Source organism: Bradyrhizobium sp. MI1.3 (genome assembly GCF_055811695.1).
The window spans coordinates 112,048-166,695 of record NZ_JBVVPQ010000004.1; the positions used below are offsets into that span (position 1 = coordinate 112,048).

The window sequence follows — 54,648 nt, forward strand, 5'->3', positions numbered from 1 at the left end:
CCGGCGCCGGCGCCTTTGGGGCAGCCTTCGGAGCTGCCTTCGGAGCTGCCTTGGGCGCGGGCGCGCCCGGAGCTGGCGCCTGAGCCTCGGCGGCAAACGGCACGGCCAACGCCGTCGCCGTCAACAAGGCGAGAAGTCGCCCGCGCGGCCGGACGGACGCGGCCAAGTAACGGAAATTCATTGCGGAAAACCCTTTCTAAACGGGAAGTGCCCGAACCGCTTCGACGCACCGAACCTGGCCGCCCTGGGCGCGGCTCTCTCCCCGTCAAATGAGGCGGATAAGTGACGGCTCGGCGCTCGTGCGCGATTGCGTGCCTTCTTAACGTGGCCGACGAAAAGATCAATGCCGACAAGCGTCTTTGGCCGCGCGCCGGCGTGCGCCCCCGGGAAAATCCCTGTGATAGGATTCAGGCCCGCGGTCCTCGAATCAACGTGTGCAGATGTTCATGTTCCAGCGCCTTCTCGAGGGCCGCCCTGAAGGTCTTTGCGTCCGCCTCTGCACCCTGGCTTTCGGCTTGGGGGTCTCATTCGCCTTGGGGCTCCCGGCAAGCGGCGCGGGGGCAGAGGAGGCCCACGCCATCGCGATGCACGGCAAGCCGGCGATGCCTGCCGATTTCACCCACATGCCTTACGTCAATCCTGATGCCCCCAAAGGCGGCCGGCTGACCTGGGGCGTTCTTGGCACCTTCGACAGCCTCAATCCCTTCATCGTCAAGGGACTGGCCGTGCAGCAGATGCGGAACTACGTGATCGAGAGCCTGCTCGCGCGCGGCAATGACGAGCCGTTCACGCTCTACGGCCTGCTCGCCAGATCGGTCGAGACCGATGACGAGCGGAGCTTTGTCACGTTCCACATCGATCCCCGCGCCCGCTTCTCCGACGGCAAGCCGGTCCGCGCCGAGGACGTGCTGTTCTCCTGGCAGCTGCTGCGCGACCACGGCCGCCCCAACCACCGGCAATATTACGGCAAGGTCGCAAGCGCCGAGGCGCCGGATCCCCTCACCGTCCGCTTCGACCTTGCGGGGGCCAATGACCGCGAACTGCCGCTGATCCTCGGCTTGATGCCGATCCTGCCGAAACACGCGGTCGACGTCGCGGCTTTCGAGGAGACGACGCTGACGGGTCCGGTCGGCTCCGGCCCCTATCGCGTCACCGCGGTGAGGCCCGGTGCCAGCGTGACGCTCACCCGCAATCCCGACTATTGGGGCCGTGACCTCCCCATCAATCGCGGGCTCTACAATTTCGACGAGATCAGGCTCGACTATTTTCGCGAGGCCAACGGCCAGTTCGAAGCTTTCAAGCGCGGCCTCTATGATTTCCGCATCGAGCACGAGCCGCTGCGCTGGCATGACGGCTACGACTTTCCCGCGGCGAAGAATGGCGACGTGATCCGCGACACCTTCAAGCCGGGCGTGCCGCAACCTTCCGAATTTCTGGTGTTCAACACGCGGCGTCCCATCTTCGCCGACATCCGCGTCCGCCAAGCCTTGACGCTGCTGTTCGATTTCGAGCTGGTCAACCGCAACTACTTCTTCAACCTCTACTCGCGCGTCGCCGGCTATTTTGCCGGCTCGGACCTGTCAGCGTATGGCCATCCCTCCGATACGCGCGAGCGCGAGCTGCTCAAGCCGTTCGCCGCGCAGATTCCGCCTGACATCATGGACGGCAGCTACCGCCTGCCGGTGACCGACGGTTCGGGCCGCGACCGGACCACGCTGCGCGCGGCCCTGAAGCTGTTGTCGGAGGCCGGCTACGATCTCGACGGCACCGTGCTGCGCAACCGCGCGACCAAGGCGCCCTTCACCTTCGAGATCCTGGTCACGACCCGCGACCAAGAACGCGTCGCGCTTGCGTTCCAGCGCGACCTCAAGCGCGCCGGCATCGAGCCGAGCGTGCGATCGGTCGATCCCGTGCAGTTCGACCAGCGCCGGCTCGCCTACGAATTCGACATGATCCAGAACCGCTGGGACCAGTCGCTGTCGCCCGGCAACGAGCAATATTTCTATTGGGGGAGCGCTGCCGCCGATAATCCCGGCACCCGCAACTACATGGGGGCCCGGGATCCCGCGGTCGATGCGATGATCGCCGCACTGCTCGAAGCCCGTGAACATACGGATTTCGTGTCGGCGGTGCGGGCGCTCGATCGCGCTTTGATCTCCGGTTTCTATACAATCCCCCTGTTTAACGTATCGGAGCAATGGATCGCGCGCTGGAATCGGATAGAACGGCCAGAGGCCACCTCGCTGTCCGGCTATTTGCCGGAGACCTGGTGGTCGAAGGGGCAGCCGCAAGCTCGTCAAGCAAAGTGACGCCGTGAACCAGCCAGCCGTATCGCCGACGCTCGACACGCTGTTTCAGCGCACGCTGATGCGGCAGCCGCACGCGACTGCCCTGCTCGACCCGCTGAACAAGTTCCGCGTGACCGGGCACCAGCCGCGGCGGATGAGCTATGCCGAGGCTGACACGGCCATCGAGGCGCTGTCCGCCTATTTCGTCGAATCAGGCCTGCCGGCCAATTCCGTCATCGCGATCCAGCTGCCGAATACGGTCGAGTTCGTGCTCACCGTGCTCGCCGCCCATCGCGCCGGCCTCGTCGTCGCGGCGCTGCCGCTGCTCTGGCGCCATGCCGAACTGACCGCCGCTCTCAATCGTACCGCGGCGCGCGCCATCGTCACCATGAGCACGGTCGACGGCGTCAGCTATGCCGATCTCGCCATGCACGCGGCCGCGGAAGCCTTCTCGATCCGCCATGTCTGCGGCTTCGGCACCAACCTGCCCGAAGGCATGGCCTCGCTCGACGACGTGCAGGCCCGTCCGCCCGGCACCTCGCGCGCCGTGATTCAGGATGGCCGCAAGGCGGCGATGATCTCCTTCGACGTCACCGCGGAAGGCTTTCGTCCGGTGCCGCGGCCGCATTTCAGCCTGATCGCCGGTGGGCTCGCGATGTCGCTGGAAGCCGACATCAGGCAAGGCGCGACGGTGATGGCGGCGTTCACGCCGATGTCGTTCGCAGGGCTCGCCTCCTCGCTCGCGGTGTGGCTGCTGTGCGGCGGCACGCTGGCGCTGCATCATCCGTTCGAGAACGACGTGCTGGAGCAGCAGATCAACGCGCACGAATGCGACGTGCTGATCGCACCGGCACAGTTCGCCCAGCGGCTCGGCGATTCCGATCTGGCGGCGCGGATGCCGACCTTGCGCAACGTCATCGGCCTGTGGCGCGCGCCCGAGCAGGTGGCGGCGAGCGAGGCATGGATCGCGCCGCACGCGCCGTTCACGGACGTCTATCTGTTCGGCGAGGCCGGATTGTTCGGCGCCCGGCGTGGCGAGGACGGCATGCCGGTACCGGTGATGCCGGGACCGCACGGCGCGCCGCGCGAGCAGTCGGGTTCGTCGATCGCCGGCGAGATTCTGCTGACGCCGAAGGGCACGCTCGGCCTGCGCGGCCCGATGGTGCCGATCGCGGCCTACGCCCCGCCGCAGCCGGTTGGCGACAGCCTGATCGCGCAGCCGCCACGCGACTATGTCGACACCGGCTATGCCGCGCGGCTCGACCGCCCCAGCGGCGCGATCTGCATCACCGCGCCGCCCTCAGGGATCATGGCCGTCGGCGGGTACCGATTCCTCTCCAACGACCTCCAGGAATGGGCGCGCCGGCTCGGCCAGGGCGCCCTGCTGACCGCGCTGCCCGACCGGCTCTCCGGTCACCGGCTCGCGGGCCGAGCCCAGGACAATGCCCGCGCCCGCGAGGCGCTCAGTGAACTCGGGCTTAACCCCCTGATGGTCGAAGCTTTTCGCGACCGTTCCGGACCGGGTTGAGGGTCATTTCGACCGTTCCATTGACGCTGCATTAAGGCGGCCGGACTAGATTGCGCGGCACCTGTCGCGTGATCAGAGTCTCTCGATGTCCCAGGCCGGCCCGATCCTGTTTGTGTCCAATGGCGAGCGGCCGGCCTTCATCGCGGCGCTGGACGAGGCGCGATTCTTCCCCGTGATCGACACCGGCTGGGCCGGCGCGACGCGCGCGGTCGAAGAGGTGCAGCCGGCCGTGGTTCTCGCCGTGATGGATGCCGGGCACGAGCCGCATCTGGCGCTGCTCGCCAGGAAGATCGCCGAGCAATCGCCTTACCTTCCCTTCGTGGCGTTGGATGCGGCGGGCGCGCTCCCGCACAACGCCCTGCCCTTCTCCTCCTCGCGCGCCGGCCATTCCGAACGCCTGATCGCACGGCTTCGCGCCGCGCTACGGATTCGCACGCTTCATGCCACGGTGCTGCGCCGGCTGCCCGAGGTGAAAGTCGCGCTGCCGGACGCTGATCCCGTTCGCGATGCTACGGTGCTTCTGATCGGTCGCGGCGCGGCTTACCCCGCGCTTTCCGTTGCGCTAGGCGAGCGTATTGGCGTCGTCGGCGCGCTCTCGATCGAGGCCGCGGCCAAGCATCTCAACACCCGCGACCTCGACGGCGTCGTGCTCGCCGAAGGTTTTACCGCCCGCGTGACCGATGCCTTCCTCACGGTGCTCGCCGAGGACACCCGCTTCCGCAGCCTGCCCGTGGTCGTCACCGCGCATCAATTGACGCAGGCTTATGACTTGCCCAATCTCGAGCTGATCCCGGGCGAGCCGGCGAAGGTCGCCGCCAACGCGCTGCCCCTGATCCGCCAGCACGCGATGGAAGCCCAGCTGAGCCGCACGCTGCGCTCGATGGATGCCGGCGGCTGGCTCGACCCGCGCAGCGGTCTGCTCACGGTGGAGGCCTTTGCCCGCGATTTTGCCAAGGCGGTCGAGCAGACGCTGGCCCGCGGCGGCGGCCTCTCGGTCGCACGCTTCGCCTTCGATCCCGGCAATTCCCGCGCCCAGCTCGATGCCGCGCGCATTCTCAGCCGCCTGATGCGACAGATGGATTTTGGCGTGGCGCAGAAGGACGGGTCGGTCATCGTCGTGTTCGCCGAAACCGACTTCCGCACCGCCCACATGATCGCCCGCCGCCTCTCTGCCGTGATGCGGCACACGTCGAACGGCAAGCACGAAATGCGCAGCGATCCCGTGGTCTCGGTGGATTCGCTGTCGCCGTCGGATACGGCAAGGTCGCTACTTGGGCGGCTCTCGGCCGACGCGTCGCGGGCGGCGTCGTAATTACCTCGCGAGCTGCCGTAGGGTGGGCAAAGGCGCACTTGCGCCGTGCCCACCATTTTCCAAAGTTGACGATGGTGGTGGGCACGCTTCGCTTTGCCCACCCTACGGCACCTCGCTCACGCCGCCTTCTTGCTCTGCGCGAGCTGCGCCAGCTGGCGCATGATCTCGGTGGTGCCGGCCAGACGCTCTTCCGGCGTCTCCCAGTCTTGCAGGAACACCACCTTCATGTCGGGCCGCACCTTCGCGGCCTGGCCGTGGCTGCGGATGAAGCTCACCAGCCGATCGGGATGGGCGAAGGAATTGTCTCGGAAGGCGATGACGGCGCCCTTCGGACCGGCATCGATCTTGCCGACATTAGCCTGGCGGCAGAACGCCTTGATCGCGGCGACCTTGAACAAATAGCGCACCTCGTCCGGCAGCACGCCGAAACGATCGCGCATCTCGGCACCGAAGTTCTCGATCTCCTCCTCGCTGTCGAGGTCGGCGAGCCGCCGGTAGAGCGACAGCCGCACCGAGAGATCGCCGACATAGTCCTCCGGAATCAGCACGGGCATGCCGATGGTGATCGTCGGCGACCAGCGATCGGCGGCGGGCTCGGACACGCCGGCCTTGAGGTTGACGATCGCCTCCTCCAGCATCGACTGGTAGAGCTCGAAGCCGACCTCCTTGATGTGGCCGGACTGTTGCTCGCCCAGGATGTTGCCGGCGCCGCGGATATCGAGGTCGTGCGAGGCGAGCTGGAAGCCCGCGCCCAACGTCTCCAGCGATTGCAGCACGGTGAGCCGGCGCTCGGCCTGCGCCGTGATCTTCTGCTGCGCCGGCAGCGTGAACAGCGCATAGGCCCGCAGCTTGGAACGGCCGACGCGGCCGCGGAGCTGGTAGAGTTGGGCGAGGCCGAACATGTCCGCCCGATGCACGATCAGCGTGTTGGCGTTGGGGATGTCGAGGCCGGATTCCACGATCGTGGTCGACAGCAGGATGTCGAACTTGCCGTCGTAGAACGCGGTCATGATGTCCTCGATCACGGCGGGCGGCATCTGCCCGTGCGCGACCGCGACCTTCATCTCCGGCACGTTCTTGTCGAGGAAATCCTTGACCTCGGCGAGGTCGTCAATGCGCGGCACCACGTAGAACGCCTGGCCGCCGCGATAGCGCTCGCGCAGCAGCGCCTCGCGGATCATCAAGGGATCATGCGGGGCGACGAAGGTGCGGACCGCGAGACGGTCGACCGGCGGCGAGGCGATGATCGAGAGCTCGCGCACGCCGGTGAGCGCCAATTGAAGCGTGCGCGGAATCGGCGTCGCCGACAGCGTCAGCACGTGCACCTCGGCGCGGAGCTGCTTCAGCCGCTCCTTGTGGGTGACGCCGAAATGCTGCTCCTCGTCGACGATCAGCAGGCCGAGGTCGCGGAACTTGATCGACTTGCTGAGCAGCGCGTGGGTGCCGACGACGATATCGACCGAACCGTCGGTGAGGCCTTTCTTGACCAGATTGAGCTGCTTGGCCGGCACCAGGCGCGAGGCCTGCGCGACCTGCACCGGGAAACCCTTGAAGCGGTCGGTGAACGTCTTGTGGTGCTGACGGGCGAGCAGCGTGGTCGGCACCACGACCGCGACCTGCTTGCCTTCCAGCGCCACGGCGAAGGCGGCGCGCAAGGCCACCTCGGTCTTGCCGAAGCCGACGTCGCCGCAAATCAGCCGGTCCATGGGACGGCCGAGCTCGAGGTCCTTCAGCGTGGACTCGATCGCGCCGAGCTGATCCTCGGTCTCGTCATAGGGGAAGCGCGCGCAGAACTCGTCGTAGAGGCCCGGCTGCACCGGCAGCTTTGGCGCCTCATGCAGGTGGCGCTCGGCGGCGATCTTGATCAGCTCGCCCGCGATCTCACGGATGCGGTTCTTGAGCTTGGCCTTGCGCGTCTGCCAACCCGAGCCGCCGAGACGATCGAGTTCGACTGAGGTCTGGTCGGAGCCATAGCGCGACAGCAGCTCGATGTTCTCGACCGGCAGGAACAGCTTGGTCTCGGCGGCATAATGCAGCTCGAGGCAGTCATGTGGCGCGCCGGCGACGTCGAGCGTCTGCAGGCCGATGAAGCGGCCGATACCGTGGTCGACGTGGACGACGATGTCGCCGGCGGCGAGGCTCGTCACCTCCGAGATGAAATTGTCGAGCTTGCGGCTCGCCTTGCGCGGCCGCACCAGGCGATCGCCAAGAATGTCCTGCTCGCTGATGACAGCGATCTCGTCGGTCTCGAAACCGCTTTCGAGGCCGAGCACGGCAAGCATGGTCTCGTTGCGCGGGGTCGCCTGCACCGTGCGCCAGCTGTTGACGCTGGTTACAGGGGTGAGCTTGTGATCGCGCAGCATCGAGGTCATGCGGTCCCTCGAGCCCTCCGTCCAGAGCGCGATGACCACCTTCTTGCGGCTTGTCAGCAGCCCATGCACATGTGCGACGACGGCTTCGAAGACGTTGACCTTGTTGTCGTTGCGCTCCGGCGCGAAGTCGCGGCCCTTGCGTGCCCCGGCATCCACCACACTGGTACCATCGGCAGGCACCGAAAACTGTGTCAGCCGCACCAGCGGCATCCCGCTCTCGCGCTTGCCCCACTCCTCCTCGGTCAGATAGAGCCGGTCAGGCGGCAGCGGCTTGTAGATGGCGCCGCCGCCCGGATGCTCCATCGCATCGCGGCGGGCCTGGTAATAGTCGAGGATCTGCTTGAAGCGCTCGCGGATGGCGTCCTCGGCCTGCGGCTCGATCGCGATCGCCGCGCCCTGCAGATAGTCGAACAGCGTGTCCATCCGGTCCTGGAACAGCGGCAGCCAGTGCTCCATGCCGGGATGACGGCGGCCCTCGCTGACGGCTTCGTAGAGCGCATCGTCGCGCTCGGGCGCGCCGAACTCGGCGACATACCCCATGCGAAAGCGGCGGATGGTGTCGGTGACGAGCTGGAATTCTGAGATCGGCACGAGATCGAGCGCGCGCATGTCGAGCAGCGTGCGCTGGGTCTCGGCATCGAAGGTGCGGATCGATTCCAGGCTGTCGCCGAAGAAGTCGAAGCGGACGGGCTGTTCCAGGCCGGCCGGAAACAGGTCCAGAATGCCGCCGCGCACGGCGTATTCGCCGGGCTCGCGCACGGTCGAGGAGCGATTGTAGCCGTTGTGCTCGAGCCAGGCGATGATGGTGTCCATCGGCACGACGTTGCCCGGCGCGACCGACAGCGCCTGCGCCGCGACGAGCTCGCGCGCCGGCACGCGCTGCACGACGGCGTTCACCGTGGTCAGCACGATCAGCGGCTTGTCGCTACCGGTCAGGGACGCCAGCCGTGCCAGCGTCGTCAGGCGCTGCGCGAGGACACCGCCATGCGGCGAGACGCGGTCATAGGGCTGGCAGTCCCAGGCCGGGAAGGTCAGCACGGGCAAATCGGGCGCGAAGAATTGCAGGGCACGTTCGAGCTGCTGCATCCGCGGCCCGTCGCGGCAGATCACCGCGAGGCTGACGGCCGGCTTCTTCGGCCGCGCCGCGATTGCGCGCGCGAGATCGGAGACGACGAGGCCCTCGGCGCCCTCGGCAACATTGGCAAGCGTCAGCGCGCGGCCGGGCGTGAGCAGCTCGGCCGGCGATTTCATCCCCTGCTTCATACGTCGCGGTCCGCGATCGGAAACGCCTTGATGCGCGCAAACAGCGGGCCGATGACTTCGGCGGGAAGCACCTCGTCGCCGGTGATGGCGGCGTAGAGGTCGGGATCGGCCTCTTCGAGCAGGGTCTCGAGCTGCGTCAGCTCGTCGTCGGACAGATTGCCGATCTCGGCATCCGCGAAGCGTCCGAGGATCAGGTCCATCTCGCGCGTGCCGCGGTGCCAGCAGCGGAACAGAAGCCGCTTGCGGCGGTCGTCCAGCCCGTCGCTCGATCGTGTCGTTCCCGTCATGTCTCAATTCCAGTCAAACGCCAAAAGCCCGGACGTGCCGGGCCGGGGTGATATAGCCACTCGGGCGGGCCCTGTCAGCCCTCGATTTGTCATGGCCGCTGCCGCCGCAGGGACACGAAAAAACACGTGGATGCCGGGCATAAAGCCGGGCATGACGAGCGAAAACGATCCTAGGTTCGCCTGATGCGCCCCAGCCTGCTCAATCCGCTGTTTGCCCCCGTGACCAGCCTACCCGGCGTCGGTCCGAAGCAGGACAAGCTGCTGCAATATCTGCTCAGCCGCAATGAGACGCCGCGGCTGGTCGATCTGTTGCTGCATTTGCCGAGCCAGGTCATCGACCGCCGCGCGCGGCCGAAGATCCGCGACGCCGTGCAGGGAACTATGGTGACGCTGGAGGTCACGGTCGACCGCCACCGCCCGCCCCCGCCGCGCAATGCCCGCGCGCCCTACCTCGTCTACGCCAGCGACGATACCGGCGACGTCGTGCTGACGTTCTTCCGCGCAAAGCCCGGCTATGTCGAGAAGCTGCTGCCGATCGGCGAGAAGCGCTTCGTCTCCGGCACGCTCCAGATGTACGACGGCATCCCGCAGATCGTGCATCCCGACCGGGTGCTGGACGAGGAGGCGATTTCCAAACTCTCCGGCATCGATCCCGTCTATCCCTTGACCGAAGGCCTTGCACTCGGCTCGCTGCGCCGCGCGGTCGCGCAGGCGCTGCTGAAGCTGCCGGCACTGCCGGAATGGATCAGCCCGGAGGTGCTGCGCCGCTGCGGCTTCCCGCCGATCGCCGAGGCGCTCACCCGCGTGCACCAGCCGGTTGAGCTCACCGACATTCTGCCCGACCAGCCGTTCTGGTCCCGTCTCGCGTTCGACGAACTCCTGGCCGGACAACTCGCCCTTGCCCTGATTCGCGCCCAATTGCGCCGCCCGGCCGGCGTGCGCAACGCCGGCGACGGGCACCTCCGCAACAAGATCATCGACGCCCTGCCCTATGCGCTGACGTCCTCCCAGCGCGACGCGGCAGCCGCCATCGCGAGCGATCTGCAACAGCCGGTGCGCATGTTGCGTCTGCTCCAGGGCGACGTCGGCTCCGGCAAGACCGTGGTCGCGCTGCTCGCCGCCGCTGCCGTCACCGAGGTCGGCAAGCAGGCCGCCCTGATGGCGCCGACCGAAATCCTGGCGCGTCAGCACATCAAGACCATCGCGCCGCTGGCCGAGCGTGCGGGCATGCGGGTCGCGATCCTCACCGGCCGCGAAAAGGGCAAGGAGCGGCGGGAACTCTTGGCACAACTCGAAGCCGGCGAGATCGACCTGCTCGTCGGCACCCATGCGTTGATCCAGGACGACGTGATCTTTAGCGATCTCGCCCTCGCCGTCGTCGACGAGCAGCATCGATTTGGCGTGCGCGAGCGGCTGGCGCTGACGTCGAAGGGCGAGGCCGTCGACGTGCTGGTGCTGAGCGCCACGCCGATTCCGCGCACGCTGGTGCTGACCTATTTCGGCGACATGGACATCAGCGAGCTCAGGGAGAAGCCCGCCGGCCGCCAGCCGATCGAAACCCGCACCATCTCGATGAGCCGCCTCGGCGAGGTCACCGACAGCATCGGCCGCGCGCTCGAATCCGGCAAGCTGGTCTACTGGATCTGCCCGCTGGTCGAGGAATCCGAGGCCGAGGGCACCGAGCACCTAACCAATGCCACCAAGCGCTTCGAAAGCCTCCAGAAGCGTTTCGGCGACCGCGTCGGCCTTGTCCACGGCCAGATGAAGGGCACCGAGAAGGACCGCGTCATGGGCCAGTTCGCCGCCCACGAGATCGGGCTGCTGGTCGCGACCACCGTGGTCGAGGTCGGTGTCGACGTGCCGGCGGCGACCATCATGGTGATCGAGAACGCCGAACGCTTTGGCCTCGCCCAGCTTCATCAATTGCGCGGCCGCATCGGGCGCGGCTCGGAGGCCTCGACCTGTCTGCTGCTCTACTCCGAGCCGCTCGGCGAAATGTCGAAGGCGCGACTGAAGGTGATCCGCGAGACCACCGACGGTTTTCGCATCGCCGAGGAAGATCTGAAGCTGCGCGGCGAAGGCGATGTGCTCGGCGTGCGCCAGAGCGGCCTGCCCGGCTACCGCATCGCCCGGTCGGAGGTGCACGGCCAGCTCATCACGCAGGCCCGCGACGAGGCGCTGCGCATCCTGAAGGACGATCCGAAACTCAAGGGCGAGCGCGGCGAGGCACTGCGATGCCTGCTGTATCTGTATGAGCGGGATGAAGCGATCCCGCTGATCGGGGCGGGTTAGCTGGCCGCTCTCTGGCGCCCGATCTCATAGGCCGCCACATGCGCGCGGGCCAAATCCAGCAGCGGCGTGTCGACGCCGAGTGCACGGGCCCGGTTGGCCATATCGCCGAGGATGTGGTCCGCCTCGGTGATCGAACCGCGCTCGATATCACGCAGCATCGAGGCCTTGAGCGGGGAGTCCGGGGTCGTGAACAGCTTCCGGTCAAACTCGATGAAAGGCGCTCGCGGCTCAAAACCCGAGGCCGTCGCGACGGCACAGCATTCCGCAAACAGGCGGAAAATAGATTGCTCGCCGTTCGGCACGGACAGAATGTCTCCGATGCTTGCACGCATCAGGCAGGTGATGCCGGCTAGCGTGCTGAGCTGGACGAATTTCTCCCACATGTCCTGCATGATCGCTTCGCTGGCGCGCACGTCGATACCGGGCACGTGCAGCAGCGTCTCCAGGGCAAGCACACGCTCGCTCAGCGAACCCTCGATCTCCCCGAAGACAATCGTCTGATTGGCCATGAACTGAACGACACGGCCATCCGCATCGAGCCCGGCACTGACATTCGCGAGCCCGCCGAGGACGCACCTCGCACCGAACCGCGCAGTCAGGGCGTCGACATGTTTCAAGCCGTTGAGGATCGGCAAAATCATCGTGTTGGCGCCGACCGCCGGGGCAAACTGGACCATCGCATCGTCGAGCGAGTAGGATTTCACCCCGACGAGCACGACGTCGAACGTTTCCTTGAGATCGTTGGCCAGGATGACCTTCGGCTGCACGGCGAAGTCGCCATGCGGGCTCACGACCTGCAATCCATTCCGCCGCAATTGCTCCGCACGCCCGGCCCGCACCAGAAAGATCACGTCGCCGCCGGCTCGGACCAGACGCGCTCCGTAATAGCCTCCAAGCGCTCCCGCGCCGATTACAAGTACTCTCATTCGAACTCCCATTGCCGAGCGACCGCTTCCGCAAAAGTCATATCAGATGAACCTCGCGACGTCTCCTCAGCCGGCGTGCGCGCGCAAGAACCTGCCGTGCGCGGCTTCGGTCGCATCGTTGGCGGGGAACATGCACTCGAGCCGCAGTTCCTCCGCAGTCACCGTCTGCGGCGTTCCGACCGTCGTGATCAGGGAGAAGTAGTCCAGCGTCACACCGTCCTTGACGAAGGACAGCGGGATCATCGGCATCGCATCGGACGCCGACGGCGCACGCCATTCCGGCTTCACCCCGGGGTACTGCGACAATTCCTTCAGCAGCGCCTTCGTCCTGATGTCAACCACGTGTCCGACCGCCTCGCGATACACCCGTGCGAGCAGCCCGCGCGCGGTCTGCGGCCAGTTCGCGATGAAGGGACGCATGCCGTCCGGGTCGAACATGAGATGCAAAAGATTTCGTGGCGCCGGCCGCGCGGACATGTCGATGAAGCAATTGAACAGAAGCGGCGCAGCCTCGTTGGTCATCAGCACGTTCCAATAGCGGTCCATGACGATGGCGGGAAACGGCTCATGCTGACGCAGCATGCGTTGCAGGGCACGGTTGATGCTCGTCATGGCGGGCGCATCGAGCGCGGGATCGGAATAGGACGGCGCATAGCCGGCCGCCAGCAGCAGCTCGTTGCGTTCGCGTAAGGGCACGTCGAGGGCTTGCGCAAGATCGAGCAGCATCTGGCGGCTCGGAACGCTGCGGCCGCTCTCGACGAAGCTGATGTGCTTCTGCGAGACGCCGGCGTCGAAGGACAGATCGAGCTGTGTCTTACCGCGAATGTCCCGCCATTGACGCAGCAGCGCGCCCGCGGAACTGGTGCGCGTCTTGAGGGCACTGGCCGTCGCTTTCATGGCCGACTGATCCTTCCTGTCGATCTGCGGTCTCGTCAACACGCATCGGCGGGGGGGCGCCCCGGGGCCCCCCCCCCCGGGGGGGGCGGGGGGGGGCGCCAACAGCAGGGGCCCGCCCCCCCCCGCCCCCCCCCGGGGCGAGAGGGGGGTGGGGGGCGGGGGGGGGCGTTTTCTGCGCCCTGTTACCTTCCGGGCCTTGGGGGGGGCGCCCAACCCCCCCGGGGGGGGGGCGCGCGGGGGCCCCGCGGCGGATGGCAGCAGGTTCGTGACGATCAACCGAAGGCGACCGGCCCCACGGCGCCGACCCAGTGCCGTACCTTGGTGTCGTCCCTCTCGTCCATGTAGAAGAAGTGCGTCATCGTGGGATGAACCGTCTTCATCGAGGGATCACTGGGTGTCATGTCCACGACACCCCGAAACACCTTCAGCGAGCCCGCATCCCAATATTCGGTGACGTGATGGAGCGCGGTGAATCCGGTGTCGATGAAGGCCTTCAGATTGGCGCGGATCGCCTCGCGCCCCCTCCAATCGGCGACGCCGAGATTGCAGACGGTGTCTTCCGTAAAACAGTCGAAGCCTCGTCCAAAGGTCTTGTCGTCGATCTCCTGCCACATGTCGAGCAGCCATTGCGGCGGCTCCTTCCGCGTAAACACGACTTGCATTTCTCTCTCCTGATGCACCGACGCACGCGCGATAGGAGGCTTGATTGAATGCGTCCTGTCGGCTGGATGACGGGACAGTAGCCAAGCTGCGAATTGGCTCAATTACATGCCAGGAATAAAGCGCGTTCAGGAGGCCTCCTCTTTCCCTCGGCCCGACTTTATGGAACCCTACGATGATGCGCCGGATCATCGTCGTAGGCTGTCAGGGTAGCGGAAAGACGAGCCTCTCCCGGAATCTCGGGCGAATGCTCGGGCTGCCGGTGGTGCATCTCGACGTGCTCTACTGGCGGCCGGGATGGAAGCCATCCGACAAGCCGAGCTTCCGGGCGCGCGTCGCTGATGCGATCGCGGGCGACGCATGGGTTGTCGACGGCAGCTTCTCGGGACTTGCCTTCGATCTCACGCTGGCGCGCGCCGATGCGCTGGTCGTCATCGACCGCCCGCGCTGGCTCTGCCAGTGGCGCATTCTCCTGCGCTCCGCCTTCGATCGCGACAGGACCCGGCCCGACCTCCCGGAGGGGTGTCCCGAACAATTCGACTGGAAATTGATGCGGGAGGCGTGGCGCTACGACACCGAGCGCGCGCCTGTCATCGAGGCCGAGCGTGTGCAGTATGGCGCTGACGTCCCGGTCGTGCGCTTGAGACGCGATCGGGACATCCAGGGTTTTCTGGACTCGGTGCACGGCACATGATCGATGACCGTGACCTGAGACCGGACAATCAGGATTTCTTCTGCGCGATGCCCGCGGCGAATGCCTTCATCAGATCGGTATCCGCCGCGTCGCCTTTCGCGTCCTCGGCGAGATGCTCGAACCAGCGCGCAAAGCCTTCGTAAACCTGGCTGGCCGGATGATCGGGGCCGAGAAAGCCGGAAATCTCCCGCATCTCCGCAACCCAGCGATAGGCCTTCGGGATCATGTCCGGCAGCGCGACTTCGAGGCGGGCCAGAACCGCGGGCTGGCTGCGTGCGAGTTCGTCGCGCAGCGCATCGGCAGCCCCCGCTTTCGTTGCCGCGACCACCATCGCCGAGCCGATGCCGGCGAGGCCCTTGACGATACCGGCGTAGGACATTTTGAGCGCGGACGCGGCACCGACCGGCCCTTCGACGATCCGCACGTCGAGCCCGAAATCCTTCAGCACGGCGACGTCCTTGGCGTGCTCGCCGGACATGTAGAACGCGGGGCTCTTGCCGCCGGGCTGGGGCGGGAACCCGATGATGCCGGCATCGACGAACGGCGCCTGAGCCGAGCCGATGATCTCCTCGATCCTCATCACGGTATCGACGTTGACGGCATTGCAATCGACCACGACCGGCTTCTTCTCGCGCCGGACGATCAGCCCAGCCAGCCGCTCGGCGAGCGCCACCGCTTCGCCCGGCGGCACGATCGAGAGGATGATGTCGGCCTCCGCGATCGCGTCGTCCTCGGCGCCGATCATGCCGGCATCCGCCGCGCGTTTGCGCGTCGCCTCGCTCCGCCCGTTCAACGACGTCAGCACGCGCGCACCATTTTCGCTGAGACGTCGGGCCACGGCACTGCCCATGGCACCGGGCGCGAGGATCGCAATGGTTTTGGACATCGTGCACTCCAGGTCGAAGCAAAGTCGAATTCCAGGCGAGGCGCTCAATCTAACCGGAAGACCGGGGCGTGTACTCATAAACTTGTGTTGCACTTCGTGTGAGTCTGCTCTGTCCGTGATAGCGCGCGCTGGCGCAGCTCACCCAAGGCCCGCAATCACCTAGCCAGATATCCTAAGGGCATAGTAACGCGAGTAAGCTTCGCCGCCTTGTTCCCAGGGAGTCGTAGGTTGGAATCCGATCCTTTCGTATAGACGATGCGAGGCCGTCAGCGCGTTGTTGCTTGACAAGCGTATGCGATCGTATCCTGCGCTGCGGGCAAAGCTGATAAGTGCATCCGAGATAGCTCGTGCGATCCCGCGGCCTCGGTAGATTGGGGCGACAAACATGCGAACCATTTCGCATTGACGATCGTCAAAACGCTTGATCGCACCGGTACCGATGATTTCGTTTCCAGCGATCGCACACAAAAAGAGAGATCGATCGGCGTAGACAGTTTCCGCCTTGTCGAGGTCCGATAGCCGCGAATAAATGAAGTCCCGCACAAAAGTGTCGGGGTGATCACGGAAATGCTCATGCCAAACAGCTTCGATGAGCCGCCGCGCCGCCGGCGCGTCGCCAAGTCGGAATGGCCGAATTGTCCAATTTGGTTCGACGCGAGTGAGAATTGCCATGGGCATCCCCTCCCTTGATCATACGCCCTGATGTGCAAATCAAAAGTCAAGCCGGCCGTAGAGCTCGTCGAATGGTACGCACACATGCTCATTGTAGGCGGACCTCGATTGCAGCCGCTCATACCAGCGCTCAACGTTCGGCAAGTTCGGGCGCGGAAGGTCAAGATTGAGATAGCGATAAAGATGGGTTCCTATCGGAATATCGGCGAGTGATAGCTGGTCTCCGAGTACGAAACAGCTGCCTTTCAACTGATAGTCGATGTGCTTCAGATAACGGCTGGTTTGTTCCAGAGCTTTGTCAACCGCAGCCAAATTGCGTTGCGCTTCGGGCGTCCGGTACCAACCCCAAAACACACCAACCATGAATGCCGGCTGCAACGCGGTTTGCGACCAATCCATCCATTGGTCTGCCTTCGCGCGCTCAGCCGGATTCGCCTTCCAGAACGACGTTTCGGAAGCGTATTTGGCCGCAAGATATCTCAAGATGGCGTGCGACTCCCAGACGACGACGCCGGAGTCATCAATCACTGGAACGCGGCCATGCGGGTTCATGGCCAGGAATTCAGGCGTGTCGAGGCCCCCGAACGAGCCTCCAAGCTCGACATGCTTGTGCGCGATGCCGAGCTCATCGACCAGCCACATCACCTTCTGCAAGTTGAATGACGATTTACGGCCATAAATGGTGAGCATTGGCGCGGATCTCAATTGGGATATCGGCTTACACCTAGCGCTCAGCAGTAAGCAGAAATGAAATGACGCCACAAGCTGCAATAGCTCCTTGCACTCGTTTTGGGTGACAAGGCACCTGTCAGGCTTGAATCACAGCTTTCCGCCGTGACTGCCAAGCTGACGTACATGAGTACACGCCCTGGCAGGGATGCGAACGCCCGCGTGAACGGCGGCCATCCCGCAAAGGAATGGCCCTACTCCACCTTCGCAGGCTGGGGCTGGAGCGCCGAGGCGTTGGCAATACGCGCGGCATTTGCCATGCCCGCCAGCGCCGCCGCCTTCTTCGAGTCGGGCGCCGAGCCCGGCTGCACGACTCCGGCCGACATGATCAGCGTCGCCGCGTCTTCGGTGCTCATGTCGACCTCGACAATCTTGCTCTTGGGCACGTAGAAGAAGAAGCCGGTGGTCGGGTTAGGCGAGCAAGGCAGGAACACCGAGACGTGCTCCTCCTGACCCGGCAGGCTGCGGGAGACGTCCTCGTTCGGCGCTTGCGAGATCAGCACGATCGACCACATGCCCGGCGAGGGAAACTCGACCAGGCCGACCTTGCGGAAGCTCGAGCCCTTGCCCGAGAACAGCGTCTCGAACACCTGCTTGAGGCCGCGGTAGATGGCGCGCACCGCCGGAATGCGGCCGAGGAAGGTCTCGCCGACATCGACCAGTGTCCGGCCGATCAGATTGGCGGCGAGGAAGCCGACCAGCGTCAACGTGAAAAATGCGACGATCAGTCCCCAGCCGGGGATGACGTACGGCATGTAGGTTTCAGGCCGATAGGCCAGCGGCACGAACGGCCGCACCACGCCATCAACCCAGGTGACGAACCACCAAACCAGATAAAAGGTGATCGCAACCGGTCCCGTCACCACGAGACCGGTGAGGAAATAATTGCGGAAGCGGCCTATCAGGCCGGTATGCGGCTCCGGCACGGGATCAAGAGGCGCTGGCGCGTCGTCACGGGGGTTCATTCGGGTTCCAGGTCGGTCGCTTCGTTCAAGCTAGGTTCTTCTAGCAGGTTTTGGAAGACCACGAAGCGTTCCGGCCCGACCCTTCTGCCTATTCCACGGTCACGGATTTCGCGAGATTGCGCGGCTGGTCGACGTCGGTCCCCATGATGACCGCCGTATGATAGGCGAGCAGCTGAACGGGGACGGCATAGACCATCGGCGTGAACGCCGCCGCCATGTCAGGCATGACGATGGTGACGAGGGACTCGACGGTCGCCTCCGCCGCGCCTTTGGCGTCGGTCATCAGGATGATCTTGCCGCCGCGAGCGGCGACCTCCTGCATGTTGGAAACGGTCTTTTCGAACACCCGGTCGTAGGGCGCGATGACCACGACCGGCATGGTCTCGTCGATCAACGCGATCGGACCGTGCTTGAGCTCGCCGGCGGCATAGCCCTCGGCGTGGATGTAGGAGATCTCCTTCAGCTTCAGCGCGCCTTCGAGCGCGAGCGGGAAGCTGGTGCCGCGACCGAGATAGAGCACGTCACGCGATTTCGCGATCTCGCGCGCGAGCTTCTCGATCTGGAGCTCGGTGGTCAGCGCATCCGACATCAAACGCGGGACCTCGACGAGCCCGTGGACGAGCTTGGTCTCGTCCTCGTCGGACAGTTCGCCGCGGGCCTTGCCGGCCGCGATCGCAAGATTTGCCAGCACCATGAGCTGGCAGGTGAAGGCCTTGGTCGAGGCGACGCCGATCTCGGGGCCGGCCAGCGTTGGCAGCACGGTTTCGCTCTCGCGCGCGATCGTCGAGGTCGGCACGTTGACGACGGCCACCGTGTGCACGCCTTCGGCCTTGGCGTAGCGCAGCGCGGCCAGGGTGTCGGCGGTCTCGCCCGACTGCGAAATGAAGATGGCGAGATCTCCCTTGCGCAACGGCGCCTCGCGGTAGCGGAATTCGGAGGCGACATCGACCTCGACCGGCACGCGCGCGAAACGCTCGAACCAGTATTTTGCGACGAACCCGGCGTAGCTCGCGGTGCCGCAGGCCGTGATGTTGATGCGCTGGATGTTCTTGAAGTCGAACGGCAGCTTGACCGGCAGGGAGACCCGCTCGGTCGCCATGTCGACATAGCGTGCCAGCGTGTGGCCGACCACTTCCGGCTGCTCGTGGATCTCCTTGGCCATGAAGTGGCGGTAATTGGCCTTGTCGACCAGCGAGGTCGAGGCGGCGTGCTTGGTCTTCTCGCGCTGGACGGCGTGGCCGTCCTTGTCGAAGATCGCAGCGCTCGTATGGGTCAGCACGACCCAGTCGCCGTCCTCGAGATAGCTGATCGTGTCGGTGAACGGCCCAAGCGCGATGGCGTCGGAGCCGAGATACATCTCGCCGTCACCATAGCCGATCGCGAGCGGCGGACCGTTGCGGGCGCCGATCATCAAATCGTCCTCGCCGGCGAAGATGAAGCCGAGCGCGAACGCGCCGCGCAGACGCGCCAGCGTCAATTTCACCGCTTCCACCGGCTTGTTGCCGCGCGTGAGCAGATCGTCGACGAGATGCAGCACGATCTCGGTGTCGGTCTGGGTGTGGAACACCGTGCCTTTCGTCTCGAGCTCCTCGCGTAGCTCGCGGAAATTCTCGATGATGCCGTTGTGAACGACGGCGACACGCTCGGTCGCATGCGGATGGGCATTGTTGACGGTCGGCTTGCCGTGGGTGGCCCAGCGGGTGTGACCGATTCCGGTCGTGCCCTTGAGCGGCTCGGCTTCCAGCCGCTTCTCCAGATTCTTCAGCTTGCCCTCGGCGCGGCGGCGCTCGAGATGCTTGCCTTCGAGCGTGGCGACGCCTGCGGAATCATAGCCGCGATATTCAAGACGTTTGAGCGAATCCACCAATTGCTCTGCAACCGGCTCGCGCCCGAGAATGCCGACAATCCCGCACATGCGGATCAATATCCCCCAAATCGTCGAAAAATCGCCTAAACGACGCGCTCGGTTTTTAGCGAAGTTCCTAAGGAACCAGATACTCAATAATTATTGCTGATTGAGACAGCACCGACGGCGACGAGCCTCGCCTGCGTCGAACTGGCTGGGCCTTAAACCGCGCGCGTTAACTTGTTGTCAACGAATTTGGCCAACCCTTGCGTACCAGGGAGACAGGCCATGAAAGGCTCATCCGACCGCAAAAGTCTGTCATCGATGTCGGTGCGCGCCAGCGAGACCACCGGCACGCACCTTGCGCACTGGCCGCCGCCCCAGCGCGGCAAGGAAAGCAAGCCCGTCATCATCAAGCACGTCGCCGGCGAGCCGGCAAAGCGTGCCAAGCCGCGCGGCTGGCGCCTGACGCGCGCGATCTTCTCGGAATTCGCCGACGACGAATAGCGCCGCTCATTTCGCCGGCTTCTTTTCAGGCTTCCTGGCACCCGTCTTCATCTCGCGATAGCGCGCCGCACCACCTTCGCGGATGGTCTGCGGACTGCGCTCCAGCGCCATGGCGTCATCAGGCACGTCGCGCGTGATCACCGAGCCCGAGCCGATATAGGCGCCGTTGCCGATGGTCACCGGCGCGACCAGCGAGGAGTTGGTGCCGACGAAGGCGCCCTGCCCGATGATCGTCTTGTGCTTCTTGAAGCCGTCGTAGTTGCAGGTGATGGTGCCGGCGCCGATGTTGGAATTGGCGCCGATGGTGGCGTCCCCGATGTAGGAGAGATGGTTGACCTTGACGCCGGCCCCCAGCGTCGCGGCCTTGGTCTCCACGAAATTTCCAATGCGCGCGCCGTCGCCGAGCGAGGTGCCGGGCCGCAGCCGCGCATAGGGGCCGATGGAGACCTTCTTGCCGAGCGTGGTCTCGACGATGTGCGAGAAGGAATGGACCACCGTGCCGTCGCCGATCGAAACGCCGGGGCCGATCACCACGAAGGGTTCGATCGTCACGTCCTTGCCGAACACGGTATCCGCGGCGAGATAGACGGTTTCGGGCGCGATCAGCGTGACGCCGGCCTCCATAGCCGCTTTCCGCAACCGCGCCTGCATCACGCTTTCGGCCTCGGCGAGCTGCGCCTTGGTGTTGATGCCGCGCACTTCGTCCTCGCTGGTTTCGATCACCACGGCATCCCATCCCTGTTCGCTGACAATGCCGACCACATCGGTCAGATAATATTCGCCCTTGGAGTTCGCATTGCCGATCTTGTCGAGGATCGCGAGCGCGCGGCGGCCGTCGATCGCCATGACCCCGGCATTGCAGAGGTCGATCCTGCGCTCCTCGGCGCTGGCATCGGCCTGCTCGCGGATCGCGACCAGGCGGTCGCCCTCGACGATGAAGCGGCCATAGCCGGTGGGATCGGCGGCGCGGAAGCCGAGCGCCGCAATCGCCGCGCCTTTGGCCAGCGGCGCGCGCAGCCGCGCAAAGGTCTCGGCCGAGATCAGCGGCGTGTCGCCGAACGCAATCAGCAAATCATCCACGCCCCGCGCAATGGCATCGCGCGCCGCCAGCACCGCATGTGCGGTGCCGAGCCGTTCATGTTGCACGAAGGTGAGCGCGTCGGGGCGGATGCGCTTTGCTTCGTCCGCCACCGCCTGATGGTCGGGTCCGATCACGACCGCGAGCGAGGTGCCGGTTCCCCTGGGCGCCGCGGCGAGCACGTGGGCGAGCAGGCTCTGGTGCGCGACCGGATGCAGCACTTTCGGCAGGTGTGAGCGCATACGCGTGCCTTCGCCGGCGGCGAGCACGATCGTGAGGCTGGAACGCGCGGTCATCGAAATCCTGTCAATCGGCCGAATCAATCGGCGCCAGCGGCAACGGCCGCCCTCATGAGCTATCGCCTTGCTACCCCCGCAAACGCCCGGAGTTCAAGTGCGACACGCTTTTCCTGTTAATGTTCCCTGATTGATTCGGGGAAGCCGGACAGGGGTTGGGCACTTAACGTTCATGGCAAAGGATTCCGACCCACTGGCGGATGCCTTCGGCGCCAAGGAGACCGGCGGGCTGTTCTCCGGACTTGTGGCCGAGGAGAGTTCGTTCGATCGCGGCATGATGTGGCGGCTGGGCTCATGGGGCGTGGCGGCCGTCGGCGCCGTGGTGATTGCCGTGTTCGCCAACCAGGCCCAGCTCGGCTGGCGGCGCGACCAGGTCGCGTCCGCCGATCTCGCGCGCCAGGCCGACCGGCTCCAGATCCTGACCAAGGAGAGCCAGAACGAGGCCCGACGGCTCGCCTCCGCCATCGAGACGCTGAACACCGATCGCGACCGGCTCTATTCGCGCGTCACCGTGCTGGAGCAAGGGCTCGATTCCGTCACCGGTGCCATCGCCAAGCAGACGACGCCGCAGGCGTCCGTTGCGAAACCTCAGGAAGCACCGGCTTTGATCGGGCCGCCGGCGCCCGGCATCGCGCCGGTCGCCTCGACACCAGCTCCGGCCAACGACAAGCCGCGCACTGAGGCCGCAAGGGAGCCGTCGAGCCCGCCGCCACAGAGCGCAGCGGCGGCCTCGCTGGTCGCGCAGTTGCCGGCGACAAATTCGGCACTGCCGATGCTTCCGTTGGTCCCGTCCAAATCGATCATGGCGCCGCCCGATCCGGCCGCCCCGAAACTGGTTCAGCCCGAATCCACTGAGAAGACCACTGAGAAGATCGCTGAGAAGGCTGCCGAGAAGAAGCCCGATCCGGCGCCCGCGCCCATCGAAGTCGCCGCTGCACCCACCAAGCCGCCGGAGGCCGCCGAAAGCGAGGCTCCCGCGATCGCGGTCCAGCAGACGCGCTTTGCGATTGATCTCGGTGGCGCCAACTCGCTCGACGGACTGCGCGCGCTGTGGCGCGGGCTCACCAAATCCAATCCCGAGATCGCAGCGCTGCGGCCGATCATCATGATCAAGGAAGGCAACACCGGCCTCGGCATGCAGCTCCGCCTCGGTGCCGGCCCGCTGATCAATGCAGCGGCTGCGGCAAAACTCTGCGCCGGCCTCGCCGAGAACGACCGCCACTGCGAGACCACCGTGTTCGACGGCCAGCGGCTGTCGATGCGCGGCGGCCAGGAAAAACAAGAGAAGACTCAGGATCGAGTTCAGGAGAAGAACTCCGACAAGAACCAGGACTCGGTGCCGCAAGCCGAGACCGCACCGGCGCCCGCGCCCGCGCCCGCCGCCAAGCCCGACAAGCATCGCCGCAGCTATTCCTCGAAACGCTCGTCGAAGCGCGAGGAACCCGCGCCTGCTCCTGCGGCGCCGCCGGCCGCACAGCCGAAGCCGGAGACGGCGTCGGCGGGATCGACGCTGTCGTCGTTCTTCAGAAGGTAGCTTACCTCGCGGCAATTCATCAGCGTAATGGGCGAAGGATCTCACACAGGGCGCGAGAAACTTGCGCCTCCCCTGTTGCCCCCTCTCTCCTTCCCGACCATATTGCCGCCATGACAAAAAAGCCCTTCCGCCTCACGCCCTACCAGGTGCAGTTCCTGATCGTCGTCGGCTTCGCATCCGTCGGCTATGCGCTCTATCTGCGCTACCTCGGAATCGAAAACTCGCAGGTCGGTCTCGCCTGCGACGCCGGGCTTCAGACCCTGATCTGCAAGGCGCGCTCGGTCTCGACCGTGCTATTCAAGAATTCGGTATTCGGCATCGTCGCGCTGGTGGTGGCCACGCTGAACCTGATGCGGCCGTCGATCGTGCTGCTCACCGTCGGCATCATCGCCGCCGGTCTCGGCATCGTGCTCTACAATGTCGTGCTGTCGGGCCTGGCGATCGGCCTGTTCATTCTTGGATTTGCTCGGCCCGCGCCCGCCACAGCGTGAGCGCGAACAAGAGATACATCGCGCAGGTCCACAGCGACTGCCAATTGTCGCGGCCCTCGTTGAAGAGCACATAGGCCGCCGACAGCGTCAGCACGCCGGCGAAGACCGATTCCGCGATCGGACGCTGGCCAATCTGCGGCCGGTTCAGCATCAACAGCGCGAACGGCACCACCGCCATCGTCAGCGAGGCGTAGGGGAAGTCGTGGTAGCGCGGGTCGAACACGAAGCCGAGCGCGGTCTGCGCCGCGATCACCGCGGCCACCGCCAGCGTCAGACCCAGCACGGCGGTGAGCTTCGACCATTTCCGGCCCTCGCGCGGACCGAGCAGATCGAGGAAGGTCGGAAGGCTGCGGCCGATCACCATCGCCTGCGCGCAGAAGATCGGCGACAGGATGCCGGCCGCGAGCAGCGTGCCCCAGAGCAGCCAGCCGCCGATGCCGTAGCTCTCGTAGTACATCTTGTCGGCGCCGATCCCGAGCAGGATGCCTGCCGAGGTCGCCGAGATCGCCACACCGAGCCAAGCCGAGAAACGCGGCGTCCAGGGCCTGCGCCGCAACGTCAGGCCGGCCACCGCGAACACCAGCACGCAGAGGCCCATGCCGGCGCCCATGTACCATTTCCAGTAAGGGAAATTGCTGATCGGCTGGCCCGGCGGATATTTCAGGTTCCGGCGCACCGAGTCATAGAGGCCCCAATAGCCGCCGACGGTGCCTTCCAGCTTGCGCTTCCAAGGCTGGTCGTAGGACTCGATCAGATTGACGCGGAATTTCTGCGCTTTCGCCAGACTCAGGATCTCGGAGACGACGCGCGCCTGGTTGGTGCGCGAAGGCAGCGCGCCCTCGCGCATGCGCCCTTCGCTCGGCCAGCCGGTTTCACCGATCAGGATCTCCTTGCCGGGAAATGCAACCGCCATGCGCTCGCGGATCTGTTCGACATGGGAGGCGGCAAACTTCGCCTTGACCGGGAAGTCCTCCCAATAGGGAAGGATGTGGATCGTGACGAAGTCGACGGCGTCATAGATCTCGCGATTCCTGAGCCAGAACTCCCAGACATCGGCATAGGTGACGGGCACGCTGACCTGCGCCTTCACCGAGCGGATGATGGAGACGAGGTCCGCGGTCGTCATCTCGCCGCGGAGCAGCACTTCGTTGCCGACGATGATGCTGGTGATGGTTCCGGGGAAATCCTTGGAAAGGCGAATGGCGAGCGCGGCCTGCTCGAAATTCTTGGTGCGGTTGCTGGAGAGCCAGATCCCCTGGAGCACTTTCAGTCCACCGATCCGGGCCGCGATCGCCGGCACCTGGTCGAGCCCGTTCTCCATCGAATAGGTGCGGACGCAGTCGGTGATCTCCTTGAGCTGGCGCAGGTCCTGCTCAATCTGGTCGGCCTCGATATGGGTCCACGCGTTCAGCGGCGACTGCTCGCCGCGGAACGGCGCGTAGGAGACGCACTGGACCTTGTCGGCGGGATCGATCGGGGCGCGCGCGAGCGAGATCGGCGTGGCAAGCCACCACCACACGGCAGCGATCGCACCCAGTGAAACGAGCAGAAGCGCCAGTGGCGTACGAAGAGAAATCGGTTCCGTCCTCCGCGAAGGGCAGTCGATTACCTGCTAGCACGCCGTCTGCCAAGGGGGTGACTCCGTTATGGATACATCCCTCCCCTGAGGAATTTACCTGCGGCCGTTCGACCGAGGCCTAGGATCGTGACTTTGCTGGACAAAATTCCAGATTCAGGCCATGGACTCGGGAGGACTTTTCCGCCGCATTGGAGACCTATTTGGACGCCATCACGGGGCGCGTCCGCGAAGGTCCTGACGCGGACGGTCAGTGATATATTGGGGAATTCATGCGGCAACGGGTGTTCGAGTTACGAAATGCGGTCCTGCGGCAGCTCGCCGCCACCTTGGCCGTTTCTTCCCTTGTCATCCTGATGGGTATCGGCGCGGCCTCCGCCCAGAGCGGCACGCCCGCCCCCGACCAGAGCAAGGCAGCCGCCCAGCCCGCCGACGCGGCCAAGGATGCCGCCCAGAACCAGCGCCGCACCGACGAGTTCGCCGAAGCAGCCCAAGTCATCAGCGGCCCAGCCGGCAACCCCGAATGCGTCTGGCTCGGCCGGCGCGTGGTGCGGCTGATGTGGCGGGATGACCTCGATACCGCATTCCGCCATCTCGACTTGTACGATCGCTTCGGCTGCCCCGGCGGCCATATCCAGGCCGCGTTCCGCTGCCTGACCCGCTTCGGCGGCCAGATCGATCCCAAAGTCGCCGAGACCCTGGACAGCCGTGTGCACGCTTGCTGGATCAACCCGGCGTCGCAGCCGCAGCAGGCGGCGGCCGCAGCCTCGCAGCCGGCCGCGCCGGCATCGGGCAATGCGCAGCCGCAGCCGGCCGCGAGCCCCTCGCCGGCGGCAAGCCCGTCACCGGCGCCCCCGAAATAGCCGCGATTGTTTCAGCCTCCGTTCAGGAACGATCGGCGATAGAGGCAATTGGCACTGCTGCGAATTTGAAATGTGCATGCCCTCATACGGTCATGAGGCGATGACAGTTGTGAAACCGCGCGGCAGAGGTATGCTCCATTTGCCGCGGACTTGGTCGGATCTCGGGGTCGGATCCGCTTCCCTGCCCCCTCAGCCCCTTTTGGTTTAGCCGCGATGCGGGTTGTCGCCGCCGTTCTGTTGCTTGTGTCCGCGCTCCACGCCGGCCTCTGGGGGGTCTTGCGTGACAAGGAACCCGCGCCCGACTTCAAGGGCTTGCTGCCCAGCGTCTCCTATGCGCCGTTCGAGGGCTCGGCTCACCCCGATATCGACAACATTCCGACGGTGGAGAAAATCCGCGCCGACCTGAAGACGCTGTCGACGATGACGCGCGCGATCCGTCTCTATTCGTCCACGGGCGGCGTGGAACTGGTGCCGCCGATCGCGGCCGAGTTCGGCCTCAAGGTCACCGTCGGCGCCTGGATCGACAAGGACAAGGATCGCAACGAGCGCGAGATCAAGGCCGCCATCGAGCTCGCCCGCAAGAACAGCAACGTCAACGGCGTCGTCGTCGGCAACGAGGTGATCTACCGCGGCGAGCAGAAGGTCGAAGACCTCATCGAGATGATCAAGAAGGTCAAGGGCGCGGTCCGCGTGCCCGTCACGACCGGTGAAATCTGGAACATCTGGCGCGACAATCCCGACCTCGGCTCCAACGTCGACTTCATCGCCGCCCACGTGCTGCCCTACTGGGAGAACTTCCGCTCGGACCAGGCGGTCGACCAGGCCGTCGACCGCTACAATCTGTTGCGCAACCTGTTCCCCGGCAAGCGCATCGTGATCGCCGAATTTGGCTGGCCGAGCGCGGGTTACAATTTGCGCAACGCCGACCCCGGTCCGTTCCAGCAGGCACTGACCTTGCGCAACTTCGTCAGCCGCGCCGACGCCATCGGCATGGAATACAACATTGTCGAAGCCATCGATCAGCCCTGGAAATACTTCGAAGGCGGCGTCGGTCCGTACTGGGGCATCCTCAACGCCAGCCGCGAGCCGAAATTCGCCTGGACCGGGCCGGTGGAGAATCCCGATTATTGGAAGCTGATGGGTGTGGCGCTCCTGGTCGGTATCCTGCTGTCGCTGCCGATCCTGCGGCTGCAGCAGCCGACGGCGAAGCAGGCGTTCCTGCTGTCGGCCACCGCCAACGGCGTCGGCGCCTGGGCCGCCACCGTGTTCGCGTTCTGGAACGGGCACTATTTCATCTTCGGCTCGGCCTTCGCGCTCACGCTCGGCATGATCCTGCTTGTTCCCCTTGTGCTGATCGCGATGGCGCGCATCGACGAGATCGCCGCCGTCGCCTTCGGCCGGCCGCCGCAGCGCCTGCTCGCGAAGGACAAGCCAGTCGAGAACGTACCGGAGAATTACTTTCCAAAAGTCTCGATCCACATCCCCGCTTATTTCGAGCCGGTCGAGATGCTCAAGCAGACGCTCGATGCGCTGTCGCGGCTGAACTATCCGAACTACGAATGCGTCGTCATCATCAACAACACGCCGGACCCTGCGTTCTGGCAGCCGATCCAGGATCATTGCCGCGCGCTCGGTGAACGCTTCAAGTTCATCAACGCCGAGAAGGTGCAGGGCTTCAAGGCCGGTGCGCTGCGCATCGCGATGGACCGCACCGCCGTCGACGCCGAGATCATCGGCATCCTCGATGCCGACTACGTCGTCGATCCCGACTGGCTGAAGGACCTCGTGCCGGCGTTCGCCGATCCCAGTGTCGGCCTGGTGCAGGCGCCGCAGGAACATCGCGACGGCGATCTGTCGATCATGCACTACATCATGAACGGCGAATATGCCGGCTTCTTCGACATCGGCATGGTCCAGCGCAACGAGACCAACGCCATCATCGTGCACGGCACGATGTGCCTGATCCGCCGCGCCGCGATGGACATGGCCGGCGGCTGGTCGTCCGACACGATCTGCGAGGACAGCGACCTCGGCCTTTCGATTCAGCAGCTCGGCTGGACCACGCACTACACCAACCACCGCTACGGCCAGGGCCTGCTGCCCGACACCTACGAGGCCTTCAAGAAGCAGCGTCACCGCTGGGCCTATGGCGGTCTCCAGATCGTCAAGAAGCACTGGCGGAACTTCCTGCCGGGACGGAGCCGGCTGACGCCCGACCAGAAGCGCGAATATGGCCTCGGTTGGCTGAACTGGCTGGGCGCCGAGAGCCTCGGCGTGGTCGTGGCACTGCTCAACCTCGTCTGGGTGCCGATCGTCGCCTTCGCCGACATCGCCATTCCCGACAAGATCCTGACGCTGCCGATCATCGGCGCCTTCATCGTCTCGCTCGCGCACTTCTTGTCGATGTACCGCGCGCGCGTCGCGATCAAGCCCGGCCAGATGCTGGGTGCGATGATCGCCGCGATGAGCGTGCAGTGGACAGTGTCCCGCGCCGTCGCGCAGGGACTGATCACCGAGCACATCGCGTTCGCGCGCACCTCCAAGGGCGGCCTGTCCAGGATGTCGATCGAGTTCCAGGCGTTCTGGGAGGCCGTGATCGGCGCCCTGCTCCTGATCGGCGCCGGCGTGCTGGTGGCCTCCAACAGCTATCGCCAGATCACCGAGATCTACATCTTCGCTGGCGTACTGGTGCTGCAGAGCCTGCCGTTCCTGGCTGCGGTCGCCATCGCCATCCTCGAGCTCAGCCGCATCAACTCGTTCCAGTTCTGGCGCGACAGCGCGATCCGCACCGCCGAGCTGATCGGCCTGCGCCCGGTCGCGCTGCCGACCCCCGCCGGCACGCCGCAGCAATTGCCGGTGCCGAGCGAGGTCCGGCGGGAAGCGAACTGACGGGGCTCCGAACGCGGCATCCGGCCCATGGGCGGACGTCGCGGGTTCTTCGGCGTGGATGGCGGCCCGCCATCTCGGTTGAAAATCCCGGCTCAAGCATTGGAAACGGCGAGCGAATTCCCGCTGTTGCCTTCAACTTCGGCAGCCACCCGAGCTATTGACCTCCGCGCCCCATCCCCCTACACAGCGCGGGCCGAAAGCATGATCCGGAAACAGCCGGTTTTTCCGCAACGCTTGCGTCGATGTGGCGGCAAGACATGCTTTTCCAAATGACCGAAGACGATGGCGATCTCTTCAAAGCCATCAGCGGCCATGGGAGCGCGTAGCTCAGCCGGTAGAGCACGTGACTTTTAATCACGGGGTCCTGGGTTCGAGCCCCAGCGCGCTCACCAACAGATACTCCGCTTTAAAATTTTCGGTTTTATCGGAGCCTTGCTCATGCGGGGCGCATTCCGGGCCACTTGGACCCTTTTGCCGCCATAGGAAAATAGGGCTGCCGAGCACGTGCAGCGTGCGCCTCCATCGGGCCACTATCGACTCCTTGATTCGGAGTGAGTCTAGATGGCGAGTAGAAGCGTCGAGTTGGCCGTGTTCTGGCTGCCGCTCCTTGCGGGTATCCTACTTAGCGGGATTGCCGGCAGTGCTTGGTACGGCGGCGACAAAATTCCAGCAATTTGGATCGCTTTCTTCGGAGTGGTCTGTCTATTGCTGACCGCTGCTCTCCAAATACAAAACTTCGCGTATGCCAACCTGCTGCAACCAGAAATCGATATCGAAGCACCGACCCAACGAACAATTTTGACGTGGAATCCGCCTACCAGCTTTTTCATCAACTCCCGTCCCGAGAACAAAGCGCCGCCCGGAAGAGACAGCTCCGAGTCCCCGGCGATCATTTTCGAGAACAGGAGCAACGTCATCGGGCAGGACGCGTCCAATGTTGCGCCCGCTCAGCTCAATCAGCGCGTCGACACGATCTGGCGAATAGCCGGTGCGTCCGCGCTCAAAATCGGTCGTGAAGGCGCACATCTGATCTTCCAGCACCGCGAACCCGCCAACGTGATAAACCTGCACTTAGGAAACGTGCGGCGGGGGCGGTGGTTGGTTCTTGCCTGAACCACGCCAATTCATAGCGTTTAGCTCCTTTTGGCCGCCGGCAGTCAATGTCCAGCCATCACGCTCATTGCGTATCAGCTTTTGCTGTTCGAGCTTCTGCGCCAGACGGTACACGTCCAATTTCCGATAGTCCCCGGTACTCCACCGGACATGCGCAGCCGTCTAAAGGGAACTACCCTGCCGGCTTTTGGACCATTTCGGATGACGCGCAGCAAGGAGCGGGGCAGCCCACCGATCCTCATTTGCCGCAAATGCAGGGGGCGAATGGACTACCTCGCGACGCTGCCTGCGATTGTGAACCTACCGGCAGTGTATGCTTACAGGTGCCTCCCCTGCCTGAGAGTCGACACCGTCGCTCTGGAGTAGCCCGCATCGAGCGCCGAGGCTTATCCACACCCACGACCCGCAGTAGCTCGCCGCCGACCGACGCCCTTACCAATCGATAATTTGCAGCCTGCATCGAGGCGCGTTTTGATGGGGCATGCCTCGCTCCGCCGTCATAGCGCCACTCATTTCAGTCGCCGCCCGGTCAAGATCACTTTCGGCGAGCTGCGCGAGATGGGCTTAAGCGGCGTCATGGTCTGGTGCCACTGCGGCCATCACGTCGCGGTCAGCGCCGATCGCTGGCCCGACGAACTGCGGCTTTCTGATCTTGAACGGCGGTTTATCTGCCAAGTCTGCGGTAGTCGCGGCGCCGATGTGCGGCCTGACTTCGCCCCTCCCAAAATGGGCACCAACGTATGAGGCCCGCCAGGCTTAGCCGGCGGGCCCTTTGATGGCTCACTGAGGAGGCTTCTTCGTTGCGGTCGGTGGCTTCGCTGTGCCACTGCTGGGGGTATCATAATGCGCCGAGTTACGTCCGCCCCCAGGCTTCCCATTCATTTTGCCCGCCGATGCTGGAGACGTCATAAAGCCGGCGGCGATCATCGCGCCGCCGAACGCAACAATCACAAACAAAGCAGTAGCTCTTACGATTTCGGCGCGTTCTCCGGCCTGTCGTTCCCCCGTGTAGGCCGGGACTCCGCCTGCTGCCAGTGGAGTGAACCTTTATGTAGCCGGCTCAGACCAATGAATGTCCGGGATTTTGCTGATCCCTCTCGGGGCTGGAACGCCGCCGCCTGCGCTTCATTTCAAGCGGGCGGCGTTTTCATGAGGAAAGCTTATGGTACGCGCGCACCCCCAGCTTTGGTGCGGAATTCAGTATCTATTCTGACTGAACAAGCGCCTAGTCATTCGATCACCGGCCCATCACGGCATCTATCGGTGACTGAGAGCTGCTCGTGCTCCCGCCCTACGCGGAGCCACCCTATGCCAACCAGAAAAAAACAAACCATTCCCCTGACAACGCGACTTGCTCAATTGGCGGAGGAAGCCCGCCGCCGCGCCGAGGCGGCTCCGCTCGGAGCGAAGCGCGAAACTCTCCTGAAAGCGGCGCGCATAAGCGAAACCGCCCTCCAGCTCCAGCAATGGATTAGCTCACCTGGATTGAGAGCACCGAGCTAACGGGAAGGGCCGCCCGGTGGGCGGCCTCTTTTCTTTGCCTCACTGTGACGGCTTGGCTGGCCCCCGACCCGCCAAGGCGCACGGCCGACGGCCGGAACGATCCGACAGCAGCGCAATTGCTCCCTGAGTAGGAGTTGCGTCATGCGTCATGCGCCGTCGATCGTGCCGCTGGATAGGCTCGACCGGGAGATTTACCTTGTGCTGGAAGACTTGGGCGCGCGCGCCGGCTGCTCCTGGCGGGAGACCGACGAGCAGGACACCGACGTCGAGACCATCATCCGCGACCTGCTCTCCGGGCAGTACGCCTATCCGGTCCGTATCGTCGCCTTCAACGCGATCGAGGGCCGGGCTCGCGATGCGACCAGCGAGATCGCTGACGAGCTGGCCGAGCGCGTCACAGGGCGCGCCGAGATCACGCCGGCCTTGCAGGCCTTCATCCGGGCCAATGCTTCCCGACCGTTTGCTGTACAACTGGCGCTCCCTCTACGGGGCGCCGCCTGACTTCAAATCTGCGATCGACATGTTGCGTGGGGACTGCGGTGACAGTGATCAAGCAGGCACAGTTATCGGAAGTTCGCCCTTCCCCTCCGCCTGATTTTTTGGTACCAAATAAAATGAAACCAGCAAAAAAGATTCGTGCCAAAAAGCATCGCGGCCGCCCCGCTACTGGTCAGGGCGTCCAGATCGGCACGCGCTGGCCGGAGGCGACTGTCGTTCAGATCGACGCATGGGCGTCGCGGCAGGAAGACACTCCGGCTCGCTCTGAATCCATCCGTCGGCTGGTCGATATTGGCTTGGGCAAACCCGCCCCCGCCCTCGCGGTTACGTCTGCCGCCAAGGCCTCGTCCGAGCGGGCTCGGGAAATGGCGGGTAAAGCGATCGACAAGCTCAAAGACAACAAAGCGAGCCCGGATGACCAGGCCAGCCGCAAGCGGCGGCTCGTCAAGGGACCCGAGGAATTCCAGAACGTTCGACGCGATCGGCCAAATCGAAAATGATTTGACCGGCGCCCGCTTGGTCAATCTCGCCTCAAGGCAAAAAGCAAATGATCAAACCCAAACGGTCGGCCGAGCAACAAATCGCGGACGAAGCCGATCGAAGGACCCTCAATCCGATAGCATCGAGACAGACAATAGCGGACAGTCAAGCCACTCCGGAGTTTCAGGAAAACCTCAAACGCCTGAAGTCCGAGCGGCTGGAGCGTGAGGCTCGACTGAATCCGAAGCGCAAGGTCTGATTTGAGCTTGTCGAGCTTTCGCCTCGCCTGGTTGGGCCGGTCAGGCCAACGGGCCGCGTTGGATGGAGGGTGCAGAAGGTCGTGGAAATGTTGAATCGACGGTGGATGATCTTCCTGCTGGTTTCCGTGGTGATCGTTTGCTCGATCTTCGCAGGCGCTCGGTACTATCTCAGCAAATGCCATGGCATGGATGCGTGCGCGGCCGCCGAAGCCGAGAGCCATGAGCGAGACAAGCCGGCCGAGCCACAATAGTTTTCGGATAAAAGCCCGCTGCGAAGACGGACGACCCCAACGGCGAGCTCGCGAATGAAAGTCAGGACCGCGACGACGGACTACACCACGCCGCCGAAGTCGATGCCTTCCTTGGCAAGCGCCTCAGCTTCCTCGGCGGACGTTGTCGGCTTCGTATCGAGGTAGGGGCGCTCGGACGCTGGCAAAATCGTGCGGAGGTTCTGGCCGTCTGTCCGCGTGATGCGAGCAACCCAGCGCTTGGGCCCGTGCTCAAGCCGTTCGATATGGTACTGCTTGTACGTAATCATGACCGTCGGACGCAACTGACGCTGACACAGGCTTTATTCTATCCAACCAGGCATCGCCGCACAACGGCCGCTTAAACTGGGTTAGGGCCCGCCAGCCCGTCAACGCGAACCCGGCCGCGATGGCGCACACAGCCCCAGATGATTTGCCTGACCTACCTTCAGCTCTCCGGAGCTGACACCGTAGCCGGCGTGCTCAGCGGAGCTCCTCCCACCGAAACTGGCCCGATAGATTTCGACTGCCGGGCGATCCGCTTACGGATCGCGGCGGACAGTCCGTAGCGCGCATGCGCTCGTCGAACGGAGGACGTGACGTCCGACATCATGGCATTTTGCAGCGAGTCGATCTTCGCAATCAGTGTGGACAGCTGCGAAGATACCTTCCTCACATCGACCCGTTCGTCCGTGATGCTCTGTCGCAGCGAAAGCAGCACCATCGAATCCGCCTGCAGCACAGCCGCGTTTTGTTGCAATGCCTGGTTGCTCTCCTGCAGCGAAGCCGTGTGTTGCTGCTGGGTCGACTGAATATCCTTCAAGGCAGCGACAACCGGATCCGGCTTTGGCGCTGAAGCCTCTTGCCGCGGTAGCAACTCAGCCAGGCTGCTCAGATTGAGCGACGGCAAGCCGGACGGCCATGTGTAGATCGCCGCCGCGCCGTTGATGGCCAGCGCACACACCGACAGCGTCATAACCGACGTCCGGCTGGACCGCTTGACGGGTTCTGGAGCGTCCAAGCTTGCGGGTTCGTCGGCGGCGATGGCCGCAGCCAGTGCGGCAGGGTCGAGCTGTTCGACAAGGCCTTGCGTTTCGAAAGTCGCGGTCATGGCATTGACCCCAAATGAGCGAGCAACAGGAAGCCGTCGCCGGAACGTCCTCGCGACGGCTCCCTTACGCAGCACCCATCTACAACTGTCTAAAATTGTCGGCTTTTCAGCTTAATTTCACGTTAGCGGCCGCGGCCTGCCGCAGACCCCGCCGCCCCGGCCGACTACGGGGTCGTGCGACAGACATAACTCGCAGGCCGATGCGAGAGCTCCTCCCGAGCCCGGGACGCCGCCTCGGCCCGAAGCGGATTTTCCGAAGTTGGCACACTACGCCTGTTTTGCCCGACGCGTCAACCGGCGTCTCCGCCGGATGCAAGACCGCCGTGTGCCAAAAAGAAAGCGTTGCGCCAGCAGGACTTAGCTACTGTGCATGGGGTTGTTTTCGCGATTTTGGCCAGCGTGTGTTCGTGCGCCGGCCCCTGCCCCAAAAGCCGCGAGACAACCCGCTCAAAAAGTGTAGGATTCGACAAAACAGGGAGGAGCGGCATGTTTGAAATCAGCGGTTTCGACACGGCAGGAATCGTCAGCCTCAAGCGGCTGTCACTCACCGCCGCCCTCAAGAAGGCCAAGGAACTTATCGCCGACGGGTGCTGGGGCGTTCAGGTGATTGGTCCAGGGGGCCAAGTCTACACCTCGTTCGAGGAGCAAGCCGCGTAGTCCGCCCGCCTTCGGCAGCATTCGGAATCACCCGCCCATCCGATCGGGCGTCGCGCGCTCTCGCCCTTGCGGTGATCGACGTGAAAACCCCAGCGCCTGGTGGAGCGCTGGGGCGTTTTCAAAGTATCAATTGGTGAAGCAATGAGGCCTTCGTAGCAGCGATCTCAACCATCGCTTGTGAACTGCTTCACACGTCCTTCGATCTTTCCACACCTTGACGACGCTCAACTGCCGCGCGCCGTGCCGTTGCCAATCAACTCGTTTGGGAGCACGCTCTCTCCAGGCGCGCAGACGCCACTCAGGGAGAAAGCCATGAAGGACACGGGCCTGGATCATCGCCACCGCGACAAGGATGGCGCGATCAGCAAGAAGCACGGCAAGACGCTGGTCGGTACGTTGCGCAAGATCTACGGCAAGGGTTTTGCTGCCGGTTATCCGGATACGACTGAACTCAGCGAGGTCCTGCACCAGCTGAACGAGACATCGCTCAGCCAGTTGCGACGCGATCACGACACCGGGCATCTCGGCCACAAGATCGACCACGTCCCGAAGTGAGGGACTTCCCCTAGTCCCAACTTCAGGTAGACGATTCAACTTCGCTGCCGGTGGTCTCGCCGAACTTGCCGTTTGAGCTCTCGCAGCCCGAGCGCTAGGATGAGCCTTTTACGGAGGCTCATTTGAAACAGTTCATGATCATCACCGCCATTGCACTCGCCGTGACGGCTCCCGCCCGCTCGCAGGCTCTCGTCGATCCCAACAAGGTTGCACCCGAATATCGCGAGGCGGCAGAGAAGCGGCGGGCCGAGCAGATGCGGCAGCGCGAATGTGCGCTGAAGGCGGATCTCGAGAAGGTGCTGCCCAGGGATCGCACCGTCTATCTCAACCATTGCCTGGACACGATAGCGGCCAAGCAATAGGCGGCTGTTCAAGCGGCTTGAGGTCGCCGACGCGTTCAAGCTTTCTTCAGACATTTGGGATCACCTGACGATCCATTTCCATCAGTCATTGTCGATCGACCGCGCATGAGTTTCGTCCAGATTCAGTGCACGCGCTGCAAGACCGTGTTCCGCGACCGCGCGGGACGGTTGCAGGACGGCTATTCCAGGCAATGTCCGAGCTGCGAGGTGGTGCTGTTCTTCGCGGAGGATTCGCCGAACCCTCAGGTCAAGCAGGCCATGAAGCGCGCGCGCCAGGCTCGCAAGGAGCAGCGCGAAACCGAAATGGCCAGGATCTCCGCGCCGCAACCGCGCGCCAATTCTTCGCGGGCCCACACCGGACGGATACAGCTCTCATCGGAGGACGACGGGGACTAGCTCACCCGCGCTTCCGCGGAAACAGGCGGTCGCGGATGTAGCGCGAGGTCGGCGTCAGGCGGATGCCGCGCGGCTTCTGCCAGACGGCGCGATCAATCTCGTGCTTGTCGCCGATCGCGAGCCTGCCCTTGGCGCCCTTGGCGATGAAGATCGCGTCGCTCATCTTGCGGCCGGAGCGCTTGTTCCTGGTCGTCACTTCCTTCCAGAGGCTGATCCGGCCGAGCTTCAGCTTGGGCAGCTCTTCCTTGATTTCCCGCCGCAGGCAGTCCTTGTCGGATTCGCGCGCCCGCTTGCGGCCGCCCGGAAACATCCACAGGCCGTCCGACCGCCGTCTGACCAACAAGACCTTGCCGCGCTTGGCGGCAACCAGTTTGGAAGACTTCGCCATGTCCGCCGTAATCGAAAATAGAATCGAGCCCATGGTAACTTGTCTAGTCCGATAGACAAGTTCGGGATGGATCTTGATCGTATGGGGCAACGCCGCCAGGTCTGATTGAACCGGCAGGCCGATCCCCGTTCGAGGCGCCGGATCAGCCCTCGCCCGCCGCCGTCCCCGCCCTTGCCCCCGCCTCTGCCCGGTCCTCCGTCCTGATCCAGGCCATCATCATCTCCCAGGCCACCGACAGGATGATGGGGCCGATGAACAGGCCGACGATGCCGTGGGCGAGCGTGCCGCCAATCACGCCGACGAAGATGACGATGGTCGGCGTGGTCAGGCCGCGCCCCATCACCAGCGGCTTCAACATGGTGTCGAGGAAGCCGACGACGACGAGAAACACGGTGAGCAGCAGCGCGGTGGTGACGTCCTTGGCGGTCCAGATCCAGATGATCACCGGCAGAAGCACCAGGAAGGCGCCGATCTGCACGATCGAGAGCAGCAGCACGATGAAGGCGAGCAGGCCTGCGCTCGGCACCGCGGCAAGCTTGAAGCCGATGCCGGCGAGCAATGCCTGCACGATCGCGACGCCGATCACGCCTTGCGCCACGGCGCGGATGGTCGCGCCCGCGAGCCCCAGGAAATGCTCGCTCTGTTCGGGCACGATGCGAAACAGGAAACCGCGGCCGGCCGCAACCAGCCTCGGCCCGTGCGGAAACAGGAAGCCGGCCACGAACACCGAGACGAGGAACTGGAGCGTGCCGACGCCGGCATCGCCCGCGAGCGACAAGAGCGGTCCCGCCAGCGGCTGGAGATACGGCGCCACCTCGCGCAGCACCGCGCGGATGTTGTTGTAGGCCTGCTCCCAGAGCTCGAATAGCCAGGGGCCAACGACCGGCCACGACTTCAGCTGTTCCGGCGCCGATTGAAGCGCAAGGTCGCCGGTGCCGAGCTGGTGCGCCAGTTCGCGCACGCCGTCCACTGCGCTGATGCCGAGCCAGGTCGCAGGACCGATGACGATGCCGAGCGTGATCAGGGTCAGGATCGCCGCTGCGGTCTTGGGCCGGCCGCCCAGGATCTTCGCGACCCAGCTGAAGGCCGGGTAGAAGGCAACCGCGAGCACGCCGCTCCAGGCAAGGATCGGCACGAAGGGGCGGATGATCAGGAAGGTCCAGATGATCAGCAGGCCGAGCAGGCCGACGCGGATCACGAGCTGGATGATGTCCTCGCCCGTCAGGAGCTGACGCAGACTTTTCACGGGCACGGCTTTCCTTGCGGCATTGACGCGGGTTCCGGCACTTGCGCGGCCCAGCGTTATTGCCAGCCGCGCACCCGGCGTCAAGACGACCGAGCCGGCCCGAGCCGGTGATTAGGAACGCATCGGGCCATTCGGCATTCCGAGACGATGGCACGCCGCCCCAGAGAGCCCGTCGCACATGCGGGAATTCACCGCGGCATCCACTTTTCCCTGAAGCCAAACGCCGCACCGGGCTATTGGCGCTACGCCTATGCCGTCGGCGACAGGGCCCGCTCCGGGCGCGTGCAAGGCAGGCTGCCGTTGCTCGCCATCAGGCGCGTACAGATGCGCATCGACCGCGACATGCGGAGCATTAACGACGGTTAACCGGATTTCGTCCAACCGGTTTACGCCGATGCAAAGGCGCGCACCTACGCTTCCATCGAGGTCCCCCAAACCACTTTCGGTGCAATGGCCAATACCATCTGGACGATCGAAGAATTCACCTGCGCGGGTTGCGGCATGAACTACACCGCGACAAGGGAGGAGCACGCAGAAGTGCATTCCGGCAGCTTCAAGTGCAGGATCTGCAGCGGCGTGGTGCACACCTGGTCCGGCAAGCACCATTTCTTCGGCTGGGAAGCGGTGAAGACCAAGCCACCCGTGTTCGGAAGGCGCTGGGCCGGGGTGCCGTGGTAGGCCAACCGACGAAGCCGGCAAGCTGAGGCTGTTCTGCGACGGCGGCCAGGGAGCAACGCTGCGGCCGTCGTGGCCTAGCTGTGAAGTTGCGCGTTGAGGCCCTCCCAATTTGGCGTACGTTTGGTTGCCTCGATCGCACCGCTCTGGGAATTACGACGAAACAGAAGGCCCTTCTGGCCTGATAGTTCTCTGGCTTTCAGGATTCGGCCATCTTCCAGAAGGATGCGCGCGCCCGCCGTGACATAACAGCCGGCTTCGACGATACAATCGTCACCCAATGAAATGCCGATGCCGGCGTTGGCTCCGATCAGGCAGCGCTCACCAACTGTGACCCTCTCTTTCCCTCCTCCGGACAGAGTGCCCATGATCGATGCTCCGCCGCCAACGTCGCTGCCGCTTCCCACAACCACACCGGCGCTAATGCGGCCCTCGACCATGCAGGGGCCGAGCGTACCGGCGTTGAAATTGCAAAAGCCCTCATGCATGACGGTTGTGCCCGGCGCCAGGTAGGCTCCGAGCCTTACACGGTCCGCATCTGCAATTCTCACGTCCGCAGGCGTCACATAATCCGTCATGCGCGGAAACTTATCGATGCCTGCCACCTCAAACGCGAGGGCACGCTTTCGCGCCACCATTCGCGCTTCCGGGACACGAGAGCATTCACAGGGACCGAGTGTCGTCCAGGCAACGTTGGGCAAAAGACCGAAAATTCCTTCAAGATTCAGGCAATGGGGCTGGACGAGCCGGTGGCTCAGGAGATGAAGTCGAAGATACGCGTCGTGCACATCAGTCGGCGCAGATGCAAGAGAGTGAATTTCTGTACGAATGGAAACGATCTCGACATCGCGGATATCATCGTGTCGCGCATATCCGTCCGCCGATGCACCCAACGATCTGACGATCTCGTCGCTCGTCAGCCGTACCGTCACGGCCTTGTCGGCCGCCACAACCAGGCGCAGCCGAGGAAACCAGGAATCCAGCACGCGACCATCAGCGCCAACCGTCGCAAATCCCTCACCACTCGCGCCCCTCAGCTCCATCGTCATTTGAATGTCTCACACTATGATCCCAGACGCAGTGCATACGCGTTCCCGGCGAAATGGCAACTTCTGGTGGCTCAAAGGCGATCGCCCGGATTTGGCGAGCCAGACGCGGCTGCGCGAACTGCGACTTCTACTTCGTTCCATCGCCGGCTACACTCCTCTCCCTGCAATCAAAATCGATCCGCAATGACCTCACCCTTCGTTCCCCAGATCGCCCTCTACCGCAACTGGCTCGCCGAGCAGCGCGGCCTCACCTTCGCGACCTACGAAGACATGCGGCAATGGTCGGTGCGCGATCTCGACGGGTTCTGGCACAGCATCTGGGACTATTACGATCTGCAATCGCCCACGCCGTTTGCGGCGGTGATCACCGAGCGCAAGATGCCCGGCGCGATCTGGTTTCCTGACGCCCAGGTCAACTATGCCCGGCAGGTGTTCCGCCATGTGGATGCGGCTGACGCCGCCGGCCTGCCCGCGATCGTCAGCTGCGGCGAGGACGGCAAGCTTTACGAGACGAGCTGGCCGGAGCTGCGGCGCAAGGCGGCCGCGCTCGCGCTGCACCTGAAAGCAAAAGGCATCAAGCCCGGCGACCGCGTCGCCGCCTATCTGCCCAACATCCCCGAGACCATCATCGCATTCCTGGCGAGCGCCAGCATCGGCGCGGTCTGGAGCGTGTGCGCGCCCGATATGGCCGCGCCTGCCGTGATCGACCGCTTCAAGCAGATCGAACCCAAAGTGCTGATTGCCTGCGACGCCGTCACCTATGCCGGCCGCCGGCACGATCGCAAAGACGTCCTCGCCGAGCTGCGGCGATCGCTGCCGACGGTCGAGCACGTCATCCTGCACAGCGAGGCCGTCGCGCCCGCAGCGGCGGACGCCCTGCTCTCCGAGATCGTCGCAACAACGGGCGCGGAGATCGACGCGTTCGAGCCGGTCTGGCTGCCGTTCGATCATCCGCTCTGGATCGTCTATTCCAGCGGTACCACCGGCCTGCCGAAGCCGATCGTGCACGGCCATGGCGGCATCGTCATCGTGGTGCTGGCGCTGCTGGGATTGCACAACGATCTCGGCTGCTCATACCACGAGAACTCGTTCGGCGAGCGCTATCACTGGTACTCTTCGACCGGCTGGATCATGTGGAACAGCCAGGTCGGCGGCCTGCTCAGCGGCACCACCTGCTGCATCTTCGACGGCAGCCCCGGCGGCGCCAGAGACAAGCCGGACTGGACCACACTGTGGCGCTTCGTCGCGCAGTCGAAAGCGACCTTCTTCGGTGCGGGCGCCGCGTTCTTCGCCAACTGCGTCAAGGCCGAGATCGATCTCGCCGCCGCCGGTGATCTCTCACAGCTTCGATGTCTCGGCTCGACCGGCTCTCCGCTGAGCGCCGACACGCAAGCGTGGTTCAACGACCGCTTCGCGGCGCTCTCGAAAGCCAACGGCAGCAAGGTGCAGGCCGATATCTGGTGGGCCAACATCTCCGGCGGCACGGATTTCGCCGGCGCCTTCATTGGCGGAAATCGCGAACTGCCGCAGACGCCGGGCGCGATGCAGTGCCGTCTGCTGGGTGCTGCCGTGGAAGCCTTCGACGAACAGGGCCGCGCCGTCATCGGCGAGGTCGGCGAGCTCGTCTGCACCGAGCCGATGCCGTCGATGCCGCTCTATTTCTGGAACGACAAGGGCGATGCGCGCTATCGGGCGAGCTATTTCGAGACCTATCCGGACAATTTCGACGGCAGCGGCCGCGGGCCGGTGTGGCGGCATGGCGACTGGCTCAAGGTCGACCCGGACGGCTCCTGCATCATCTATGGCCGCAGCGATGCCACCATCAACCGGCATGGCCTGCGCATGGGCACGAGCGAACTCTATTCCGCGATCGAGGCCCTGCCCGAGGTGCTGGATTCCCTCGTCGTCGATCTCGAATATCTCGGCCGTGACAGCTACATGCCGCTGTTCGTGGTGCTGCGCGAAGGCGTCGCCTTCGACGGCGCAATGCAGGCGAAGATCAACAAGGCGATCGAGGCCGGCCTCTCGCGCCGTTTCCTGCCCAACGAGATTCTTGCGGTCGCCGAAATTCCGCGCACGCTCTCGGGCAAGAAGCAGGAACTGCCGATCAAGAAGCTGCTGCTCGGCCAGCCCGTCGAGAAGGTCATCAACCGGGAGGCGATGGCCAATCCCGCCTGCCTCGACTGGTATCTCGCCTTCGCACGCGACTATGTGGCGCGGACCGAGACTTGAGGGGGAGATCGCCCCAATTGCGCCGATGCCGTTTGGACTCCGTTCACCGATCGCCGCTAGAGCAGGATGGATCTTCCGCAACGAACGCGCGCCATGGCCGACCTCAACGCCGTCCTCACCAGGCTCAACGACCGTTTGCTCCGCCTCGAGGGCGAGCTGTTCGTGCTGCGCTCGCTGGCCCGCGCGACGCTGACGGCGGGCGATGACCACGCGGCGCGAATGCGCAAGCTGGTCGAGGCCGCAAAGGTCGCGCTCGACGACGAGGCCACGCGCCCCCTCGACAAGCCGACGCGCAAATATGTCGATGCGGCGACCGCGCTGGTAGAGGAATTGCTGGTCGAGCCGACCTCGGCGCGGCCGTTGTTCACCGTCATCGACGGCGGCCGGCGCGACTGAGCGTCAAACTGGCCGGCCGTCATCCGTCGCTGCGATATCGCCCGACTTGAGCCGGCTGAGGCCGGCTTCGATGATCGCGATCTCCTCGTCGATCTGGCCGATCGGCAGGCTGAAATCGTAGCCGGACCTGCTCTTCAGATCGACCGCAAGCCGCTGTCTGTGCATCATCAGTTCGTCGAGGCCGCGCCGGTTCTTCAGCCGGACATAGACGTCGACGATCTGCTCAATCGCGCTCGGCATGAAATAGGTCCCGGCGAAAAAGCCCGCACGGCGCACCCACGCCGGCGGGACAATCTCGGTGTCGCGGTACGCAATACAAATCCGCGACGGATTCGTCGATACGCCAAGCTGGTTGAGATCATGTTACCGTCAGATGATTTCGTGATGGCAGAGCACGAAAAAGCCGCTGGCAATTACGCCAGCGGCCAAATCCGGGTTCGAAAACGGATGCGGGTTGAAATGTCGCCAGCCCCGGTGGGTCCACGTTCTACCGGCAAATCCTGGATCACTCTGCTAAAAACGAAACACAGGAACCGGCCTATCTCCACTTGCCGCCCGACCGTGGTGGCGCGGCCACGCTAGTCCGAAACGCAAAAATATTTGCGCGGCAGCCTACGGTAGGCGCTGTAGCGGTAATGCGGCCGGTACGCGTAGCCGCGATAGAGTGCCGGCGGCTCCTGGCCGTAATAGGCGCCGTGATCAAAATTGATGACCGGCCCTTCCGCGCAGCGATAGGTGTCCCAGGTCGGGCCGATGAACGGTGCCACCCCAACCTCGGGCGGAACCGCCGGATAGGGTGGTCCGCCAGCGCGCGCCGCAACGGTTACGACCGGGGCCGCGAGAAGGACAAACCACGCGCTCCGCATGCGTTCGCTCCGAGCCGATGCCATGCGCGCATGGAAGCACCGGACCGGCCGACGCCGCAATCGCGGAGTTGATCGCGCACCCCTCGCCCGGTGCATTGTTGATAACCGGCGCAAACCCGGCGCGGGTGGTGACAGGACCTCCGGACGTGTTATCGGGAGATGACGCAGTTGCGAGACGGATCGGACACCCATGCGCATTACCCTCGTCGGCTCCCGCCATTTCGGCGTGACCACCCTGAACATGCTCCGGGAGCACGGTGTCTCGATCGTGCGGGTCGTGGTGGCCGACGCCGAGGATCGTCTCGCCGCGACAGCGAAGGCGGCAGGCATCGGGGTCGTGGTCCAGGCCAACCCCAAACTGGTGGTGGCCTCCGAGATCGCCCCCGACACCGATCTGATCGTCACCGCGCACAGCCACGCCCGGATCGGCAAGGACGCGCTCGAGGCCGCGAAGCTGGGCGGGATCGGCTATCATCCCTCGCTGCTGCCGCGTCACCGCGGCAAGGCGGCCGTGGAATGGACCATCAAGGAAGGCGATCCGATCGCCGGCGGCACGATCTATCACCTCGCCGACCGCATGGACGCCGGCGCCATCGCGGCCCAGGAGTGGTGCTTCGTCAAGAAGGGCGAGACGGCGCGGGAGCTATGGGAGCGCGCGCTGGCCCCGCTCGGGCTCAAATTGCTGGCCGACGTGATCGATTACGCCAAGGTCCACAAGGCGCTGCCGTCCAAGACTCAGGACGAGCAGTTCGCGACCTCGGCGCCAAGTCTTTCCTAAAGCCCCTTTCCTAAGCCCCTTTCCTAAGCCCCTTTCCTGAGTCGCTGTCCTGACGTTTACCCTTAACGTGAGGGCTCGTTGATTCTGCTTCGAAAATTGCAGCCGGAAACCCAAATAAACCATTGTTCCCACAGGAACAATTTTCGATTTGGCACCGCACCAAATTTCCGTCACATTTGGCCCGAATAAGGGTCAGCATATCAGACAAATTCAAGGACGGATTTTATGCGTTTTGCTCGCATTGCGGCGTTCTGTGCCGCTTCAGTTTTCACCCTCGCCGCGCCCGCTTTCGCCCAGACTCCCTATGACGGCAACTGGCAGGTCACCATCGTGACCAAGAGCGGTTCCTGTGAGCCGACTGCAAGCTCCTTGCTGACGGTTGCCGACGGCAAGATCACCGCGCCGGGCGCTAACGTTTCCGGCACCATCGGCAGCGGGGGACTTGTGAAAGTTTCGATCAATGGTGCATATGCCAACGGTCAACTCAGCGGCAACGCCGGATCGGGGAAGTGGAATGGAGCATCTGCAGGCATACCGTGCAGCGGGCGGTGGGAAGCATCGCGCCAATAGAAAAATCGTGACGAACGGTCTGGGCCGGCGGTTGCTGATCGCGGCCGCCGTTATGTTTGCGGCCGGAATTGCCAACTCCGAGAGCAAGGCCCAGTCCGGCCCGTTCGCCCCGCTGGCCGGCAGCTGGAGCGGCTCAGGCACGGTCACTCTGGATGACGGCTCGACCGAGCGGATCCGCTGCCGGGCCAAATACGCTCCGATCGGACCGACTATGGAGTTGTCGCTGACCTGCGCCAGCGACGCCTACAAGTTCAACCTCGGCGCCAACGTCAGGGCTGAAGGCAGCGCCATCGCGGGCAGCTGGTCCGAGGCCAGCCGCAATATCAGCGGCTCCCTTTCCGGCCGCGGCGCCGGCGGAAACTATGAGCTGCTCGCCTCCACCGCCGGCTTCAACGCCAACATCTCGCTCAAGACATCCGGCAACAAGCAGAACGTCACGATGCGCGCCGACAGCCAGTTCCGCGGCGCCAACATCTCGCTCTCGCGCTAAGCCGATACGAGTAGATTGACAATCGACCCGGCGATCTCGCCGGGTCGATTTTTTATGTGCCCGGCACGAACGCCGTGACCTCGATCTCGACCTTGGCCCGGTCGTCCACGAGACCGCCGATGTAGAGCAAGGTCGAGGGCGGGAAATTGCGCCCCAGCGTTTCCTTCCAGGCCGTGCCGATGCCGGCCCCGGCTGCCTCATATTCGCTGCGGCTGGTCAGGTACCAGGTCAGACGAACGATATGCTCGGGGCCGGCGCCGGCCTCGCCCAGGAGCTTGATGATCCGCTTCAACGCGGTCCCGACCTGCGCTGCCATGTCAGGCGCGTAATTGCCGGTCTCGTCGCCGCCGGTCTGCCCGGCCAGCATCACCCAGCGGCCCGGTCCCTCGACCACGACACCATGGGAAAAGCCGCGCGGTTTTTTCCACTCGGCCGGCTGCAAGATGTCCATGAGCGAATATCTCCCGATTGTTCTCGTTGTTCACTGATGCCTTAGCACGCCGCCATGCATCGCTGCACCGGCAGATTTGGCCGTTGCAAATGGCGACGATGTCGCTGATACCGGCTCTCCCTCAGGACCCTCGCCTCCCACACCTGCGCCGATGAACACGACACCGTCCAAAACGATGGCTGCCCTGTGGATGGCCGGCTGGCTTTCGCTGATGCTGGTCATGGCGGTCGCTGGGCGCGAGACCACGCGCGAGCTGAACGTCTTCGAGATTATGGAAGTGCGCTCGGTGATCGGGTTCACGCTTCTGCTGCCGATCATCTACCGGGCCGGTGGCTTCAAGGCGGTCGCGACCAAACGCCTGCCCCAGCACCTCGCACGCAACGGGGTCCATTATTTCGCACAGCTCGGCTGGTTCTACGCACTGACGCTGATCGGGATCGGCCAGGTCGTCGCGATCGAATTCACCATGCCGATCTGGACGGCGCTGCTGGCCGCAACATTCCTGTCCGAGCGCATGACCGTCTGGAAGGTATCCGCGATCGTACTCGGCATCGTCGGCGTGGTCATGATCGTGCGGCCCGCCACCGGCGAGATCAATCCGGGCCAGCTGATCGCACTGGGAGCCGCGATCGGCTTCAGCATTTCCATGATATTGGCGAAATCGCTGACCCGGACCGAAAGCGCATTATCGATCCTGTTCTGGATGATCGTCGTGCAGATGGTCGTGGGCCTGCTTCCGACGCTCTATGTCTGGACCTGGCCGTCAACCTCCCTGTGGGGTTGGCTGTTCGTCATCGGGGTCTGCGGCACATTCTCGCACTATTGCCTCGCCAGCGCGCTCCGGTACGCGGATGCGACCATTGTGGTGCCGATGGACTTTCTGCGGGTTCCACTCACGGCGACCGTCGGTTGGCTGCTCTATTCCGAGCGGCTCGATGCCTGGACCGTGCTCGGCGCGGCGCTGATCCTCTGCGGCAATCTCCTGAATTTGAAGCCGGCTTCGCCGGTTCCTGTCCGCGCGCGCTGAACCTCCCGACGCCTCGTGCGACAAAACCAAGTGGCCGTGTGATTTGGATCACGTTGGAGGGGCTTTCCATCGTGCACATTCTGCCACACAGCAGCGGGTTGAACGCGACGAACTGCCGTTTGGTGGTGCCAAGTCTTGGTGGCGCCAAGTCGGGCAATTCGTGTAAGTTCGTTGCCAATTTGTTGCTGCCTGCAATTCGATTCTGTTGGGGATTCCAGATGCGCACTCTCACCCTCCTCGCGTCGCTGATGTGCATGGCACTGTCGGTCAGTGCCGCGAAGGCCGACCGCCGTGTGGCTTTCGTCGTCGGCAACGGCACCTACAAGAACGTCGCACAATTGCCGAACCCGCCGATCGACGCCAAGGCGATGGCGGCAACGCTGCGCAATGTCGGCTTCGAGGTGATCGAAGGTTCGAACCTCTCGCGCGATCAGATGACGGAGAAGCTGCTGGACTTCGGCCGCAAGGCGCAGGGCTCCGATGTCGCAGTGTTCTATTATGCCGGTCACGGCATCGCGGTCGGCGGCTCCAACTATCTTCTGCCTGTCGATGCCGACATCAAGTCGGAGATGGACGTCAAGCTCGGTGCTGCCATCAACATCGATCTGACGCTCGAGCAGACCATGGGCGACGCCAAGGTCAAGCTGGTCTTCCTTGACGCCTGCCGCGACAATCCGTTCGCCGCCAAGATCAAGTCGAACTCCGCGACCCGCAGCGTCAACGTGCAGAGCGGTCTTGCCGAGATGAAGTCCGGCGAAGGCACGCTAATCGCGTTCGCCACCGGCCCGGGCCAGACCGCGCTCGACGGTCAGGAGGGCAACAACAGCCCGTTCACCCGTGCGCTGATCGACAACATCACCAAGCCCGGTGTCGAGATCCAGCAGGCGATGACGTCGGTCCGCGCCCAGGTCAACGAGGAGACCCACAAGGGTCAGCTGCCCTGGGGCCACACCAATTTGACCGGCGCGGTCTATCTCAACCAGGCTCCGACGACCCAGGTCGCCAATGCCGCACCGACGGCTGCTGGCAGCGCGCCAATGGCGACCGGCGGCAGCTCGGACGGCATCGAGCTCGAATACTGGCGCTCGGTGAAGGAGAGCAACAAGCCGGAAGAGCTCAACGCCTACCTCTCCGCCTACCCCAACGGTCAGTTCAAGGCGCTGGCGCTGGCACGCCTCGCGGCCATCAAGAGCGGCCCCTCGACCGCGACGCGTACCCTCACCGCTGGCGTCGATCCCGCGACCTTCACCGATGAGGCCACCCAGCTTACCGAGGACCAGATCGGCCTCGACAAGAACCTGCGCCGCGACGTTCAGCGTCGCCTCGGCGGGCTCGGCTTCGACAACAAACAGACAGGCGTGTTCAGCGAGGAGACCCGGTCGGTGCTCAAGCGGTGGCAGGCGGCGCGCGGCTATCCCGCGTCGGGTTACCTGAACAAACTCCAGCACAAGGCTCTGCTTTCGGAGGTTGTGGCCGGCCCGCCGACCGCGAGCGACAACAGCCAGAAGGCAGCCCGCCGGGCCGCCGCCCCCGCGGCCAGCAGCGCGCCCGCACCGGCTCCCCATCGCAGCAGCGGCGGCGATCCTGCCGGAGCAGCCTTCGTCGGCGGTGTCGTCGGCGGCATGATGGGCGGCATGTTCCGCCGCTGAGGCGACGCCAATCGCAGATACAAAAGCCCGGCTCGCGCCGGGCTTTTTCGTTGCGAGTCCCTCAGCCTTTGGTGCCTACTTCCCCGCGGCCTTTCGCAGGGCCTCGTTGATGCGGTCCTGCCAGCCGGGACCGCCGGCCTGGAAATGCTCCAGCACGTCCTGGTCGATGCGCAGCGTGACCTGCTCCTTGACCCCCGGCGCCACGTTCTGTTTTGGCGGTGCTGCGGCGACCTTTGCCGTCACTTTCTTGAACGCCGCCTCGGCCTCCGTCCTGGCGTCGCCCAACGTCCGCGGCCGCCTCGGTGGTTGATCCGCCATGTCCTAGATTCCTTCAAACAGAGCCGTCGAAAGATACCGCTCGGAGAAGGACGGCACTATAGCCAGGATGGTCTTTCCCGCAGCTTCCGGCCGGCTGCCGATCTCGAGGGCCGCGGCGATCGCGGCGCCCGAGGAGATGCCGCCCGGAATGCCCTCATGCCGCGCCAGCGCCCGCGAGGTCTCGATCGCCGTCGTCGAGTTGATCTTCACGATCTCGTCTATCACCGAGCGGTCGAGGATGTCAGGGACGAAGCCCGCACCGATGCCCTGGATCTTGTGCGGCGTGTGCTGGCCGCCCGACAGCACCGGGCTCTCCTCCGGCTCGACCGCGATCACGCGCAGCGAGGGCTTGCGCGGCTTCAGCACCTGGCCGACGCCGGTGATGGTGCCGCCGGTGCCGACGCCGGCGACGAAGAAGTCGATGTTGCCGCCGGTGTCGTTCCAGATCTCCTCCGCGGTGGTGCGGCGGTGCACCTCGGGATTGGCGAGATTCTTGAACTGCTGCGGCATCACCGAATTCGGCGTCGTCTTCAACAGCTCTTCGGCGGTCGCAATCGCGCCCTTCATGCCTTGCGCGGCGGGTGTCAGCACCAGTTCCGCGCCCAGAAAGGCCAGCATCTTGCGGCGTTCGATCGACATCGACTCCGGCATGACCAGCTTGAGCCTGTAGCCGCGCGACGCCGCGACGAAGGCCAGCGCGATACCCGTATTGCCGGAGGTGGGTTCGATCAGCACGGTGTCGGGCTTGACGATGCCGGCCTTCTCCATCGCGATGATCATGGCCGCGCCGATGCGATCCTTCACGCTTGCGGCGGGATTGAAATATTCAAGCTTTGCCAAAATAGTCGCGTTCACGCCGTGCATGCCCGGCAACCGGCGCAAGCGCACGATCGGCGTGTCGCCAAAAGCATCGACGATCGAGTCATAGATCCGGCCGCGGCCGGGTTGGTGCGCTGCACCCGTGGTGGACGATGCGTCCATGATGAACTCCCTGTGGCGACGATTTGTGCTTCTGTTGCAGCTCTTGCGCAGTTAGAGACAGCCTGCGGCGACACGCAAGCGACATTGCGGCACATGTTAAGTACGCTGCATCGCAAAATCACGTGAGCAGTAATTATCAGAAAACCAGCGCATTTGTGTTGCGACCTCGTCAACTGATTCTGCTTATGTTAGACTTAGGTCTCAAAGCAGAGAGGTCACCACGATGTCAGCAGTCGCTGAAGTGTTGTCGACCGTCGCATCGAACCGCGCTCCGCGGTGCAGTGAGTTGCCCACCTGTCCCGTCTGCGCCGACTCCATGGTCGCCGCCGAAGGTTCTGCGTATGTGTCGGAACACCTGATCAGCTATCTCTGGACCTGCGACAATTGCGGCTACGGCTTCGTGACCAAGCACGCCGTCAAGCAGCGCATTCTCTGCAACTGACGTTTCCTCTGCATCCGACTTTGTGCAATTGACCTAGCGCGGGGCGATGTCGCCCCTCGCCCAGTCCTCGCGCGTACGCCGATAGAACTCCTCGAACGTGCCCTGTGCGACCGCGTCCCTGATGCCCTGCATCAGGAACTGGTAGTAAGCGATATTGATCTCGGACAGCAGCATCGCGCCCAGCGTCTCGCCCGCCTTGACGAGATGATGCAAATAGGCGCGCACGTAGCTGCGCGCCGACGGCCAGGAGCTCTCTTCGTCGAGCGGACGGGGATCGTCGGCGTGGCGCGCGTTACGCAAATTCACCTGGCCAAAGCGTGTGAAGGCAACGCCATGACGGCCATTGCGCGTCGGCATCACGCAATCAAACATGTCGATGCCGCGCTTGACTGCCTCGAGGATGTCGTCCGGCGTGCCGACGCCCATCAGATATCGCGGCCGCTCTTTCGGCAGCAGCGGCGCTGTCTCGTCGATCATCGCCAGCATCACGGCCTGCGGCTCGCCGACGGCGAGGCCGCCAATGGCATAACCATGGAAACCGATCTCGACGAGGCCTTGCGCGCTGGCATGGCGAAGCTGGGGTATGTCGCCGCCCTGCACGATGCCGAACAGCATGTAGCCGTCGGGCGCGCTCTCGAAGGCGCGCTTGCTTCGCTCTGCCCAGCGCAGCGACAATTGCATCGCGCGGTCGATGTCGGCGCGCTCGGCCGGCAGTCGCACGCATTCGTCCATCTGCATCGCGATGTCGGAGCCGAGCAAACGCTGCACCTCGATCGAGCGCTCCGGCGACAGCTCGACCTTGGCGCCGTCGATATGCGAACGGAAGGTCACGGCCTGCTCGCTGACCTTGCGCAGATCCGCCAGCGACATCACCTGGAAGCCGCCGGAATCCGTCAGCATCGGCCCGTTCCAGCCGGTGAATGTCTGCAGGCCGCCAAGTGCCGCGATCCGCTCGGCGCCGGGACGCAGCATCAAATGATAGGTGTTGCCGAGCACGATGTCGGCACCGGCCTCGCGCACCTCGCGCCAGTGCATGCCCTTCATCGCGCCGGCGGTACCGACCGGCATGAAGGCGGGCGTGCGCACCACGCCGTGCGGCGTGGTCAGGCGCCCGGTGCGCGCGGCGCCATCGGTGGCGAGCAGTTCGAAATGATTGGGCAGACCGGTGTTAGGACGATTCATGACGGTGCTTATTGCGTGTCGGAGCAGGCCGATCAACCCGCTCAGGCGATGCCTCGGCCGGCTTATGCATCAGACTGGGACAACGGCCACCAATATCTGGGACACGGAATTGTGCGGCGTCGGCGCTTGTTTAAACAAAACGATACAGTGTAGTTTTACCTTGGAGGTTGGACGAGATGCCGCGGCGATGTTGCCGGCGGCGGTAGACACGTGATCGCCAGCCACCGCCAATGCCCTTCCCTTCAAGTTCGACTGAGCCGTCCGCCCGTTCGCATGGCTGGACAAGGCAGACCGGCGCCCGCCTGTTCGGATTGCTGGTCCTGACGTGCAGCCTGGCGCTCGGCGCCTGCACCTCCCTGCCCCGCACGCCCTATACGGCCACCGAAGCTAGCACGTCGCGCGTGCTCGATATCGACGGCCTCCGGCGCTACGCCGACGAACCCATCACGAAATTCAGCTTCGAGAAGGACACCAGCACCGCGACCAAGTCCTACCTGGCGCTGTCAGGCGGCGGTGCCGATGGCGCCTATGGTGTCGGCGTGCTGAACGGCTGGACCGCGGCCAGAACCCGTCCCACCTTCTCGGTCGTCTCGGGCGTGAGCACCGGCGGCCTGATCGCGCCCTTTGCGTTTCTCGGCTCGCGATATGACGACACGCTGAGGGAGGTCTACACCAGCGGCGTCGCGGAGAGCCTGTTGAGCGATCCCAGCATCATGCGCGTGCTGTTCGGATCCGGCCTGTTCGGCAACACGCGGCTGCGCGAGCTCGTCGCCCGCTATGTCGGGCCCGAGATCATGGCGCAGGTCGCCCGTGAAAACGCCAGGGGCCGAAGGCTGCTGGTGGTGACCACCGATCTCGACACCCAGCGGACCGCGATCTGGGACATGGGCAGGATCGCCGCGGTCGGCACGCCCGAGGCGCTGAAGCTATTTCGCGACGTGATGGCGGCCTCCGCCAGCATCCCCCTCGTGTTTCCGCCGATCATGATCGACGCCGAAGGCGAGGGCCGCAGGTTTCAGGAGATGCATGTCGACGGCGGCGTGACGGCCCCGGTGCTGACACTGCCGGAAGCCCTGCTGTTCCAGGGCAGTCGCCTTCCCGACCCTGCGAAGCTGGACATCTACATCCTCGTCAACAAGAAGATCGAACGCAATTTCGAGCTCGTCTCCAACAGCACCATCGACGTCGCCTCACGCAGCCTGTCGTCGATCACCCAGTCGCAGACCCGTTCGATCATCTTCTCGACCTATGATTTTGCGAGGCGCAACCACCTGGGCTTCCACCTCTCATACATCGCGCGCGATTATCCGGCCGCCCCCTCGGAAGGGTTCGACACCGCCTATATGCGGGCGCTGTATCAGTACGGTTATGAGAAGGCGGCTTCGGGCCAGGCCTGGACTTCGACGCTTCCGTAAGCGCTCGCTGAGGAACAGGGCCGTGCCGAGACGGTTGACGATGCGGCCTATTCGGCCAGATTAGCCATGACGCACCCGTTGCTGCGCGTTATAGAGCAATGACTGATGTCACGACCGCGCAGGAATCATTGGGCATGGGATTGACTGCGACCAGGACAAGACCGGCAGCTCAGCGGCGCGAGGTGCCGAAATCGCGCGGCGGCCGGCCGACGAAAAGCGCCGCGATCGAGCGCGATCAGCGGCTGATCGAGGTCGCCACCCGCCTGTTCCTGGATCGCGGCTTTGATGCGACCTCGCTCGACGCGGTCGCGGAAGCCGCGCGCGTGAGCAAGCCCACCGTCTATGCCCGTTACGGCGACAAGCGCGGATTGTTCGCCGCCGTGCTGCGGCGCGAGATCGCGCGATGGCTTGCACCGCTATCCGCGGCCGCCGAGACGCAGCTCGGCAGCGCCTCGGATATCTCGGTCGAACAGCGGCTGGTCGAGATCGGGCGCGAGATGCTGACATTCACCTGCGGTCCCGATGCCGTGGCCTTCAGCCGCATGATGACGTCGCAGGCCATCAACTTCCCCGAGATCGCCAAGCTCGGCAAGGAGGAAGGCTGGCTCAAGGCCGTCGCCACCACGGCACGCTTCTTCGACCATCTGGTGGCGCAAGGCGCACTCAACATGGAAGACACCACGATCGCAGCCGAGGTGTTTCTCGACGTCGTCGTGGGACACACCCACCGCATGGCCACGTTCGGAACGACGCTCGAGCTGAAAGACGCCGAAAAGCGTATGCGGGTTGCCATCAAGCTGTTCCTGGCCGGAGCGCTTGGCCCCCCGGACCGCCTCCAGGACCCCGCCAAGACCACGCGGCGGCGGCGCCCATCCCGCTGACAATTCCGTGAGATTGCGATCTTTCCAGTGAATCCTGCGCCCGCGCCGTTGACCAAACAAAACGATACGGTATGGTTTAGTTATGGGGCGATGCGGATCGCTTTTTCACCAGCCCCAAGAGGTCCGCACCGCCTCGATCGCCGCGGCGGTACAGCCCGTCACGACGCTCAGCGGCCGACCGATGCCCAAGGTCGGCCGCAAATTCTTTACGATCATCCGGCACACTCGCTGGCCGAGGGTTTCGAGCATGACGACAGCCAAACGACATATCTCGGGATTGCTCGCAATCGCCCTGTCCGCACTCCTCCTCGCGGCGCCGGCGCGAGCGATCGTGAGCACGGGCACGCCGACCGCCCTTCACAGCGACACAGATGGTGACGCTGAGGCCGACCGCCAAGCGGTCAGTCGCGAGATCGAGCGCTTCCGCAGCTCGTCGATCTCGATCAACCAGGCCATGGCGATTGCTGAAGGCCGCCACGCCGGTGCCACCACGGCGGATGTGAGTTTCGACGGAGCCTCCGGCGTGCCGGTCTACCGGGTCAAGACCCTGCACAACGACCGGATCTGGCGCCACACCATCAATGCCGCGACCGGCGAGCTCGTCGGCGGCGAAGCCGCCCTCCCGCTCGCCGAGCTCGATCTCGACGACCGCAGCAACCTCGCAGCGCTCGGTGCCATCAAGCATCGGCTTGCGGATGCCGTGCACGTCGCCGAGCGCGCGGCCTCCGGCAAGGCGATCAGCGGCGGACTGGTGCGCGAACGCGGCCGGCTGAATTTCGCGATCGTCGTCATCAGTGGCGACAACCTCAAGGAGGTCATCCTCGAACCGCCGGGCGCCCGGACCAAATAGCGGCAGCGCTAATCCCGCCGAAAAGCCATTGACGGGCGCAAAACTCTCCCGCATAAGCTCCCGCCATGTTCACGACCACCAAACGCACGACTAAAACCACCACGGCCTTCGGGGCCCGGGGAGGCGTGCGCGTATAGTCGTCGACTAGAACGCAATCCACTCTACCGAAGCCCCGCCCTCGTTGGTCCGGGGCTTTTTTGTTGTCTGAATTCTCAAATCAATGGAGGACAAAGTGAGTAACGATCCCGTCGTCGCGATTGTCGGCGTCACCGGTGCGGTGGGCGCCGAATTCATCGCCACCATGGACAAGCGCGGCTTTCGCGTCGGCAAGCTCAAGGCGCTGGCCAGCGCCCGCTCGGCCGGCAAGACGGTGTCGTTCCGCGGGCAAGACGTCGTCATCGAGGAGCTGACCGAACGCGCCTTCGAAGGCGTCGACATCGCCCTGTTCTCCGCCGGCGGCAGCATCTCCAAGAAGTACGCGCCGATCGCCGTCAAGGCGGGGGCCGTCGTCGTCGACAACTCCTCCGCCTTCCGGATGGACCCGAACGTGCCGCTGGTAATCCCCGAGATCAATGCGAACCGCATCCGCGACCACAAGGGCATCATCGCCAACCCGAACTGCGCCGCCATCACGGCGCTGGTGCCGCTATGGCCGATCCACCAGACCAACCGCATCAGGCGCGTGATCATCTCGACCTACCAGGCCGCCTCCGGCGCCGGCGCCGCCG

At 64.3% G+C, this 54,648-nt stretch carries 59 protein-coding genes and 1 tRNA gene (2 of these 60 cut by a window edge); 35 read left to right on the forward strand and 25 right to left on the reverse strand.

The annotated features are described in order from the left end of the window. Positions 1–181, reverse strand: partial view of an invasion associated locus B family protein gene (locus AC0L3A_RS03915; protein ID WP_219684367.1) — the beginning only. 623 nt of this gene lie to the left of the window's left edge; 181 of the gene's 804 nt are visible here — the first part of the coding sequence; it begins with the start codon at positions 179–181; its stop codon lies beyond the left edge, outside the window. A gap of 259 nt (positions 182–440) precedes the next feature. Between AC0L3A_RS03915 and AC0L3A_RS03920 the strand changes: the two genes are divergently transcribed. The 3 genes from AC0L3A_RS03920 (at position 441) to AC0L3A_RS03930 (ending at position 5,128) form a co-directional block, all read left to right on the forward strand. Next, the gene (locus tag AC0L3A_RS03920; protein ID WP_473253682.1) at positions 441–2,309 is read left to right on the forward strand and encodes an extracellular solute-binding protein; all 1,869 of its coding nucleotides are present in this window, start codon (positions 441–443) and stop codon (positions 2,307–2,309) included. Between the two features lie 4 nt (positions 2,310–2,313). Then, the gene (locus tag AC0L3A_RS03925; protein ID WP_473253634.1) at positions 2,314–3,816 is read left to right on the forward strand and encodes an AMP-binding protein; all 1,503 of its coding nucleotides are present in this window, start codon (positions 2,314–2,316) and stop codon (positions 3,814–3,816) included. 85 nt (positions 3,817–3,901) lie between these two features. Further along, positions 3,902–5,128, forward strand: a complete 1,227-nt coding sequence (locus AC0L3A_RS03930) for a GGDEF domain-containing protein (RefSeq protein ID WP_473253635.1) — start codon at positions 3,902–3,904, stop codon at positions 5,126–5,128. A gap of 116 nt (positions 5,129–5,244) precedes the next feature. On the opposite strand, the gene mfd is transcribed toward AC0L3A_RS03930, so the two are convergent. Next, positions 5,245–8,763: a transcription-repair coupling factor gene (mfd, locus tag AC0L3A_RS03935; RefSeq protein ID WP_473253637.1), complete on the reverse strand. Its 3,519-nt coding sequence runs from the start codon at positions 8,761–8,763 to the stop codon at positions 5,245–5,247. Next, positions 8,760–9,050, reverse strand: coding sequence for an FAD assembly factor SdhE (locus AC0L3A_RS03940; protein ID WP_473253638.1), 291 nt, complete (start codon positions 9,048–9,050; stop codon positions 8,760–8,762). The genes mfd and AC0L3A_RS03940 overlap by 4 nt, the downstream gene beginning before the upstream one ends. Before the next feature lie 183 nt (positions 9,051–9,233). On the opposite strand from AC0L3A_RS03940, the gene recG reads away from it, so the two are divergent. Further along, positions 9,234–11,342, forward strand: coding sequence for an ATP-dependent DNA helicase RecG (gene recG, locus AC0L3A_RS03945; protein ID WP_473253639.1), 2,109 nt, complete (start codon positions 9,234–9,236; stop codon positions 11,340–11,342). On the opposite strand, the gene panE is transcribed toward recG, so the two are convergent. The 3 genes from panE to AC0L3A_RS03960 all read right to left on the reverse strand — a co-directional run bounded on the left by panE (position 11,339) and on the right by AC0L3A_RS03960 (position 13,827). Next, on the reverse strand, positions 11,339–12,268 hold the full coding sequence (panE, locus tag AC0L3A_RS03950) for a 2-dehydropantoate 2-reductase (protein ID WP_473253641.1): 930 nt from the start codon (positions 12,266–12,268) through the stop codon (positions 11,339–11,341). The genes recG and panE overlap by 4 nt on opposite strands. A gap of 66 nt (positions 12,269–12,334) precedes the next feature. After that, positions 12,335–13,165: a helix-turn-helix domain-containing protein gene (locus tag AC0L3A_RS03955; protein ID WP_473253642.1), complete on the reverse strand. Its 831-nt coding sequence runs from the start codon at positions 13,163–13,165 to the stop codon at positions 12,335–12,337. Between the two features lie 272 nt (positions 13,166–13,437). Further along, positions 13,438–13,827, reverse strand: coding sequence for a nuclear transport factor 2 family protein (locus AC0L3A_RS03960; protein WP_473253643.1), 390 nt, complete (start codon positions 13,825–13,827; stop codon positions 13,438–13,440). Between the two features lie 173 nt (positions 13,828–14,000). Between AC0L3A_RS03960 and AC0L3A_RS03965 the strand changes: the two genes are divergently transcribed. After that, on the forward strand, positions 14,001–14,519 hold the full coding sequence (locus tag AC0L3A_RS03965) for a P-loop NTPase family protein (protein ID WP_473253644.1): 519 nt from the start codon (positions 14,001–14,003) through the stop codon (positions 14,517–14,519). Between the two features lie 28 nt (positions 14,520–14,547). Here the strand turns inward: AC0L3A_RS03965 and AC0L3A_RS03970 are convergent, their stop codons facing one another. The 5 genes from AC0L3A_RS03970 to glmS form a co-directional block, all read right to left on the reverse strand. Beyond that, the gene (locus tag AC0L3A_RS03970) at positions 14,548–15,405 is read right to left on the reverse strand and encodes an NAD(P)-dependent oxidoreductase (RefSeq protein ID WP_473253645.1); all 858 of its coding nucleotides are present in this window, start codon (positions 15,403–15,405) and stop codon (positions 14,548–14,550) included. A gap of 159 nt (positions 15,406–15,564) precedes the next feature. Continuing rightward, positions 15,565–16,077, reverse strand: coding sequence for a GNAT family N-acetyltransferase (locus tag AC0L3A_RS03975; RefSeq protein ID WP_473253646.1), 513 nt, complete (start codon positions 16,075–16,077; stop codon positions 15,565–15,567). A gap of 39 nt (positions 16,078–16,116) precedes the next feature. Then, a complete protein-coding gene (locus AC0L3A_RS03980) occupies positions 16,117–16,767 on the reverse strand; it encodes a glutathione S-transferase family protein (protein ID WP_473253647.1) in 651 nt (216 codons plus the stop codon). Positions 16,768–17,000: 233 nt separating this feature from the next. Then, the gene (locus AC0L3A_RS03985) at positions 17,001–17,771 is read right to left on the reverse strand and encodes a DUF502 domain-containing protein (protein WP_007590844.1); all 771 of its coding nucleotides are present in this window, start codon (positions 17,769–17,771) and stop codon (positions 17,001–17,003) included. A gap of 88 nt (positions 17,772–17,859) precedes the next feature. Beyond that, positions 17,860–19,686, reverse strand: coding sequence for a glutamine--fructose-6-phosphate transaminase (isomerizing) (gene glmS, locus AC0L3A_RS03990; RefSeq protein WP_007590830.1), 1,827 nt, complete (start codon positions 19,684–19,686; stop codon positions 17,860–17,862). A gap of 219 nt (positions 19,687–19,905) precedes the next feature. Here glmS and AC0L3A_RS03995 point away from each other — a divergent pair, with 219 nt between their 5' ends. Then, positions 19,906–20,124 carry a hypothetical protein gene (locus AC0L3A_RS03995; protein WP_007590828.1) on the forward strand — a complete coding sequence of 73 codons (219 nt, stop codon included), beginning with the start codon at positions 19,906–19,908 and terminating at the stop codon, positions 20,122–20,124. 6 nt (positions 20,125–20,130) lie between these two features. Here the strand turns inward: AC0L3A_RS03995 and glmU are convergent, their stop codons facing one another. After that, complete coding sequence (gene glmU, locus AC0L3A_RS04000) at positions 20,131–21,498, reverse strand: bifunctional UDP-N-acetylglucosamine diphosphorylase/glucosamine-1-phosphate N-acetyltransferase GlmU (protein WP_473253648.1); 1,368 nt, start codon at positions 21,496–21,498, stop codon at positions 20,131–20,133. Between the two features lie 172 nt (positions 21,499–21,670). Between glmU and AC0L3A_RS04005 the strand changes: the two genes are divergently transcribed. Both AC0L3A_RS04005 and AC0L3A_RS04010 read left to right on the forward strand, forming a co-directional pair. Next, on the forward strand, positions 21,671–23,032 hold the full coding sequence (locus AC0L3A_RS04005; protein ID WP_473253649.1) for a hypothetical protein: 1,362 nt from the start codon (positions 21,671–21,673) through the stop codon (positions 23,030–23,032). Positions 23,033–23,142: 110 nt separating this feature from the next. Beyond that, a complete protein-coding gene (locus tag AC0L3A_RS04010) occupies positions 23,143–23,523 on the forward strand; it encodes a hypothetical protein (RefSeq protein ID WP_007590823.1) in 381 nt (126 codons plus the stop codon). Here AC0L3A_RS04010 and AC0L3A_RS04015 read toward each other — a convergent pair. Continuing rightward, positions 23,483–25,042 carry a glycoside hydrolase family 17 protein gene (locus AC0L3A_RS04015; protein ID WP_007590821.1) on the reverse strand — a complete coding sequence of 520 codons (1,560 nt, stop codon included), beginning with the start codon at positions 25,040–25,042 and terminating at the stop codon, positions 23,483–23,485. The two genes, AC0L3A_RS04010 and AC0L3A_RS04015, sit on opposite strands and share 41 nt — an antisense overlap. 329 nt (positions 25,043–25,371) lie before the next feature. Between AC0L3A_RS04015 and AC0L3A_RS04020 the strand changes: the two genes are divergently transcribed. Continuing rightward, positions 25,372–25,962 carry a hypothetical protein gene (locus AC0L3A_RS04020; RefSeq protein ID WP_007590816.1) on the forward strand — a complete coding sequence of 197 codons (591 nt, stop codon included), beginning with the start codon at positions 25,372–25,374 and terminating at the stop codon, positions 25,960–25,962. A 213-nt stretch (positions 25,963–26,175) separates the two neighbouring features. After that, entirely contained in the window at positions 26,176–28,851 is a 2,676-nt protein-coding gene (locus AC0L3A_RS04025; protein WP_354160852.1) for a glycosyltransferase, read from the forward strand. Positions 28,852–29,030: 179 nt separating this feature from the next. On the opposite strand, the gene AC0L3A_RS04030 is transcribed toward AC0L3A_RS04025, so the two are convergent. Further along, complete coding sequence (locus AC0L3A_RS04030; protein WP_256375789.1) at positions 29,031–29,165, reverse strand: hypothetical protein; 135 nt, start codon at positions 29,163–29,165, stop codon at positions 29,031–29,033. A gap of 2 nt (positions 29,166–29,167) precedes the next feature. Between AC0L3A_RS04030 and AC0L3A_RS04035 the strand changes: the two genes are divergently transcribed. From AC0L3A_RS04035 to AC0L3A_RS04065, 7 genes are all read left to right on the forward strand, one after another. Beyond that, positions 29,168–29,243 (forward strand) — tRNA-Lys (locus tag AC0L3A_RS04035). Between the two features lie 190 nt (positions 29,244–29,433). Then, entirely contained in the window at positions 29,434–29,964 is a 531-nt protein-coding gene (locus AC0L3A_RS04040) for a hypothetical protein (protein ID WP_157158530.1), read from the forward strand. 474 nt (positions 29,965–30,438) lie between these two features. Continuing rightward, a complete protein-coding gene (locus AC0L3A_RS04045; protein ID WP_007590810.1) occupies positions 30,439–30,708 on the forward strand; it encodes a hypothetical protein in 270 nt (89 codons plus the stop codon). Between the two features lie 900 nt (positions 30,709–31,608). Beyond that, positions 31,609–31,968, forward strand: coding sequence for a hypothetical protein (locus tag AC0L3A_RS04050; RefSeq protein ID WP_473253650.1), 360 nt, complete (start codon positions 31,609–31,611; stop codon positions 31,966–31,968). A gap of 38 nt (positions 31,969–32,006) precedes the next feature. Further along, a complete protein-coding gene (locus tag AC0L3A_RS04055) occupies positions 32,007–32,465 on the forward strand; it encodes a hypothetical protein (RefSeq protein WP_245285851.1) in 459 nt (152 codons plus the stop codon). Between the two features lie 47 nt (positions 32,466–32,512). Beyond that, entirely contained in the window at positions 32,513–32,704 is a 192-nt protein-coding gene (locus AC0L3A_RS04060; protein ID WP_007590801.1) for a hypothetical protein, read from the forward strand. Between the two features lie 69 nt (positions 32,705–32,773). After that, the gene (locus tag AC0L3A_RS04065; RefSeq protein ID WP_157158529.1) at positions 32,774–32,956 is read left to right on the forward strand and encodes a hypothetical protein; all 183 of its coding nucleotides are present in this window, start codon (positions 32,774–32,776) and stop codon (positions 32,954–32,956) included. Between the two features lie 80 nt (positions 32,957–33,036). Here AC0L3A_RS04065 and AC0L3A_RS04070 read toward each other — a convergent pair whose 3' ends face one another. Both AC0L3A_RS04070 and AC0L3A_RS04075 read right to left on the reverse strand, forming a co-directional pair. Beyond that, entirely contained in the window at positions 33,037–33,243 is a 207-nt protein-coding gene (locus AC0L3A_RS04070; RefSeq protein WP_007590800.1) for a hypothetical protein, read from the reverse strand. 158 nt (positions 33,244–33,401) lie between these two features. Next, positions 33,402–34,064, reverse strand: coding sequence for a hypothetical protein (locus AC0L3A_RS04075; protein ID WP_219684143.1), 663 nt, complete (start codon positions 34,062–34,064; stop codon positions 33,402–33,404). A 486-nt stretch (positions 34,065–34,550) separates the two neighbouring features. Between AC0L3A_RS04075 and AC0L3A_RS04080 the strand changes: the two genes are divergently transcribed. The 4 genes from AC0L3A_RS04080 to AC0L3A_RS04095 all read left to right on the forward strand — a co-directional run bounded on the left by AC0L3A_RS04080 (position 34,551) and on the right by AC0L3A_RS04095 (position 36,034). Beyond that, complete coding sequence (locus AC0L3A_RS04080; protein WP_007590796.1) at positions 34,551–34,721, forward strand: hypothetical protein; 171 nt, start codon at positions 34,551–34,553, stop codon at positions 34,719–34,721. Between the two features lie 312 nt (positions 34,722–35,033). Next, positions 35,034–35,276 carry a hypothetical protein gene (locus tag AC0L3A_RS04085; protein WP_473253652.1) on the forward strand — a complete coding sequence of 81 codons (243 nt, stop codon included), beginning with the start codon at positions 35,034–35,036 and terminating at the stop codon, positions 35,274–35,276. 134 nt (positions 35,277–35,410) lie between these two features. Further along, positions 35,411–35,638, forward strand: a complete 228-nt coding sequence (locus AC0L3A_RS04090) for a hypothetical protein (protein WP_198288291.1) — start codon at positions 35,411–35,413, stop codon at positions 35,636–35,638. Between the two features lie 105 nt (positions 35,639–35,743). Further along, positions 35,744–36,034, forward strand: a complete 291-nt coding sequence (locus AC0L3A_RS04095) for a hypothetical protein (RefSeq protein WP_473253653.1) — start codon at positions 35,744–35,746, stop codon at positions 36,032–36,034. A 1-nt stretch (position 36,035) separates the two neighbouring features. Here AC0L3A_RS04095 and AC0L3A_RS04100 read toward each other — a convergent pair whose 3' ends face one another. Beyond that, positions 36,036–36,422: an NUDIX hydrolase gene (locus AC0L3A_RS04100; protein ID WP_219684146.1), complete on the reverse strand. Its 387-nt coding sequence runs from the start codon at positions 36,420–36,422 to the stop codon at positions 36,036–36,038. A gap of 142 nt (positions 36,423–36,564) precedes the next feature. Then, complete coding sequence (locus AC0L3A_RS04105; protein WP_007590777.1) at positions 36,565–37,674, reverse strand: AI-2E family transporter; 1,110 nt, start codon at positions 37,672–37,674, stop codon at positions 36,565–36,567. Between the two features lie 141 nt (positions 37,675–37,815). Between AC0L3A_RS04105 and AC0L3A_RS04110 the strand changes: the two genes are divergently transcribed. Beyond that, positions 37,816–38,034: a hypothetical protein gene (locus AC0L3A_RS04110; RefSeq protein WP_007590776.1), complete on the forward strand. Its 219-nt coding sequence runs from the start codon at positions 37,816–37,818 to the stop codon at positions 38,032–38,034. 84 nt (positions 38,035–38,118) lie between these two features. Further along, a complete protein-coding gene (locus AC0L3A_RS04115) occupies positions 38,119–38,346 on the forward strand; it encodes a hypothetical protein (protein WP_007590775.1) in 228 nt (75 codons plus the stop codon). Between the two features lie 74 nt (positions 38,347–38,420). Here the strand turns inward: AC0L3A_RS04115 and dapD are convergent, their stop codons facing one another. Continuing rightward, the gene (gene dapD, locus AC0L3A_RS04120) at positions 38,421–39,392 is read right to left on the reverse strand and encodes a 2,3,4,5-tetrahydropyridine-2,6-dicarboxylate N-succinyltransferase (RefSeq protein ID WP_007590771.1); all 972 of its coding nucleotides are present in this window, start codon (positions 39,390–39,392) and stop codon (positions 38,421–38,423) included. Positions 39,393–39,575: 183 nt separating this feature from the next. Between dapD and AC0L3A_RS04125 the strand changes: the two genes are divergently transcribed. Both AC0L3A_RS04125 and AC0L3A_RS04130 read left to right on the forward strand, forming a co-directional pair. Next, complete coding sequence (locus AC0L3A_RS04125) at positions 39,576–41,624, forward strand: acetoacetate--CoA ligase (protein WP_473253654.1); 2,049 nt, start codon at positions 39,576–39,578, stop codon at positions 41,622–41,624. Between the two features lie 93 nt (positions 41,625–41,717). Next, positions 41,718–42,020: a hypothetical protein gene (locus AC0L3A_RS04130; RefSeq protein ID WP_007590765.1), complete on the forward strand. Its 303-nt coding sequence runs from the start codon at positions 41,718–41,720 to the stop codon at positions 42,018–42,020. Between the two features lie 3 nt (positions 42,021–42,023). On the opposite strand, the gene AC0L3A_RS04135 is transcribed toward AC0L3A_RS04130, so the two are convergent. Then, the gene (locus AC0L3A_RS04135) at positions 42,024–42,260 is read right to left on the reverse strand and encodes a hypothetical protein (protein ID WP_026233472.1); all 237 of its coding nucleotides are present in this window, start codon (positions 42,258–42,260) and stop codon (positions 42,024–42,026) included. A gap of 338 nt (positions 42,261–42,598) precedes the next feature. Continuing rightward, a complete protein-coding gene (locus AC0L3A_RS04140) occupies positions 42,599–42,886 on the reverse strand; it encodes a hypothetical protein (RefSeq protein ID WP_007590763.1) in 288 nt (95 codons plus the stop codon). 190 nt (positions 42,887–43,076) lie between these two features. On the opposite strand from AC0L3A_RS04140, the gene AC0L3A_RS04145 reads away from it, so the two are divergent. The 3 genes from AC0L3A_RS04145 to AC0L3A_RS04155 all read left to right on the forward strand — a co-directional run bounded on the left by AC0L3A_RS04145 (position 43,077) and on the right by AC0L3A_RS04155 (position 44,724). Beyond that, positions 43,077–43,664: a formyltransferase family protein gene (locus AC0L3A_RS04145; RefSeq protein ID WP_007590762.1), complete on the forward strand. Its 588-nt coding sequence runs from the start codon at positions 43,077–43,079 to the stop codon at positions 43,662–43,664. Between the two features lie 225 nt (positions 43,665–43,889). After that, a complete protein-coding gene (locus tag AC0L3A_RS04150) occupies positions 43,890–44,234 on the forward strand; it encodes a hypothetical protein (RefSeq protein ID WP_007590760.1) in 345 nt (114 codons plus the stop codon). Further along, complete coding sequence (locus AC0L3A_RS04155) at positions 44,179–44,724, forward strand: hypothetical protein (protein ID WP_007590758.1); 546 nt, start codon at positions 44,179–44,181, stop codon at positions 44,722–44,724. The genes AC0L3A_RS04150 and AC0L3A_RS04155 overlap by 56 nt, the downstream gene beginning before the upstream one ends. Before the next feature lie 52 nt (positions 44,725–44,776). Here the strand turns inward: AC0L3A_RS04155 and AC0L3A_RS04160 are convergent, their stop codons facing one another. After that, positions 44,777–45,175, reverse strand: a complete 399-nt coding sequence (locus AC0L3A_RS04160) for a RidA family protein (RefSeq protein ID WP_219684152.1) — start codon at positions 45,173–45,175, stop codon at positions 44,777–44,779. Positions 45,176–45,326: 151 nt separating this feature from the next. Here AC0L3A_RS04160 and AC0L3A_RS04165 point away from each other — a divergent pair, with 151 nt between their 5' ends. Continuing rightward, positions 45,327–46,202 carry a DMT family transporter gene (locus AC0L3A_RS04165; RefSeq protein ID WP_007590753.1) on the forward strand — a complete coding sequence of 292 codons (876 nt, stop codon included), beginning with the start codon at positions 45,327–45,329 and terminating at the stop codon, positions 46,200–46,202. 218 nt (positions 46,203–46,420) lie between these two features. After that, complete coding sequence (locus tag AC0L3A_RS04170; RefSeq protein WP_007590751.1) at positions 46,421–47,851, forward strand: caspase family protein; 1,431 nt, start codon at positions 46,421–46,423, stop codon at positions 47,849–47,851. Positions 47,852–47,926: 75 nt separating this feature from the next. On the opposite strand, the gene AC0L3A_RS04175 is transcribed toward AC0L3A_RS04170, so the two are convergent. Both AC0L3A_RS04175 and cysK read right to left on the reverse strand, forming a co-directional pair. Beyond that, positions 47,927–48,169 carry a BrnA antitoxin family protein gene (locus AC0L3A_RS04175; RefSeq protein WP_027518078.1) on the reverse strand — a complete coding sequence of 81 codons (243 nt, stop codon included), beginning with the start codon at positions 48,167–48,169 and terminating at the stop codon, positions 47,927–47,929. A 3-nt stretch (positions 48,170–48,172) separates the two neighbouring features. After that, complete coding sequence (gene cysK, locus AC0L3A_RS04180; protein ID WP_473253655.1) at positions 48,173–49,150, reverse strand: cysteine synthase A; 978 nt, start codon at positions 49,148–49,150, stop codon at positions 48,173–48,175. 223 nt (positions 49,151–49,373) lie between these two features. On the opposite strand from cysK, the gene AC0L3A_RS04185 reads away from it, so the two are divergent. Continuing rightward, a complete protein-coding gene (locus tag AC0L3A_RS04185; protein WP_007590746.1) occupies positions 49,374–49,592 on the forward strand; it encodes a hypothetical protein in 219 nt (72 codons plus the stop codon). Positions 49,593–49,625: 33 nt separating this feature from the next. On the opposite strand, the gene tgt is transcribed toward AC0L3A_RS04185, so the two are convergent. Then, positions 49,626–50,774, reverse strand: a complete 1,149-nt coding sequence (tgt, locus tag AC0L3A_RS04190) for a tRNA guanosine(34) transglycosylase Tgt (protein WP_473253656.1) — start codon at positions 50,772–50,774, stop codon at positions 49,626–49,628. 230 nt (positions 50,775–51,004) lie between these two features. Here tgt and AC0L3A_RS04195 point away from each other — a divergent pair, with 230 nt between their 5' ends. The 4 genes from AC0L3A_RS04195 to AC0L3A_RS04210 form a co-directional block, all read left to right on the forward strand. Continuing rightward, entirely contained in the window at positions 51,005–52,189 is a 1,185-nt protein-coding gene (locus AC0L3A_RS04195) for a patatin-like phospholipase family protein (RefSeq protein ID WP_473253658.1), read from the forward strand. Positions 52,190–52,323: 134 nt separating this feature from the next. Continuing rightward, on the forward strand, positions 52,324–53,070 hold the full coding sequence (locus AC0L3A_RS04200; protein ID WP_473253659.1) for a TetR/AcrR family transcriptional regulator: 747 nt from the start codon (positions 52,324–52,326) through the stop codon (positions 53,068–53,070). 247 nt (positions 53,071–53,317) lie between these two features. Further along, positions 53,318–53,920 (forward strand): PepSY domain-containing protein, encoded by a 603-nt coding sequence (locus AC0L3A_RS04205; protein ID WP_473253660.1) that lies wholly within the window; start codon positions 53,318–53,320, stop codon positions 53,918–53,920. Between the two features lie 220 nt (positions 53,921–54,140). Then, positions 54,141–54,648, forward strand: the beginning of a protein-coding gene (locus tag AC0L3A_RS04210; RefSeq protein WP_473253661.1) for an aspartate-semialdehyde dehydrogenase. It continues 530 nt past the right edge of the window; only the first 508 of its 1,038 coding nucleotides appear in the window; its start codon is at positions 54,141–54,143; its stop codon lies off the right edge, out of view.

Bases quoted from the DNA above. Each gene is read 5' to 3' on its own strand.
- AC0L3A_RS04200 (WP_473253659.1), top strand. From the start codon at position 52,324: ATGGGATTGACTGCGACCAGGACAAGACCGGCAGCTCAGCGGCGCGAG.
- AC0L3A_RS04075 (WP_219684143.1), bottom strand. From the start codon at position 34,064: ATGACCGCGACTTTCGAAACGCAAGGCCTTGTCGAACAGCTCGACCCT.
- AC0L3A_RS04150 (WP_007590760.1), top strand. From the start codon at position 43,890: ATGCGTTTTGCTCGCATTGCGGCGTTCTGTGCCGCTTCAGTTTTCACC.
- AC0L3A_RS04145 (WP_007590762.1), top strand. From the start codon at position 43,077: ATGCGCATTACCCTCGTCGGCTCCCGCCATTTCGGCGTGACCACCCTG.
- AC0L3A_RS04070 (WP_007590800.1), bottom strand. From the start codon at position 33,243: ATGATTACGTACAAGCAGTACCATATCGAACGGCTTGAGCACGGGCCC.
- AC0L3A_RS03940 (WP_473253638.1), bottom strand. From the start codon at position 9,050: ATGACGGGAACGACACGATCGAGCGACGGGCTGGACGACCGCCGCAAG.
- AC0L3A_RS04095 (WP_473253653.1), top strand. From the start codon at position 35,744: ATGAGTTTCGTCCAGATTCAGTGCACGCGCTGCAAGACCGTGTTCCGC.
- AC0L3A_RS03965 (WP_473253644.1), top strand. From the start codon at position 14,001: ATGATGCGCCGGATCATCGTCGTAGGCTGTCAGGGTAGCGGAAAGACG.
- AC0L3A_RS04170 (WP_007590751.1), top strand. From the start codon at position 46,421: ATGCGCACTCTCACCCTCCTCGCGTCGCTGATGTGCATGGCACTGTCG.
- tgt (WP_473253656.1), bottom strand. From the start codon at position 50,774: ATGAATCGTCCTAACACCGGTCTGCCCAATCATTTCGAACTGCTCGCC.
- AC0L3A_RS04090 (WP_198288291.1), top strand. From the start codon at position 35,411: ATGATCATCACCGCCATTGCACTCGCCGTGACGGCTCCCGCCCGCTCG.
- AC0L3A_RS04160 (WP_219684152.1), bottom strand. From the start codon at position 45,175: ATGGACATCTTGCAGCCGGCCGAGTGGAAAAAACCGCGCGGCTTTTCC.
- AC0L3A_RS04100 (WP_219684146.1), bottom strand. From the start codon at position 36,422: ATGGCGAAGTCTTCCAAACTGGTTGCCGCCAAGCGCGGCAAGGTCTTG.
- AC0L3A_RS04135 (WP_026233472.1), bottom strand. From the start codon at position 42,260: ATGCCGAGCGCGATTGAGCAGATCGTCGACGTCTATGTCCGGCTGAAG.
- AC0L3A_RS04005 (WP_473253649.1), top strand. From the start codon at position 21,671: ATGGCAAAGGATTCCGACCCACTGGCGGATGCCTTCGGCGCCAAGGAG.
- AC0L3A_RS04025 (WP_354160852.1), top strand. From the start codon at position 26,176: ATGCGGGTTGTCGCCGCCGTTCTGTTGCTTGTGTCCGCGCTCCACGCC.
- AC0L3A_RS03975 (WP_473253646.1), bottom strand. From the start codon at position 16,077: ATGGCAATTCTCACTCGCGTCGAACCAAATTGGACAATTCGGCCATTC.
- AC0L3A_RS03920 (WP_473253682.1), top strand. From the start codon at position 441: ATGTTCATGTTCCAGCGCCTTCTCGAGGGCCGCCCTGAAGGTCTTTGC.
- AC0L3A_RS04185 (WP_007590746.1), top strand. From the start codon at position 49,374: ATGTCAGCAGTCGCTGAAGTGTTGTCGACCGTCGCATCGAACCGCGCT.
- AC0L3A_RS04155 (WP_007590758.1), top strand. From the start codon at position 44,179: ATGGAGCATCTGCAGGCATACCGTGCAGCGGGCGGTGGGAAGCATCGC.
- AC0L3A_RS04175 (WP_027518078.1), bottom strand. From the start codon at position 48,169: ATGGCGGATCAACCACCGAGGCGGCCGCGGACGTTGGGCGACGCCAGG.
- panE (WP_473253641.1), bottom strand. From the start codon at position 12,268: ATGAGAGTACTTGTAATCGGCGCGGGAGCGCTTGGAGGCTATTACGGA.
- AC0L3A_RS04010 (WP_007590823.1), top strand. From the start codon at position 23,143: ATGACAAAAAAGCCCTTCCGCCTCACGCCCTACCAGGTGCAGTTCCTG.
- AC0L3A_RS04085 (WP_473253652.1), top strand. From the start codon at position 35,034: ATGAAGGACACGGGCCTGGATCATCGCCACCGCGACAAGGATGGCGCG.
- AC0L3A_RS04030 (WP_256375789.1), bottom strand. From the start codon at position 29,165: ATGGCCGCTGATGGCTTTGAAGAGATCGCCATCGTCTTCGGTCATTTG.
- cysK (WP_473253655.1), bottom strand. From the start codon at position 49,150: ATGGACGCATCGTCCACCACGGGTGCAGCGCACCAACCCGGCCGCGGC.
- AC0L3A_RS04045 (WP_007590810.1), top strand. From the start codon at position 30,439: ATGGGGCATGCCTCGCTCCGCCGTCATAGCGCCACTCATTTCAGTCGC.
- glmU (WP_473253648.1), bottom strand. From the start codon at position 21,498: ATGACCGCGCGTTCCAGCCTCACGATCGTGCTCGCCGCCGGCGAAGGC.
- mfd (WP_473253637.1), bottom strand. From the start codon at position 8,763: ATGAAGCAGGGGATGAAATCGCCGGCCGAGCTGCTCACGCCCGGCCGC.
- AC0L3A_RS04115 (WP_007590775.1), top strand. From the start codon at position 38,119: ATGGCCAATACCATCTGGACGATCGAAGAATTCACCTGCGCGGGTTGC.
- dapD (WP_007590771.1), bottom strand. From the start codon at position 39,392: ATGACGATGGAGCTGAGGGGCGCGAGTGGTGAGGGATTTGCGACGGTT.
- AC0L3A_RS04130 (WP_007590765.1), top strand. From the start codon at position 41,718: ATGGCCGACCTCAACGCCGTCCTCACCAGGCTCAACGACCGTTTGCTC.
- recG (WP_473253639.1), top strand. From the start codon at position 9,234: ATGCGCCCCAGCCTGCTCAATCCGCTGTTTGCCCCCGTGACCAGCCTA.
- AC0L3A_RS04020 (WP_007590816.1), top strand. From the start codon at position 25,372: ATGCGGCAACGGGTGTTCGAGTTACGAAATGCGGTCCTGCGGCAGCTC.
- AC0L3A_RS04110 (WP_007590776.1), top strand. From the start codon at position 37,816: ATGGCACGCCGCCCCAGAGAGCCCGTCGCACATGCGGGAATTCACCGC.
- AC0L3A_RS04050 (WP_473253650.1), top strand. From the start codon at position 31,609: ATGCGTCATGCGCCGTCGATCGTGCCGCTGGATAGGCTCGACCGGGAG.
- AC0L3A_RS04060 (WP_007590801.1), top strand. From the start codon at position 32,513: ATGATCAAACCCAAACGGTCGGCCGAGCAACAAATCGCGGACGAAGCC.
- glmS (WP_007590830.1), bottom strand. From the start codon at position 19,686: ATGTGCGGGATTGTCGGCATTCTCGGGCGCGAGCCGGTTGCAGAGCAA.
- AC0L3A_RS03960 (WP_473253643.1), bottom strand. From the start codon at position 13,827: ATGCAAGTCGTGTTTACGCGGAAGGAGCCGCCGCAATGGCTGCTCGAC.
- AC0L3A_RS03980 (WP_473253647.1), bottom strand. From the start codon at position 16,767: ATGCTCACCATTTATGGCCGTAAATCGTCATTCAACTTGCAGAAGGTG.
- AC0L3A_RS04125 (WP_473253654.1), top strand. From the start codon at position 39,576: ATGACCTCACCCTTCGTTCCCCAGATCGCCCTCTACCGCAACTGGCTC.
- AC0L3A_RS04205 (WP_473253660.1), top strand. From the start codon at position 53,318: ATGACGACAGCCAAACGACATATCTCGGGATTGCTCGCAATCGCCCTG.
- AC0L3A_RS03930 (WP_473253635.1), top strand. From the start codon at position 3,902: ATGTCCCAGGCCGGCCCGATCCTGTTTGTGTCCAATGGCGAGCGGCCG.
- AC0L3A_RS03985 (WP_007590844.1), bottom strand. From the start codon at position 17,771: ATGAACCCCCGTGACGACGCGCCAGCGCCTCTTGATCCCGTGCCGGAG.
- AC0L3A_RS04140 (WP_007590763.1), bottom strand. From the start codon at position 42,886: ATGCGGAGCGCGTGGTTTGTCCTTCTCGCGGCCCCGGTCGTAACCGTT.
- AC0L3A_RS03955 (WP_473253642.1), bottom strand. From the start codon at position 13,165: ATGAAAGCGACGGCCAGTGCCCTCAAGACGCGCACCAGTTCCGCGGGC.
- AC0L3A_RS04165 (WP_007590753.1), top strand. From the start codon at position 45,327: ATGAACACGACACCGTCCAAAACGATGGCTGCCCTGTGGATGGCCGGC.
- AC0L3A_RS04080 (WP_007590796.1), top strand. From the start codon at position 34,551: ATGTTTGAAATCAGCGGTTTCGACACGGCAGGAATCGTCAGCCTCAAG.
- AC0L3A_RS03995 (WP_007590828.1), top strand. From the start codon at position 19,906: ATGAAAGGCTCATCCGACCGCAAAAGTCTGTCATCGATGTCGGTGCGC.
- AC0L3A_RS04195 (WP_473253658.1), top strand. From the start codon at position 51,005: ATGCCCTTCCCTTCAAGTTCGACTGAGCCGTCCGCCCGTTCGCATGGC.
- AC0L3A_RS03970 (WP_473253645.1), bottom strand. From the start codon at position 15,405: ATGTCCAAAACCATTGCGATCCTCGCGCCCGGTGCCATGGGCAGTGCC.